This is a genomic window from Pseudorhodoplanes sp. (assembly GCF_046289595.1).
Lineage (GTDB): Bacteria > Pseudomonadota > Alphaproteobacteria > Rhizobiales > Xanthobacteraceae > Pseudorhodoplanes.
In genome coordinates this window covers 1-51,753 of sequence record NZ_JBKBVB010000011.1, presented here as the reverse complement: position 1 = coordinate 51,753, position 51,753 = coordinate 1, and the positions used below count along the sequence as shown (strand labels likewise).

Below are 51,753 nucleotides of genomic sequence, written 5' to 3'. Positions count from 1 at the left end.
TTCAGGAAGCCGTGACCGCTGCGAATGCAGGCGACACGATCATGGTGGCGCCCGGCACCTACACCGGCAACGTCATCATCAACAAGTCGCTCACGCTCCTCTCGACGGACGGCAGCGGAACCACGGTGATCGAAGGATCGGCGACCGGCGGCGGCCTGGGCACGATCATGATCACACCCGGCGTCAATAACGTCACAATCGGCGACGCGGGACAAGGATTCCACATCGTCGGCTACGACGTCGCGACGCACTCCATCGAGCACGCGGCAATCTACCTGCAGGGCGCGCATTCCGACATCACGATCCGCGGCAACAACGTCGAGGCGAATGGCGAAGCCGGCCTGCTGTCGGAATACAACGCGACGCTGTCGAATATCGTGGTCGACCAGAACGAGTTTTCCGGCGTCACCTTCTTTGACCCACCGAATGTGCGGGTCAATGGCGACACCGAGAATGCGCCGCGGCCGCTGGTCTTCCTGGGCACTAATGATGGCATCAATGGCATCGCCAACAACATTCAGTTCACCGACAATCTTGTGACCGGCACGGCCGGCGGCTTCACATCGGGCGGCGCACAGGCCGGCAACGTGTTGGTGAACATCGACGCAACCGACGCGGTGATCACCGGTAACACGTTTACCGGCTTCACCCATCAGGGCATGCCGCAACTGCGGGCGCGTGAAGAGAACCCGACCATAGAGAATAACGACTTCTCGAACGCAAATGGCGGCACGACCGGTCTGCTCGTTCTCGATGACGGCGTGCCTGGAACCGTCGCCAACAACGACGTGACAGGCGCAGTCATCGTTACCACGCCGGCAGGCACCGAAATGGGCTTTGGCTCCATCCAGGCAGCTGTGAATGCCGCACCTGCCGGCTCGACGCTCACGATTGCCCCAGGCATCTATACCGAGCAGGTCGTCATCACCAAGAATCTGACGCTGATCGGCGCGGGCGAGGATACCATTATCACGGCGCCCGCGGGCATCATCGATGCGATCAATGCCGGCGCCGGTTCTCGCGCCTCGATCATCACTGTGACCAACGGTGCGACCGTCACCATCCAGGATCTGCTGGTTGACGGTGAAGGTCGCGGCGACGAGCTCGAGGCCGGAGCCACCGACTTCCACGGCATCGCCTTCATCAATGCTGGCGGCACAGTCGACAATGTCACAGTCATCGGCATCCGCATGCCGCTCGACGTCAATGGCAATGTTTCCGGTATCCAGCAGGGCCGCGCCATCTACGCCAATAACGCCGACAGCGCATCGCGTTCGCTGGCCATTACCAACAGCACGGTCGAAGATTTCCAGAAAAACGCCATCGACCTTCGGGGCGCCGGTCTGGACGTCATCGTCTCCGGCAACACCATCACCGGCAACGGCGCAACCCCGACCACCGCGCAGAACGGCATCGTTCTGGGTGTGAGCGGAGAGGTCACCGGCAGCGTGACCGACAACATCATTTCCGAAATCGGCTACACCGGCCCGGCAAGTGCGGTTTCCTCGGGCATTCTCAGCTACGGTTCGGATGTCACTATCGCGGACAATACCCTGACCGCACCGACGCCCGATGTGGGCGAGACCCTGAAGGCCGCCGGCATCTACGTCCTCAATGATGACTCCGGTTCGGACGTCCAGGGCAACAGCATCGCCGGCTTTACCAGCGGCATCGTTTCCGACGGCGACGGCGGCCAGCCAATCCTGGACAACAACACCTTCTCGGGCAACGGCGCCAACCTGCAGGTCGTCAACCCGCAGGTCGCAGTCAACCTGGTGGGCACGGACGACGCAGACTCGCTGTCCGGCGGGGCCTTTAACGATACTATCACCGGCAATGGCGGCGACGACACGATCGACGGCAATGGCGGCGTCGATACGGTCGTTTACTCCGACATCCTGGACGCGAGCGATTTCTCCTATGGCGGTGGAACCTGGACCGTCACAACAGCCAGCCAGGGCACCGATACGCTAACCGACATCGAAATCGTTGACCACGGCGGCGCGAACAACATCCTGCTGGTCGGGGGCGGCGGCTTTGCCAGCATTCAGGCCGCGATCGACGCCGCGAGCGACGGCGACACGATCCTGATTGCCGAAGGCAGCTATGGCGCCTTCACCGTCAATGTCGACAATCTGACCATCGTGGCCGTCGGGGACGTCACCATCCAGGGCACGTTCCGCACCGACAATGCCATCACTGGCGAAACCAAGGACTTCTTCACCACCGCTGCGTCCTACTCGAATGCAGCCGGCGTTGGTGTGACCATTGCGGCCGACGGCCTCACGCTCGAAGGCATCACCATCAATAGCTTCTACCGCGGCGTCAGCTTCGGCGACGGCGTGGACAACACCCTCATCAAGAACGTCGATATCAGCGACGGCGTGGCGGGCTATTACAAGCAGCAAGAGGCTGATGTCAGCAACCTCACCATTCAGGGCGGCACAATCTCGCAGGTCTATCTCGGCACCGATTTCACAAAAACGCCGACCAGCGGCGACGGTTTGCTGACCGGTCTGACCATCGACGGGACGACATTCGAACACATCACCCAGAAGGGCATCTATATCGAGACCCTGACCAACGGTTTGATCACCGGCGTGGTGATGACCGACGTCGGCCAGTATGGCGGCGGCCCGGCCTTCGGCGCCGATGGCCTGCATGGCGGCGGTATCGACATCAATCTGAAATACGAAGAAGACTACCAGAACATCATCATCGAAGATTTCACGATGACGGATGTCGGCCTGTCCAACGGGCTTGGCACGCCGCACGGCAATGCCGCGGCCATCGCGGTGAAGGCGCGCGACGACGCGCCGAGCTACAGCAGCAATCCGGCGGAGTTCGACGGCGTTCTCATCATCCGTGACGGTACCATCAACGGGACGTCGACCGGCATCCGCGCCGGCGAGAACGGCAAGTCCGTCGCGGGTCCGGCCGTGGACATCCAGAATGTGACGATCACCAATGCGGCGCTGGTGGAAGTCGACAACGACACCCTGTCGAGCGTCACGTTCGGCGATGGCGCGGGCAACGACATCCATGTCGGAAACGTGGCTCTGACCGACGCAGTGACCTATGCCGACACGCTGCAGGCCAGCGACTTCTCCTATTCCGGCGGCACCTGGTCGGTGAATACCGCCACGGAAGGCGACGATACGCTGAGCGACATTGAGATCGTCGAGCATGGCGGCGCAGGCCGGTTCCTGCTGGTGGGCAATGGCGGCTTCGACACCATCCAGGCCGCGGTCAACGCGGCAGCATCCGGCGATACCATCATGGTGGCGCCGGGCGCCTATGCCGAGGCGGTGACGATCCCGGCCGGCAAGACCGGGCTTACCATCCTCGGCGCCAATTATGGCGTCGGCCATGACGGCAGCCGTGGCGCGGAATCCAGTCTCGACGGCGGCTTCATCGTCTTCGGGGACGGCGCAACCATTGACGGCTTTGAGATCACCGAGGGCACGCTGATTTTCGGCGAGACCGCGGGCGTCTATGTCCAGGCCGCAAATGTGACGATCACCAACTCGATCCTGGAACGCTCCGGCCCGGTGGATGGCGACGGCTCACGCGGCGTCATCAATGCGGTCGGCAATGGCGACGGGCTGACCGTCACCAACAACCAGATGAGCGGCTGGGCCACCGGCGTGTATGTGCAGGGCGCCGACAATGTCACGGTGTCAGGCAACGCGCTGACCGGCAATTATGTCGGCATGTCGGCCGACGCCTATCCGGGCGACAACGACAACCTGCAGGTCACCGACAACACCTTCGACAACGTGCTCGAAGACCTCGGCATCGGCGGGGTCGGGGGAACCTCCAACGGTTCGATCGACGGCAATTCCTTCACCAAGGGCATCTTCGATTACGACCCGGCGGACAACGACGCCCTGATCGGTGAAAACACCATCGACAAGCCGGTGGTCGTCACCGTGCCCGGCACCAGCACCCAGATGGGCTTCGACACCATCCAGGAGGCGATCGACGCGGCCCCAGCAGGGGCGGTGGTGACCATCGCGGCTGGGGTCTATCCTGAAAATCTCGTCATCACCAGGGGCATCACCCTGGTGGGCGTCGGCACCGTCACCATCGAACCGGCTGACGGCGAGCCGGTCACCATCAGCGGCGATCTCGGCGGTGACGATGTCACGCTGCAGAATCTCGACATCGTCGGCAATACCGGCGACTACGGCGTATATGTGGCCGACAACGCCAATGTCGGCACGTTGACGCTCACCGGGTCCAGCATCAGCGGCGCCGGCAGCTACGCGTTGTTCGTCCATAACGAGGACCTCAATACGACACCGAGCGCGGCCGAGGTGGTCGTCACCGATACCACCTTCGCCAATAACGGCTATGACGGTGCCACCGGTGCGGCGCATATCAAGCTGTTCGGCTTCACCGGCGATGCGACGATCCAGAACGTCACCATCGAAGGCGGCTCGGGCGGCTTTGCCCCGGCCAACCTCCCGAACCTGCCTGAATACGGCATCGAGATCACCGGCGTTCCGAATGTTCATCTCGCGACCGTGCCCCCGACCCCGCCGATGGGCCAGGTTTCGATCGACAATGTGACCATCACCGGTCAGTTCGAAAAGAACACCGTGGCGATCTGGAATTTCGGCGACATTGACGGCCTTTCGATCAATGGCCTCGATCTCTCCGACACCGAGACCAACTGGGGGCCCGTGTTCAACATCGACGGGGTTACCGCCGATTACGACGCGTCGGTCTTCGATATCGCTCTGCCGAGCGGTTCGATCGCGACCGAACTGCAGGGCGACAAGAACGCCCAGGACGACACCGATCAGACCATCACCGGCACCAGCGGCAACGACCGCATCATCGGCAAGACCGGAAACGACACCCTGATCGGCGGTGACGGCGACGACGAGCTGTTCGGGCACGACAAGGCGGGGGGCGCGGCGGCCGGCGATACCGGCAACGACACCCTGATCGGCGGCAAGGGTAACGATTATCTGGATGGCGGGGCCGGCATCGACACCGCGATCTATTCCGGCAACTGGTCGGACTACATCATCATCGATCACGGCGGCTATTTCACCATCGAAGACAAGCGGCCGGGAGAGGACGGCATCGACACGGTCTATAACGTCGAGTCTTTCGAGTTCGCCAACGCCACGTATAGCGCAGCCAACCTTCTCAACGTCGCGCCGACCGATATCGACCTTATCGGCGGCAGCGTCGTCGAGAATGCAACCAACGGCACGGTGGTGGCCACATTGTCCACCGTCGACGTTAACGGGGGCGACACCGCGACCTACACGCTGCTTGACAATGCCGGGGGCCGTTTTGCCATCAGCGGCAACCAGATCGTGGTCGCGAACAGCGGGCTGCTCGACTTCGAGACGGCCACATCGCATTCCGTCACGGTGCAAGTGACGGATGCCGGCGGGTTGACCTACGAGGAGACCTTCGTCATCAGCGTCACCGATGCCAATGACGTCGCGCCAAACTTCACCAGCCCGGCCAGCTTCACCATCGCCGAGAACACAACGGCGGTGGGCACGGTGGCGGCCGACGATCTCGACACAGTCGGCGGTCCGATCACCTATGCGATCACGGGCGGCGCCGATGCGGCGCTGTTCACGATCAACCCAACCACAGGCGCCCTCTCCTTCATCACTGCGCCAGACTTCGAAGTGGCGTCGCAGTATCATGTCGAGGTGACGGCATCGGACGGACTTAACACCTCTGTCCAGGCCATCACGGTCAACGTCACCGACGAGAACGACAACGCGCCGGTGCTCCAGACCACGGTGTTCAGCGTTCCGGAAAACCAGACGCTGATCGGCAACCTGGTTGCGATCGACCCAGACCTGACGGGCGGTTCTATCAACTATTCCATCACCGGCGGTGCGGATGCATCGTTGTTTGCGATCAACAATATGACCGGGGCAATCTCGTTCCTGGCAGCGCAGGACTTCGAAGGAGCGTCTCAGCAATTCGAGGTGGAAATCACCGTCTCGGACGGCACCAACAGCTCCACCGAGACGGTGACGATCAATCTCACCGACGTCAACGACAATGCGCCGGTCATCACCAGCTCGGCAACCTTCACCGTTTCCGAAAACACGACGGCGGTGGGCACGGTGACGGCCAACGACGTCGACACCACGGGCGAACCGATCACCTATTCAATCACCGGCGGCGCCGATGCGGCGCTGTTCACGATCAACGAGACCACGGGCGCCCTCTCCTTCGTCGCAGCCCCCGACTTCGAGACCGGCCCGGCTTCCTATTCGGTCCAGGTCACGGCGTCCGATGGGGTCAACGCCTCCGTGCCGCAGACCATCACGGTCACCGTCACCGATGAGAACGATACCGCCCCGGCTTTCACCAGCCCGCCAACCTTCACCATCGCCGAGAACACCACGGCGGTCGGCACGGTCGTTGCCACGGATCTCGACACCGTTGGCGGCCCGATCACCTACTCGGTCAGCGGCGGCGCCGACGCGGCGTTGTTCACGATCAACCCAACCACAGGGGCCCTCTCCTTTATCGCCGCGCCGGACTTCGAGACCGACCCGCTAGCATACGAGGTAGAAATCACGGCATCCGACGGGGTTAACAGCTCCGTCCAAACCGTCACCGTCAACATCACTGACGTGAACGACAACGCGCCAGTCATTACCAGCCCGGCGACGTTCACGGTTGCGGAAAACACCACGGCCGTCGGCGTCGTAACATCGTCCGACATCGACACCGTCGGAACACCGAACTACGCGATCACGGGCGGCGCCGACGCGGCATTGTTCACGATAAACTCGGAAACCGGGGCGTTGTCCTTCGTCAACGCTCCCGACTTCGAGACCGGTCCGCTTCAATATGAAGTCGAGGTCACGGTATCGGACGGCGCGCAATCGTCGGCACAGACCATTACGGTGGACCTCACCGACGTCAACGACAATGCGCCGGTCATCACCAGCTCGGCAACCTTCACCGTTTCCGAAAACACGACGGCGGTGGGCACGGTGACGGCCAACGACGTCGACACCACGGGCGAACCGATCACCTATTCAATCACCGGCGGCGCCGATGCGGCGCTGTTCACGATCAACGAGACCACGGGCGCCCTCTCCTTCGTCGCAGCCCCCGACTTCGAGACCGGCCCGGCTTCCTATTCGGTCCAGGTCACGGCGTCCGATGGGGTCAACGCCTCCGTGCCGCAGACCATCACGGTCACCGTCACCGATGAGAACGATACCGCCCCGGCTTTCACCAGCCCGCCAACCTTCACCATCGCCGAGAACACCACGGCGGTCGGCACGGTCGTTGCCACGGATCTCGACACCGTTGGCGGCCCGATCACCTACTCGGTCAGCGGCGGCGCCGACGCGGCGTTGTTCACGATCAACCCAACCACAGGGGCCCTCGCCTTTATCGTCGCGCCGGACTTCGAAGCGGCTTCGCAGTACAATGTCGAGGTGACGGCGTCGGACGGAGTTAACACCTCGGTCCAGGCCATCACCGTCAATCTGACCGACGTGAACGATACCGCGCCGGTCATCGTGACCACCTCCCTGTCGGTGGCGGAAGGCTCGACCATCGTCGGCGCCGTGGTCGCAAACGACGCCGATACCGTCGGCGGCCCGATCACCTATGCGATAACGGGCGGCGCCAATCAGGCGCTGTTCACAATCAATGCGACGACCGGTGTGCTGTCGCTTGTCACGCCACAGGACTATGAACTGGGCACGACCAGCTTCGAAGTCGAGGTCACCGCATCCGACGGGGTCAACACGTCGGCGGCGCAGACCATCACCGTCAACCTCCTTGACGTTGGTCCGGGCACGCCCGTCGACGTCAATGGCGCAGTCAACCAGGTGGTCGAGGGCGCTGCCGCCGGTACCACAGTCGGCATCGACGTCGACGCCTCCGACGCCTGGCCGGTGCTGCCGGACAATGCGGTGTACTCGATCATCAGCGACACCTCAAACGGCGGCTTCCAGATCAATCCGACGACCGGCCTCGTGACGGTCGTTGACGGGACAAAGCTCGACTACGAGACGGCGACGCAGCACACCATTATCGTGCAGGCGCTCGACCGCATCGGCGGCAATGCTTCGACGGCGGCGTTCGTGATCAATCTGCTGGACGTGACCGGCAACACCATCACCGGCACGAACAAGGCGGATCTGATCACCGCGGTTTCGGGTCCTGGCGGCTCTACCGCATCCAACGTTGTCGCGACGTCAGAGGCGGATATCATCACCCCCGGCAAGGGCGTTGATTTTGTCGACGGCCTGGCCGGCGACGACATCATCCAGATCAACGGCAAGGACAATGCCGCGGATACGCTGCTGGGCAATGTCGGAACCGACACCATCCGGGTGCTGGGCACCAAAGGCGTGACCCTCAATGGGTTCGACACGGTGCTCAGTTCGATCGAGCGGTGGGAAGGCAACGGCGCCGGTATCATCGGTTCGAAAGGCAACGATGTCTTCGATTTCAGCAACCTCGACTTCGTCAGCAACATGGGAACGATCGACGGCGGCAACGGCAACGACGTCATCACCGGCACCCAGTTCGATGACGTGATCCGCGGTGGCAAGGGCGTCGACACCCTGAACGGCGGCGACGGCAACGACACCTTCCTGCTCAAGGGCAAGGACGATGCTGCCGACATCATCGACGGCGGCGCCGGAATCGATACAGTTCAAGTCTCCGGCTCGGTGACCCTCAACGGCTTCCACGCCGGCAATTCATCCATCGAGCAATGGTTGGGCACCGGCAAGGGCATCAAGGGATCGGCCGGGAACGATGTCTTCGACTTCTCCGCGCTCACATCCGTCGTCAATATGGGCATTGTCGATGCCGGTGCCGGCGATGACACCGTTATCGGCTCCAGCTTTGCCGACATCCTGCGCGGCGGCGTGGGCAACGACCGGCTCGACGGCGGCGCCGGAAACGACATCCTCACCGGCGGTGCAGGCAGCGACACCTTCGTCTACGCCACCGGCTACGGCCACGATACTGTCACCGACTACGCGGCCGGCCAGGACATTTTCGACCTGACCGGAACCGGCGTTGCGGATTTCGCTGCGCTGCAGATGACCGATACCGCCCAGGGCGTCGTCATAACCTTCGGCATCGACGACACGCTCACGATCAACAAGGCCACGATTGCCCTGTTGACCGCGAACCAGGGAGACTTCCTGTTCGCCTAAAACCGCAGAGCGGGATCCGGCTGCGCTGGCGCAAGGCTCACTTCGGCTAAACAAAGTCGAAGTGGGCCAGCGTCAGTTCGTGGACGTTCAACAGCGTTGCGATCAGCGTCGGCGACTGAGCGCCGGCACCGTCGGTATCCCAGAACAATTGCGAGCTGTCGGTATCGAAGAGAAACTGCCCGTGTCCGCTCGCGCTTGCCGCCACACCGGCGCCGACCTCGAGAAAATTCCAGAAGTCGATAGCGCTGATGCCAAACCCCGCCCTGTAAATCCGGATCAGATCGCCCTCGGTCGCGGAGAAATCCGTAATCACGTCCGCGCCGGAATTCGGGTCGGCGAAATAGAAAACGTCCGCTCCCGCGCCGCCCGTCAGAACATCGAAGCCTGCGCCGCCTTCGAGCAAATCGTTGCCTGCCCCGCCGTTTAGAATGTCGTCACCGGCGAGACCGTACAGCTTATTGTCTGACGCATCGCCGGTGATGACATCCGCAGCGTTCGATCCGATCACGTTTTCGATGCTGACATATGTGTCGCCCGCCGCATCTCCGAGGCGGCCGATGCCGCGCTCCAGATCCACATTCACGCCGCGCTTGCTGGTGACGTAGGACACGGTATCGTTGCCTTCGCCGCCGTCCAGCACGTCTGCCCCTGCGCCGCCGATCAGCACATCGTTGCCTGCATCGCCAAACAGAATGTCGTTCCGGGCGCCTCCGTCCAGCACATTGTTGCCTGCGTCACCCAGGAGATAATCGTCCCCTGCCGAGCCGATGAGGTTCTCTATACCAACCAGGACGTCACCCTCGGCATCGCCACCCTGCCCGCTGCCGGTCCGCAGATTGACGATAACGCCGACCTTCCCGGTCGCGTAGGATGCGGTATCGATGCCGTCTCCGCCGATCAGAATATCTGCACCGGCGCCGCCGATCAGCATGTCGTTCCCCGCACCGCCGTCAAGCACATTGGCCAGCGCGTTGCCGGTCAGAATGTCGTCGAATGCGGAGCCTACGATGTTCTCAAAGTCGGAGATCGTATCGATCCCCGCACCACCGGTGTTTTGCGGCTTGGTAAGGGAGAGACTTACAACGATCCCGGACATCGCATCGTCATAGAGAACGGTGTCGTTCCCGGCCCCGCCGATCAGGACGTCGTTGCCCATTCCGCCGGAAATCACATCGTCTCCGTCGCCACCCTCGATCCGGTTGTTGCCATCGTCACCGATCAGGATGTCATTGAAGCTGGATCCGATCAGATTCTCGATGCTGATGAGTCTGTCGCCATCGGAAGCGGTTCCCAGCACCAGGTTGACCGTTACGCCCCCGGCCGCGCCGAAATAGGAAGCGGTGTCGATCCCCATGCCGCCGTCCAGAAGATCGGCGCCGGCGCCACCGATCAGAAGGTCATTGCCTGCGAGACCGTATAGCTCGTTTTCGCCATCGTCTCCGATCAGCGTATCAGCGGCATTGGTCCCAATGACATTCTCGATATCGAAGAACGTATCGCCTTGCGCATCGCGGCCCGATCCTGTTCCGCGGGCGAGATCGATGAAGACGCCGGACCGGCTCGTCGCGTAGGAAACGGTATCGCGGCCCGGCCCTCCGATGAGAATATCGGCTCCGGGCCCGCCGATCAGCACGTCGTTACCCGCGCCGCCGGAAAGAATGTCGTTACCGCCCCCGCCGTTCAACACATTGTCGCTGTCATCGCCGGTGATGGTGTCGGCTGCATTCGTGCCAATGACATTCTCGATGCCTTCGAATGTGTCCCCCTCGGCCTCGCCGCCGGAGGCGAAGCCGGCGCCAAGGTCCACGACAACGCCAACCTTGCTCAGCGCATAGGAGACCGTATCGATTCCGGCTCCGCCGATGAAATGGTCGGCGCCGCCGCCGCCGAACAGCAGATCGTCGCCGTCCCCGCCGTCCAGGACGTTGTCTGACGCATCGCCGGTCAGAACATCGTTGAATGAGGAGCCGGTCAGATTCTCAAAGCCGGAGATCCTATCCAGGCCCGCGCCACCGGTCTGCTGCGCCAACTTGGCTGCCAGGCTCACCGTGACGCCGGACACAGCACTGGCATAGCTCAGCGTATCTATGCCCGCCCCCCCTGTCAGCACATCATTTCCAGCCCCGCCGTCGATCGTATCGTTTCCGTCGCCGCCATCGATGGCGTCGTTTCCGGCGCCGCCAATCAGAATGTCCGCACCGCGGCCGCCAAAGAAACGCACGTCGGCGTCACTTGCGATGACCTCGCTATCCGCATCGCCCGTAATCACGGTGCGCACATAGGTCCCCGCCGCAATCGCGATCGGGCTGTCGCCCAGCCATCCCGTGCCGCTCCGCAAATCGAGCAGCATCGAACCGGTGACCGCGGACGCAAAGATTGTTGCCGGGCCTTTTTGGTAGTCGAGTAACGATCTTTCCTCGGTCCAGTACTTGCCGAATTCATCTGTATAGAAGAACACCGACTGATCTTCGACCGACGAACCAAAGGCAGTCAGAGAAAGGTTGCTCAAACTTCCGACATCGCTCGCCGACGCGCTGGAGATCCGGATCGTCCATGTCCCGGCTGCGCTTTCGCCCTGGAACGCTCGCGACATCAGCTGCCAGCCGCTGGAAATTACCGCGCCCTCCAGTCCGTTCTGGTCCAGCAGGCGCGAAACCGTTCCGCTTGGCGAGATCAGATCGATGGTGAGATTACGGCTGGCACTGAATTTAAGGTCGGTCAGGTTCAGAACCATCGCTTCAATGGTCTGGTTGAGGCCGATCTCGATCTGGATATCGGTGGTCTTTGCCTGTCCGACATTCCAGGAGCCCGATGTTGTCCCCGTGGCGCTAAGCTCGTTGGCGCTGACGGCGGGCGCCGAAAATGCCTTAAACCAGTCTTCTGCGAGCAGAACAGCCGCATAGGCGTCGGCCATGCCGAAACCGTAATCGTTTGAGAAGTGCAGACCGCCGCCGTTCCAGTTTCCAGCTGCATTGAAGATCCACGCCGAGGCCTCATAGCGATAAGTTCCGGCGCCGATCTCCGAGCCGGTATGGGTTGCCGAAATCGCCAGAATCTTCTGCACATCCCGCCAGCCGAGGCCGGGATTGGCTTCAAGCATCGTGGCCTGAATTCCGGCAATCTGCGGCGTCGCCGCAGACGTTCCGCCGAAGGTCGAGGTGTAGTCGTCCTCCGAGTAGCCAAGCAAACCGGTTACGTCCGTCGTGGTGATGCCCGTATAGGTATCGCTCGAAGGCGCCACGACCAGAATCGATGCGCCGGGATTCGAATAGTAGGCGACGCTCCCGAGATGATCCGTCGCGCCGACAACCACGACGTGACGGTCAATCGTCAGTCCGTTCGTCTCCGTGCTCAGTCCGAGCTGTCGATAATTTCCCGCCGCAACATTTGCGATGGTGCCGAGCTTGCCGCGCCCCAGGTCGGCTGCCATCGTGAATCCGGCAAGTGCCGCGGCATATTCCGCAATGAGCGGATTGGCAGCAAATGCGCCGGTAAAGCTCCACGAATGATTGGTAATGTGGAAAAGTGTTTGCTGCTTCAGAACGTTCCAGACATAGGACGCGTCGCGCTGCGCATCATCGAAGATGTTGATCGGCGAAATCTTGGCTTCATGAGCGATGCCAACCACGCCCTCGCCGTTGCGGGCAGCAGCGATAATTCCCGCTACGCTCGTGGCATGTTCGTCGCCCTTCTCCGATATAAGCGTTGCATTTCCGCCCTTGATCTTCTTATTCAAGATCACATTGCTAGACAGGTCTGCATGACCGACATCCATGGCGGTGTCGTACACGCCGATCGATACGCCTTTTCCGCTGTAGCCCAACGTCCAGACGGGGGCCACATTGATGTTGACCATACCGGCGCTCGCATTTGCCCGACCGAACAGATTTTCCTGTTCGCCGAACAACGGGTCTGCAGGCAGATCTGCAGGGTTAACGGCCGATGATTCGAGCCAGATCCCCTGCGTGCTGATCGATAACGCCGCAAGATCGAATAACTTGTCGGAGCTCTCCGACGACTTCGAACGCTTTGACATGACCGCCCCCGGCCTTTTTTGTTGGAGCGGTCATCGCACGCGAAGCTTGATATAGAGGTTACGCAGGTCGTGATTGAAATTTTGCGATGAATCGGCGGCTAAGCAGCTCGATAAAATTTTCGATAATCGAGACACCGTCTGGACGAACGCATCGCACTCAGCGTGCTTCGCCCGCCTCCGCCGAAAGCACGTGCTTCAGAATGCGACTGTTAAGAAGGCGACTCTGCTTCAAGCAACTCAGCCGCAAGCAAGGCCGTGTGCGGCAATGTTCAACGAAGCATGCCGAACGCAAGCAGGCGCCGTTCGCTACGCGCCATGTAAAGGCCGCGCTAACCCTGAGACTTCGTCAAACCGCTTTGGCTGTCGCGAGCCGAGCCTTCGTCGTTTGGCGCTGCAGGAACGTAGGCCATACGAAGTGGAGTTCGATGAGCGGGCGACAGATCATGTTGACATGGGAGGGTCTCATTCCCCACAGGACGGCCCCATTGTCGCACTGGGCCTTCCGCCCTAAATGGTCGTGGTGAGGGCAGCCGGAGACCGCCACGATGACCGAATTGTCGATTGAAGAACTCGACCGCCGCATTGCGATCGTTCGCGACAACCTCCGGCAATTAATCGAGCAAGCCGCTGCGCGATCCGGCGCCGCCGACGAGGCGCTGGCGTCCGAGCGGATTTCCCAGCAGAGCGAGGAGCTTGAGCGCCTCACCAAGGAGCGTGACGCGTTGCTGGCCGCCAGGAAAGGCACGGCCTGAAGCCAGGCAGACAGGGTCTCCTCGCCTTCCTCACACCAATTCACGATAGTTCGCCCGCACCCACCCCATATTCCGCACGGACTTTTTGTGGTATTGAGGTCGCGTGAAGTCCGTACCAGCCGGCACCCTGGAGGGTCAGATGCTTGCGGATCGCTTCGAACGGCTTAACACGCCTGTAAAAGTCGCCATTTCAGTCGGCATCGTAGCCTTGTGCGCCTGGGTTGTGTGGTCCGGCGCAAAAGATCTCGGCTACCTGATGTAACTGAGATTTCCATCGGGACGGTTTGGATTCCTGTTGAGGGCTTCCGCTCTTGGCGCCAGCGCCTGAGCGGATCGGTGCTTGCGCCCGCGTTGCTGGAGGCGAGCGGACATTGGGCGCGCACTGCGGTCATGCCGACCTTGACATTCGCTGGCTTACAGCTTCAGCCAATAGGCATTGGCAGCCATGTCGAAGGTATCCGTGGCGACGAAACCGTCCTGCGCGTCCTTTTCCGCTTTCGCAATCGCGAAAACAGCCGATCCGGCCGAAACGCAGCCGTGCCGGGTTAGCGTCTGGCCGACTCCGCCGACCGATTGAAGCTGCACGACCCAGTGCGCCCGATATTCGCTGTCGGTGCGCTTCAGCTTGTGAATTTCGAAGATGATAATCGACGGATTCGGGGCTCTGGTCTCCGCCTGGGACACGACCACGATACCCTGCCCGCTCCGCTCCAGATCGCAGCTCGCCTCACGTCCCAGAGTTCTGTAGCGCTTCACAGCGCGCTCCACATTCCCCAATTCCGCTTCAGTCCAGGGCAAATAGTCCGCCAAAACCGCCTCTCACGCATTCTTTCAAACTGTTACGACGCGCCGCGCAGTGGTTGCAGCGCAACGCAATACGACATGGCCGGCACTTGCGCGGCCTTTCCACGCCAACTTGCATTTTCATCAAGTCGCGGGAGTCTTTTCGGTTGCGTCGTGAAGTTGCCATGAACGAAGAATACACATCTCCGCGTGGGAGGAGGGGTAACGAGAGGAGGACCGTCATGAGATTATCTTCCGGCGATCCGGCCCGCGTCGCTTACCCTGTATTTCGTCGGCCGATCTGTCCGTCGTGCGGTGACCCGCTGTTTGCGGCCGCCGCTACGGAATTTCTGGGGCATGGCAAGATCACAAATATCTGGGCCTGCGATACCTGCGAATACGAGTTCCGAACGGCCCACGCAGTCCCGAACGAAAACTGACATATCGCTTCATTAAACAATTTCAGGCTCGCCGCATCAACGGCGAGCCTCTTGTTTTGCAGCGGCGCTCGGCAACCGCAAGGAAATCCGAAATCGCCCCGTGAAATGTCAGTAGCCGTAGAGCCGTGCCGGATTGTCGACGAGCAGCTTCTTCTGAAGCACAGCATCGGGCGCGATCTGCGGCAACAGATCGACAAGGTCCGCCTCGTCTGCCTCATGGGTGGAATTGGGGTGCGGGAAATCCGTGCCCCAGAGCACGCGGTCCGGCGAAGCTTCCACGATCCTGCGTGCGATCGGGATCGCCTTGTCGTAGGGCGGCATGTCGATCCGCTCCGAGCCCGAGACCTTGATCCAGCAGCGGTCGAGCTTGGCGAGATCGAGCAGGGCTGCGAGCGGCGCCTGGTCGACGCCGTCCTTTGCCGGAACCCGACCCATATGGTCGATGATGAAGGGGAGCGTCAGCGAACGCATCATGTCCGAGAGCGGCACGATGTCCGGCGCATCGACATGCAGAACCACATGCCAGCCAAGTGGCTTGATACGGCGCAGGATGTTGGTGAACACCGCCATGTCCGGCGAGCCGCCCAGATGCTTGACGAAATTGAACCGCGCACCGCGCACCCCGGCGCGATGCATCATCGGAATATCGGCGCCCGGCGTGTTCTCGTCGAGGATGGCGACGCCGCGATAGACCGAAGGCTGCCAGGCGAGCGCATCCAGCATCGCCCGGTTGTCGCTGCCGTGGCAGCTCGCCTGCACGATCACCGCCCGTGTGACGCCGAGATGATCGTGCAGCGCCTTCAGCGTTTCTTTTGGCGCATCCTCCGGCGTGTAGCGCCGGTTCGGCGCATACGGGAAAACGTCGCCGGGACCGAACACATGGCAATGCGCGTCGCAGGCATCCGGCGGAAGCTGAAACGAAGGCTTCCGCCGCGTCGCAAAATCGATACCCGTCATTATCGCTTCTCGATGCCGGCCTTGTCGATGACGGCCGTCCACTTGGCGATGTCGTCCTTCAGCCGCGCCTGGATTTCTTCCGGCGTCGAGCCGCGCGCGTCGATGCCGAGCTCGAGCGCCTTCTTCTTGACCTCGGGATCGGCCAGCACCTCATTCAGCGCCTTGTTCAGGGTGGCGATCACGTCGGGCGGCGTGCCGGCTGGTGCAAAAATCGCGTTCCACGAAGTGACCTCCCATTTCGGCTCGCCCGCTTCCCTTGCGGTCGGGGCATCGGGGAGATAGGCGCCGCGCTGCGTTCCCGAAATCGCGACCGGGATAAATTTTTTCGCAGCGAGGCCGCCGCGCAGGGCGGCGTAGAATTCCGCCGCCATCTGCACGTCGTCACGCTCCAGCCCGATCAGCACCTCGCCGGAGGTCTTGAACGGCACGATCACGAAATCCAGCCCCGATACTGACTTGAACAGCTCGGCGCCGAGATTCTGGCTCGAGCCCGCAGCGATGGTGCCGACATTGAGCTTGCCGGGTTTTTCCTTGGCAGCTTTGACGAAGTCGCCGAGCGTCTTGTATGGCCCGTTGGCATTTGTGACGAGGATCAGGTCGAAATAGCCCATGGCCGAGACCGGCGCGAAATCCTTCAGCGGATCGAACGGCAGGCTCTTGAACAAGCCGACGCTGACCGCGGTGCCGTTGGTCAGCACCGCGAGCGTGTAACCGTCGGCCGGCGAGCCCAGCACTGCGCGCGCGGCGGCAATGCCGCCGGCGCCCGGATTGTTCTCGACCACAAAACGCTGTCCGAGTTTCTCGCCCAGCTTGTCGGCGACCAGGCGCGTGGTGATGTCGGCAACGCCACCCGCCCCGAACGGCAGCACGATCCTGACCGGCTTGTCCGGATACTTGCCCTGGGCGACAGCCGGACCGGCCGCGAAGGTCAGAGCCGCGGCGCAGGCTGCGGCGATCATGGTTGCGGGTCGAAACATCGGTCGTCCTCCCTGAAGATGTCCTTGATAAAATCCTTGGCGATTTCGGCGCACCAAACCGGTTTCGGCAGAACAATTCAAGGGCAATAGGCTAGCGGGGCGGTATATCGCCCGCCGCCCAGCCCCGCTTCACCCGCTCCCGATACTCGGCGAAAGTCCCGGCAGCGATCGCCTCACGCGCCCCGTGCATCAGCGTCTGGTAATAGGCCAGGTTGATCTGGGTCAGCAGCATGGCGCCGAGCGTCTCGTTCGCCTTGACGAGATGGTGCAAATAGGCCCGCGAATAGATCCGCGCCACAGGGTCCGGGCTGCGCTCGTCGAGCGGCCGCGGGTCGTCGGCATGGCGGGCATTCCTCAGGTTGACCGGCCCGTGCCGGGTGAAGGCGAGGCCGTGGCGGCCGTTGCGGGTGGGCATCACGCAGTCGAACATGTCGATGCCGCGCCAGACCGCCTCGATCAGATCGTCGGGCGTGCCGACCCCCATCAGATAGCGCGGCCGATCGGTCGGCAATGCCGGGGCGACGAGGTCGATCATTGACAGCATCACCGCCTGCGGCTCGCCGACCGCAAGCCCACCGATGGCATAGCCCTGGAAGTCCATCGCCACCAGCGCCCGCGCGCTCTCCACCCTCAGATCCGGATCGTCGCCGCCCTGCACGATGCCGTAGAGCGCATAGCCGGGCTTCGCGCCTTCGAAGGCGCGCTTCGATCGCTCCGCCCAGCGCAGCGACAGCTGCATGGCGCGCGCGATCTCCTCGCGCTTGGCCGGCAGGCGCAGGCATTCGTCGAGCTGCATCGAGATGTCCGAGCCCAGGAGCCGCTGAATCTCGATCGCACGTTCGGGCGAGAGTTCGTACATCGCCCCATCGAGATGCGAGCGGAAGGTGACCGCGTGCTCGTCGAGCTTGCGCAGCTGTGACAGCGACATTACCTGGAAGCCGCCGGAATCGGTGAGGATCGGCTTGTGCCAGTTCATGAATCGGTGAAGGCCGCCAAGTGCCGCCACCCGTTCGGCGCCCGGCCGCAGCATCAGGTGATAGGTGTTCGCAAGCAGGATGTCGGCCCCGGTGCGGGCGACATCGTCGGTTGTCACCGCCTTCACGGTCGCCTGGGTGCCAACCGGCATGAAAGCAGGCGTCGCGATCCGGCCATGCGCGGTTTCGATCTCGCCCGCGCGGGCCGCGCCGTCGGTCGCGATCAGGTGGAAGGAAAACGGCTTGGTCATCGGGCGGGGTGTAACAGGCAGGCGTCGCCGTAGGAATAGAACCGATAGCCCGTCGCGATCGCATGCGCATAGGCGCGCTGCATGACGTCGAGCCCGGCAAATGCCGAGACCAGCATGAACAGGGTCGAGCGCGGCAGGTGGAAATTGGTCATCAGGAGATCGGTGGCGCGGAAGCGATAGCCCGGGGTGATGAAAATGTCGGTGTCGCCGCAGAATGGAAGTACGCGGCCCGTCTCGTCCGCCGCGCTTTCAAGAAGCCGCAAGGCCGTGGTCCCAACCGGGACGATCCGTCCGCCCCGCGCCCGCACGTCATTCAAAGCCGCCGCCGTCGCCTGGTCGATCTCGCCCCATTCGGCATGCATTTTGTGGCCGGCCGTATCCTCCGCCTTGACCGGCAGGAAGGTGCCGGCGCCGACATGCAGCGTTACTTTATGCAGCGCTATACCTGTGTCCACGAGACGTGCCACGAGATCGGGTGTGAAGTGCAACGCGGCGGTCGGGGCCGCGACCGAGCCCTCCTCGTCCGCAAACATGGTCTGGTAGTCGGCCGCGTCGCGTTCGTCGGCCTTGCGCTTGCCGGCGATATAGGGCGGGAGCGGCATCTCCCCACGTTCGGCGATCGCCTGATCCAGCACGGCGCCGTGGAAGGCGAAGGCGAGCGTCACTTCCCCTGCCTCGCCCTTGTGCTCCACCGTCGCATCGAGCTGGCCGAGAAAACAGACCTTGCCCTCGTCGCCGAAGCGGACGACGTCGCCCTGCTGCAGCCGCTTGGCCGGTTTGACGAAGGCCAACCAGCGCGAGCCGTCGAGACGCTTGTGTAAAGTCGCCTCGATCTTCGGTTCCTCGCCGCGGCCGATGCGCCGGCCGGACAGACGCGCCGGAATGACCTTGGTGTCGTTGACGACCAGCGCATCGCCGATCCGAAGCAGCTCCGGAAGGTCGCGTACCACGCGATCCTCGGTCTGCGGCGTCTCTTTGGGCCGCACCACCATCAGCCGCGCGGCATCGCGCGGCGATGCGGGCCGCAGCGCAATGCGCTCCGGCGGCAGATCGAAATCGAAGAGGTCCGTACGCATCGGTGCAACACCGTCATGCCCGCGCTTGTCGCGGACCTCCACGTCTTGACAAGAGCGCAACGATTGAGACGTGGATGGCCGGGACCGGCCGGGCCATGACGACGCGGCAAAAGCGAATGGTCACGCATCCGCCGCGATCGTCGCCTTGATGATCTTGTCGGGATCGCGCACCGGCTCGCCGCGCTTGATCTTGTCGACATTCTCCATGCCGGAGATCACCTTGCCCCACGCGGTATATTGCCGGTCAAGGAAGGTCGCATCGTCGAAGCAAATGAAGAACTGGCTGTCCCCGGAATCCGGGTTCTGCGCGCGCGCCATCGACACCACGCCGCGCACATGCGGCTCCGAATTGAACTCGGCCTTCAGCTTCTTGCCTGAGCCGCCGGTGCCGGTGCCCTGCGGGCAGCCGGTCTGCGCCATGAAACCGTCGATCACGCGATGGAAGACGATGCCGTCATAGAAGCCCTCGCGGACCAGTTCCTTGATCCGCGCCACATGGTTGGGCGCAAGATCGGGGCGCATCTCGATGATCACCTCGCCCTTGGTGGTCTCGAGCTTCAGCGTGTTTTCCGGATCGGCCATGTCTCTGTTCTCCTGTTTCTTGACTGTTTGCTTCTTGCCTATTTCTTGTCGGCCTGCACATAGGCGCGCGTGATCCGGTCGGGATCGCGCACCGGCTCGCCTTTCTTGATCTTGTCGACATTGTCCATCCCGGACACCACTTCGCCGACGACGGTATATTGCCCGTTCAGGTGCGGCGCGTCGGCATAAGTGATGAAGAACTGGCAATTGGCGGAATCGACGCTGTGGCCGCCGCGTGCCATGCCGACAATGCCGCGGCGGAACGGCACCTGTGAAAATTCCTGCTTGAGGTCGGGATATTTCGACTTGCCCCGCCCGTCGCCGCGGTCGCCGTCGCCGGTCTGCGCCATGAAGCCCGCGATCACCCGATGGAACGGCGCGTTATCGTAAAAGCCGTCGCGCGCCAGTTGCTTCAGCCGGGCGGCATGTTGCGGCGCGATGTCATTACGTAGCCGGATCACCACCGGACCTTGCGTGGTTTCCAGCACCAGGGTGTTCTGCGGATCGGATTGGGACAGCGCCGGCCCGGCCCATACCAGCGCAGCCAACAGCACGGCAAAAATGCGGATCATGAGAGCTCCCGGAAAGTGTCGGACGGGTCAGGATGTGAACTTGGCCTTGAGCCTTGCGGCGACTGGTGGCGGGACGAAATGCGACACGTCGCCTCCCATTTTGGCGATCTGCCGCACCAGTGTGGCGGTGATCGGGCGCACGTTGGGGGATGCCGGCAGGAACACGGTCTGGATCTCAGGCACCATGGCGCCGTTCATGCCCGCCATCTGCATCTCATAATCGAGATCGGTGCCGTCCCGCAGGCCGCGGATCAGGAGCGTCGCGCCTTCACGTTGTGCTGCACGCACCACCAGATCGTCAAAGGTCAGACAGCCGATCTCGCAGCCGGTCTCTCGCGCCACCGGCCGGCAGACCTCGGCCAGCATCTCCATGCGCTCCTGCGCAGAGAAAATCGGGGTCTTGCCTGGATGAATGCCGAGCGCCAGCACCAGCCGGTCGGCCAGGCGCGCCGCCTGGCGCACGATGTCCAGATGACCGTTGGTCGGCGGATCGAACGAACCGGCATAAAGGGCTATTCGCGGCATGGCGTCCCGATCGGAGTTTCCGGCCGTCTTTCACGGCCCAAATCGAGAGAGTTTTCGGAAAAAACCCCCACGAGAATCAACGCGTTGCTAGCAATCCTGAAACAGAAACCGAGCCCCGCACAGTCGATTTAGCCGGACTTAAGCCGTGGGTCACTAGCCGTTGCCGGCCGGGAGGGCAAGCCAACGCCGAAGACGCGGCTGGCGTTCCCGAACTGTCACATTTTCGCGAGGGGCGAACCAAAGCCGTCCCTTGGGAGTCATTGGCGCACAGGAAGGAGGGTGTCGTGTCGAGCACGGCGGCAGGAATTGCCTGGACCAGAAGTATCTATGCGATCGCGAGCGCAGCCGTCCTTGCGGCTTCGATGATGGTGGCGATCCCGGCGTTGGTGAATGCCAGCGCTCCCACCTCGGGCGCGAAATCCGACCTTGCCGATTTCGCCGATTGCGAGCTGCGCAGCTGGCCGTATTACGCCCGTGTCTGCGTGCGCGACGAGACCCGCAATGCAGGACGTGCGGTGAATGTCCGGATCGTCGCCCTGGACCGCATCCCCCAAACCAAGATCGAGGCTGCCTCCGGCCCTGCCCCGGTCCGGCTCAGCCGCGAAGCGCTGATCGAGGCGGCGTCGATCCCGCCGTCCCATTTGGTCGCACCGTCAAGCTGGATGATGTCGTATGACGAGGCCAAGCTGAAACTCGCGGCGGGCGATTTCATCCGCCGCACGGTGCGTTAAGACAAACGTCCGGGCAAGCCACATTTTTCGCTGCTGCGCTCCGAACAGGCGCCGTGTGACATTCTTCAGTGGGCCCCCTGCAAGGCAACCCCCGATCGGGTTTGCGCTCGCGGCTTAGCCAAGAAACGGCAATTCCACGAACAGGTGGAAGCCGTTCAGCGAAAGCAGTGCGCCCGCGATTCCCAGCGCACCGCCGACAAAACTGAGCCAGACGATATCCGCGACGATGGCGACCGAGATCAGCACGATGGCGATCTGGAGCAGCGCTTCGGCATAGTCGAAATACGGATCCTGTTTCAGCGCATGATCGCGCTTGGCCTCGTATTCCCGCGCCCGCTGGATCAGCTCCTTCTTGCCTTCGCGGGTCTCGGGCTCGGATTCGTAGCGCGCCACCGTCTTGCGGTAGGCTTCCGCCTTCTTTTTCAGCTCGGCTTGGAGCTCGGGCGAGAGTGCAGGATCGTTCTGAGCGAGGCGCAACTCGAGTTCGTCCGCCGCCAGCGCAAACGACGTCTGCCGCATGTTCTTGGCCTGGAAGAAACTCCAGAAATTCGACGCCAGGATGTTGTTGTTCACCGCCTCCTTGCCGGCGTTCGATCCGCCGAGGCTCGTGATCGCAAGAATCATCGCGAAGATCGCGATGATGATTGCCGCGCGCTGCTTGAACGTATCGCGCGTCTTTTCCTGATCCATCAGTTCGGCAGCTTCGTCGGCCTTCATGGCGTCCACCCGGTTGTGCCGCGGCGCAGGATGCACCACGGTGATGACAGAAATTTCGCTGAATGTGTGACGTGCGGGCTCGCGCGCCCGCGATGCGACCCGCTGGACCGTTACGACCCGTTGGCGACGTCTTCGCCTTCTTCGGAGAGCCGCTCGACCGACACCACGCGCTCGTCCTCGGCGGTATCGAACACGATCACGCCCTGCGAGGACCGGCTGACGATGCGAATGCCTTCGACCTTGGTGCGGATGAGCTGGCCGCGGTCGGTGACCAGCATGATCTGGTCGGATTCCTCCACAGGGAAGGACGCGACCAACCTGCCGGTCTTCTTGCGGATGGTCTTGGCGCCCTTCTTGCCCTCGAGGATGCCCATCGCGACGATGCCCTTGCCGCCGCGATTGGTGATCCGGTACTCGTAAGACGAGGTGCGCTTGCCCATGCCCTTTTCCGTAATGGTCAGCACGAACTGCTCGGCCGCAGACATCTCGACATAGCGTTTTTCGCCGAGTTCGATGGCGTCGGCCGACGCCTCCTCGGCATCCCCCTCTTCGTCCGCGTCCGCCGCATCCGCCTCGTCGCCGCGCCGCACTGCATTGGCGCGCTTCAGATAGGCGGCGCGCTCTTCGGCGGTGGCATCGACATGGCGAAGGATCGTCATCGAGATGATGCGGTCGCCTTCCTCCAGCGAGATCCCGCGCACGCCCATGGACGAGCGTCCGGCGAAGACGCGAACGTCCGGAACCGCAAAGCGGATGCATTGGCCGTTCGCGGCCGTCAGCAGCACGTCGTCCTTTTCGGTGCAGATCTGCACATCGACAATGCCCTCGCCCTCGGCGAGTTTCATCGCGATAATGCCGGACGGACGGACATCTGCGAAGTCGGACAGCTTGTTGCGCCGGACCGTGCCCTTGGTGGTCGCAAACATCACGTCGAGTTTGTCCCAGGTGGTCTCGTCCTCCGGCAGCGGCATGATCGTGGTAATGCGCTCGCCTTGCGCCAGCGGCAGGATATTGATCAGCGCCTTGCCGCGCGCCTGGGGCGCGGCCACCGGCAGCTTCCAGACCTTGAGCTTGTAGACCTTGCCAAGCGAGGAGAAATACAGGACGGGCGCATGGGTCGAGGCAACGAACAGACGCGCGACGAAATCCTCCTCGCGGGTCTGCATGCCGGCGCGGCCCTTGCCGCCACGGCGCTGCGCCCGATAGGTCGAGAGCGGCACGCGCTTGACATAGCCCTGATGCGACACGGTGATGACCATGTCCTCGCGATGGATGAGGTCTTCCTCCTCCACCTCATCCATCTGCTCGACGATCTCGGTGCGGCGCGGCGTTGCGAAGTCCGCCTTCACCTTGGCCAGTTCGTCCTTGACGATCGCCTGGATACGCGCACGCGAGCGCAGGATGTCGAGATAATCGCTGATCTCGGCGGACAGCTTGTCGAGCTCTTCCTGGATTTCCTCCACGCCAAGCGCGGTCAGGCGCTGCAGGCGCAGGTCCAGAATGGCGCGGGCCTGGGTGTCGGACAGCCGGTAGGTGCCGTCTGGATTGATCCGGTGGCGCGGATCGTCGATCAGACGGATCATCGCCTCGACGGCCTTGGCCGGCCAGTCGCGCGAAATCAGCGCCTCGCGGGCCTCGTTGGCATCCTTCGAGGCGCGGATCAGCCGGATGATCTCGTCGATATTGGCGACCGCGATGGCGAGGCCGACCAACACGTGAGCGCGGTCACGCGCCTTGTTGAGCAGGAACTTGGTGCGCCGCGACACCACCTCTTCGCGGAAGGCCAGGAAGGACGCCAGCAGATCCTTCAGGTTCATCACCTGCGGACGGCCGCCTTCCAGCGCCACCATGTTCGCGCCGAACGAGGTCTGCAGCGGCGTGTAGCGGTAGAGTTGATTCAGCACGACGTCCGGGATCGCTTCCCGCTTGAGCTCGACCACGACGCGATAGCCTTCGCGGCTCGACTCGTCGCGAAGGTCCGCAACGCCCTCGATCTTCTTCTCACGCACCAGTTCGGCGATGCGTTCGACCATCGTCGCCTTGTTCACCTGATACGGAATTTCGGTGATGACGATGGCTTCGCGCTCCTTGCGGATGGTCTCGATCTCGACCTTGCCACGCATCACGATCGAGCCGCGGCCGGTCTCGTAGGCATTGCGGATGCCGCCGCGGCCAAGGATGACGCCGCCGGTCGGGAAGTCGGGCCCCGGAACGATGGCATTGAGATCGGCGATGGAGATCGCCGGATCGTCGATCATGGCGACGCAGGCGTCGATCAGCTCGCCGAGATTGTGCGGCGGAATGTTGGTCGCCATGCCGACGGCAATGCCGCCGGCGCCATTGGCCAAAAGGTTCGGGAAGCGTGCCGGAAGGACGACCGGCTCTTTTTCGTTGCCGTCATAATTCGGCTGGAAGTCGACGGTGTCGCTGTCGATGTCGGCGAGGAGCGCCATCGCGGGCTTGGCGAGCCGCGATTCCGTGTAGCGCATCGCCGCCGGAGGATCGCCGTCGACCGAGCCGAAATTGCCCTGCCCGTCGATCAGCATCAGGCGCATGGAAAAGTCCTGCGCCATGCGGACCAGCGAGTCGTAAATCGCCTGGTCGCCGTGCGGATGATATTTACCCATCACGTCGCCGACGATGCGGGCCGACTTCACGTATTTCTTGTCGGGCGTATGCCCCTGCTCGTGCATCGAATACAGGATGCGCCGGTGCACCGGCTTGAGCCCGTCGCGCGCATCCGGCAGCGCACGCGACACGATCACGCTCATGGCGTAATCGAGATACGAGCGCTTCATCTCCTCCGTGATCGACACGGGGCGGATGTCCGGCGGCAGGGCGCCTCCGGCGGATGGGTTTTCGGGATCGGCCAAGAAGGGGGTCCGGGAAGCTTCAAAATCGGCCGCAGCAATAGCCGATTCACGTCGGCAACGCCAATCTTTTCGGGCCGTGATCGGCGTATTTTTTCCTGCTATTTCAGGAAGTTATTACGTCCCTTTGGAGCGGCATGCAGGCTGCCCCAGCATTGCCTTTTTTGGCCTCCCGCGCGAGGTTTCCCGCGGCATGAACCCTGAGTTCTTCATCTCGGCCCTGGTGACGCTGCTGGTGGTGGTCGATCCGCTCGGCCTCGTTCCGATCTTTACCTCTCTGACCGCGCGGTTGACGGTCCCGGCGCGCCGAAAGGTTGCCATCCGGGCGAGCCTGATCGCCCTCCTGATCCTCTGCGGCGCGGCGCTGATCGGCGACTGGCTGCTGCGCCAGCTCGGGATCGGGCTGCCTGCCTTCCGGATCGCGGGAGGGCTTCTCCTGTTCTCCATCGCCTCCGAAATGGTGTTCGGGGTGCGGATCGTGCGCGAATCCAACACGGCAGAGGCAGCCGTGGAGGAGGAGCACGTCCGCAACGTCGCGGCCTTCCCGCTCGGCATTCCGCTGATGGCTGGACCCGGCGCCATCACCGCGGTGATCCTCCTTGCCGGCCGGGCTCAAGGCGACCCGAAACTGCTCGGGGGCCTGATCGCGGTGATCGCCGTCGTCATGGCGGCCTGCCTTGTCGCGTTCCTGATCGGCACGCGCATCACGAAGCTGCTCGGCGTCACCGGCAATGTCGTGCTGGAGCGGCTGCTTGGCGTGATCCTCGCCGCGCTCGCGGTGCAATTCGTGATCGACGGGGTGAAAGCGGTGTGGAGTTAGCGTGAGCGAGAACAATTCGTATACACAATTTTCTTGACTGCAGAATACAGATTGTATATACAATTCGTGAAATGAAGATCGTTTGGGACAAGCCGAAGCGCATCGCAAATCTGGAAAAGCACCGGCTCGATTTCCGCGACCTGACTGAGGCGTTCTTCGCTGACGCACTGATCATTCCGGCTCGCGACAAGCGCTGGCGAGGCATAGGTCCTAACGCAAATGGCGTGATCTGCGTTGTGTTCGCGAGGTATGGCCGCGCAGCAATCAGCGTCATCAGCATGCGCCCTGCGCGCAACGATGAAAGGAGGCTTTATGCCGAAGCTCTCAAAGACTAAGGCGGCCAAGGCCTATTCTACGAAAGACATGCGTGCAGTGTCTGACAATCCGAAATGGACCAAGCAAGACTTCGCCAAAGCGAAACCGTTTGCCGAGGTCTTCCCTGAACTTGCCGCAACAATCCGGCGGCGGGGCAAGCAGAAGGCGCCGACCAAAAAGGCCATCTCGCTGCGGCTCGATCCTGACGTTCTGGACGCCTACAAGGCCACTGGCGCTGGCTGGCAATCACGGATCAACGATGATCTGCGCAAGGCCAGAAATCTGGACTGAACATCGTAACCACTTGGCGGGGATCGTGATCACCCCTTCGCCATCCGCTCCCGCGCCGCCTTGAAACCCGTGACGAAGCGATGCAGCGTCTGTGAGGTCTCGCCGCGCTTGAGCATCACCTCAATGAGCGAGAATTGCCCGCGCCGCGCGACCGCCGCCTCCAGCGCCTCGCGCAGCTCCCGCCGCGTCGTCACGCGCACGCCGTGCCCGCCGAGATGCGGCGCGATCTGCGCAAAATTCCAGTCCGAGAGATCGTTGAATTTCGATTCCGGCTGGAACACCCGCAGCATTTCCCACGAGCAATTGTTGAACAGCACCACGATCGGATCGAGGCCGTAGCGGCGGCAATTGCCGAGCTCCCAGCCGGTCATCTGGAATGCGCCGTCGCCGACGAGGATCATCGGCCGCTCGCCGGTCGCGGCCGCGACGCCGATCCCGGCCGGCACGCCGAAGCCCATGCCGGCGTAATAGCCGGGCGCGGCAAGCTCGGTGTTCTCGATCTCCATCGCCGTGAACAGGCAATCGCCCATGTCCGCGGTCATCGGCATTGCGCCATGACGGTCGAACAGATCGTTGATCGCACAGGCGATGTCGGACGGCACAACAGCGGTCTCGTCCGCCGTCAGGCCGCGCGGATAATGAACCTGCGGCCGTGACACAGTGAGTGCACGCGGCGCTTCCGGCGCCCAGGTCGCCAGCGCCTCGACCAGATCGTCCAGAGGTATGCCGGGATAGACGTGATGACCGACGCGCACCTCGCGGTCGATCGCGAGCATGGTGCGGCGCGGATCGAGCTTGCGCCCCGACAACGCGAAGTTTGTGTCGGAGAGGATCACGCCAAGCAGCAAGAGCGTGTCGGCCTCCTCCACGAGGCGCGTGATCTCGGCCTCACCCGCCGCGCCCAGATATGTCCCGGCGACGATGTCGGGCGCATCCGCGAGGAGGCCGCGCCCCATGAAAGTCGTCACCACCGGAATGCCCAGCCGCCGTGCGAGCAGCGCAACCCTGTCCTCGATGCCGTAGCGGCGGATTTCAACATCGACCACGATCACCGGCCGCTCGGCCGACGCAATTCGCGCCAGCACTTCACTGGCGCATTCCGCCAGCGCCTCCTGATCGACCATCGCGCGCGGCAGCACCGGCACCTCGGCGCATTCGGCGTCCACCATGTCGCGCGGGATCTCGATATAGACCGGCAGCGCGCGCTCGCGCGCCGAGCGCAGCACCCGCGCAATCTCCGCAGGCGCGGTCGCGGCATCGGTCAGCACCGCCTGGTCGCAGGTGATCTCGCGGAATACTGCGAGCTGGGTATCGACGGTCGCGGCCTGATGATGCAGCAGCAGCCCGCTCTGCCGTTCGCGCGCCCCCGGGGCGCCTGCGATCACCACCACCGGCGAGCGCTCGGCATAGGCGCCCGCGACCGCGTTCACGACATTGAAGGCGCCCGCGCCATAGGTGACCACGGCAACCCCGATGCCGCCATGGAACCGCGCCGCAGCGTCCGCCGCGAAGCCGACGGCGGGTTCATGGCTCAGTTCGTAATGCGGCAGGATGGGGGACTGCTCGATCGTCTTGTAGAAGGGCAGCACGAAGTCGCCCGGAATGCCGAAGATTTCACGGGCGCCATGCGCCTTGAGCGCATTGAGGAGTGCGGTTCCGAGACTGGCCATGCCGCAAGTCTCGCATGGTTGCGCCCGGCCCGGCTAGCTCCCGAACACCACCTTGTGCATGATCCGGCCCGGCCAGAAGGTGAAGACGCCGGCAATCACCAGCGCGCCGAGGAACAGCGACGTCATCGCCCGCTTGTGGCTTGCGAGCCGATGCCTGCGCGCATGCATCACCGCCAACGGCAGCATCATCAATGTGAAGATCGCCAGCAGATGGATCCGGCTCCATGCACCGAAGGTCCGCAATTCGTGGATAAAGACAGCGGTGACGCAGACGGTGATCATCAGGACCACCCAGGCCCAGCCAATGGTCCGGTGCAGCGGCGTGCCCTTGGGAGCGGTAAACTGGACGAGGCCGAGCGCGAAGGCAGAGAGCGCCGCGACGGTGTGGATCTGGATCGCGTGCGAGGCCTGAATGAGCGGTTCGAGGGTCATCGTTGCGTCAGCGCCATTGCCTCACCAGAGTTGCGGCCGCGCGATCATCAGCCAGAAGATCGCGATCATGGCCGCGAAGGCCGGCCAGCCGAGGATGAACCAGTACCGGAAATAACGGTCATAGCCGGCGGGCAATGGTGCGCCGCTGCGCAGGGCGGCAATCGCAAAATCGCGCATGCGCTTCTGGAAGACGAGCACCGGGAGCCAGCAGGCGCCGACGAAAACATAAAGCGCGACCGCCGCGACGATCCAGGAATCGAGCAGCGAATGGCCCGCCACATAAGCGAGCGCGATCCCGGTGACCGGCTGCGCCACCACCGCAGTGGCGGTGAAGACGGCATCGGCGATCACCACGATGCTTGCCGTATGGGCGATGGCGGCGACGTCGCGCGAGCAATGCGCCATCAGCATGAAGAAGGCGATGCCGATCCCGGTGCCGAACAGCACTGTCGCGCCGACGATGTGGGCGAGCTTCAGGAGGTGATAGAGGTCGGGCATCGTTATCTCGTCAGTCCGCGGCGTGCCTGAACGACGCGGACCCGGAATCCGTCATCCCGGTCGTGGTTATGGATTCCGGATTCGTCCGCCTTCGCCTCACGGCTCGGCGTCCTCCCGGAATGACGGAAAACCTAGAACGGAATCTCGTCGTCCATGTCGCGACCGCCGCCGGCCATCGCCGGCTTGCGCGCCCCGCCGGTCGGGCCGCTGGAGCCGAAATCGCTGCCGCCGCCATAATCCGACACGCGGTCGCCACCGCCGCCGCCCTTGCCGTCCAGCATGGTGAGCTGCGAGTTGAAGCCCTGCAGCACGACTTCCGTCGAATATTTCTCGACGCCGTCCTTGTCGGTCCATTTGCGGGTCTGCAACTGGCCTTCAATATAAACCTTGGCGCCCTTCTTCAGATATTGCTCGGCGACCTTGCACAGGCCTTCATTGAAGATCACCACGCGGTGCCACTCGGTCTTTTCCTTGCGCTCGCCGGTCGCCTTGTCGCGCCAGGTTTCGGAGGTCGCAATCGACAGATTGGCAATCGGCCGGCCGTCCTGGGTGCGCCGGATTTCCGGATCCTTGCCGAGATTCCCGATGAGGATCACCTTGTTGACCGAACCCGCCATCGCACACTCTCCCGTTCCGAACACTGCGCCCGGCTCTCGGCCGCACGCTTCCCAAAAAACTTCCGCACCCTAGTGCGAAGCCTTCTCCGCGGCTTGCGGAAGCCGCGGAGAAAATCCCTTTTCCACAGCTCGCGGTGACCGGCGGCCGTTCAGGGCTCCGCTCGGCCATCTCAGCGCAGGTCGAACCTTGTTCTTGTTATGTTCTACCAGAGTGCAGCGGAGCCCGCAACCATGATCGTCAGTTCAGCTTCGGCAGCGCCTGCCGCAGCCTGGCGTATCCCGCCCAGGGATCTTTCGATCCAACAAAGCGCTCGACTTCCCCCACCGCGACCGGCCGCGCGCTGTCGAGCCGCGCCAGTTTTTCCCACGATACCGGCACCGCCACCGGCGCGCCCTTTCGCGCCCGCGTCGAAAACGGCGCAATTGCAGTCGCGCCACGCTGATTGCGCAGATAATCGACGAAGATTTTCCCGCGCCGCCTGGCCTTGGACATGGTGGCGATGAAGCGGTCGGGATCGTGCTCCGCCATCACCCGCGCCAGCGCCTCGGCAAATTCGCGGTGCTCGTCCCAGGAATGTCCGCGCTTCAGCGGCGCCACCACATGGACGCCCTTGCCGCCCGTGACCATCGGGAAGGATTGCAGGCCAAGCTCCTTCAGAAGCCCGCGCATGTCTTTCGCGGCCTGCTTCACGTGGATGAAGTCGAGCCCCTCGTCGGGATCGAAATCAAAGACGAGCCTGTCCGGCCTCTCCACCTCGTCGACATGGCTGCACCAGATGTGCAGTTCGAGCACGCCCATCTGCGCGGCGGCGACGAGGCCGCGCTCGTCCTCGATGTAAAGATAGCGGTCGGAGCCGGACTTCTCGCGAATCGAGATCGCCTTGAACTCATCCGGCCAGCCCTGCGAGGCGTGTTTCTGATAGAAGGTTTCGCCGCCGACCCCGCGCGGCGCGCGCACAAGGCTGAGCGGCCGGTCGGCGACATGCGGCAGAATGAGGTCGGCGATGGAGAGATAATGCGCGATCACGTCGCGCTTGGTGACGCCGGCATCCGGATAGAGCACCCGATCCGGATGGGTGATACGCACGCCCGCGATCTCCTCGGTGTCGCCATTGCGGGTGGTTGCGACATGCGGAGTGGGTTTGCGGACCCGCGAACGCGCCGGCGTTGTCGCCTTCCGCAGCGGCGACTTGCGCGCTGGCGCTTTCTTTGCCGCGGCTTTTCGCTCAGATCGCTTCGCCTTGCTGATCGGCACCGGTGTCTCCTTCACGATCTCGGTGGCCGGCTTGTCGCTCCGCAATCCCTTGAACGAGCCCTGCCGGATCAGCCCGTCCCGCGTCCAGCCCCGGAAGGCAATCTCCGCGACCAGTTTCGGTTCCACGAACCGCGCGCGCCGGGCGATATCGGGCGGCACATCCGGCACCGGCGCGGTCTTGCGCGCCAGTGCCTTGAATTGCTGGGACAGCCGGTCGAGCCCCTCGCCCGAATAGCCGCTGCCGACCCGGCCCGCATAGCGAAAGCCGTCGCCTTCCCGCACCGCCAGCAAGAGCGACGAGAACGGGCGCCCGGCCTTGTCCGACGGCCGCCAGCCGATGATGACGAATTCCTGCTCGAAGCCGCATTTGCTTTTCAGCCAGCTTCGCGTCCGGCCGGAACGATACGGTGCGTCGGCCTGCTTGGAGACCAGCCCCTCCAGTTTCATGGCGCAGGCCTGTTCGAAGGCTTTCGCGCCGCTGCCGACCACATGATCGGAATAGATCAGCGGCGCGCGCGTTCCGCTCATCAGGTTGCGCAGCTTTTCCTTGCGCTCGGTCAGCGGCCGTTTGCGAAGGTCCAGGCCGTTCAGTTCCAGGAGATCGAACAGGTAATAGGTCAGCGCGCCTTTGCCGGTCGAGAGCGCGTCCTGTAGCGCCCCGAAATCGGTATGACCCTTTGCATCGGCAACCGCGATCTCGCCATCGAGCAGCGCGCTCTCGCAGTTGAGGCGCTTCAACGCGGGTACGATGCGCGCGAACCTGTCGGTCCAGTCGAGGCCGTTGCGGGTATAGACCGCAACGTTGCCGCCCGCGATCGCGGCGACGGCGCGGTAGCCGTCATACTTGATCTCGTGCAGCCAGTCATTTCCGGCGGGCGGCCCCTCGACCAGAGTCGCGAGTTGCGGTGCGACGAAGGCCGGAGGCTTTGGTGCCAGCCGCTTTGCGCTTGATCGGGTCGGCGGCGGATCGGATGGATCGCTTTGCAAGGGATTGCTTTCCGGCTTTTTTTTTGAGCCGCAGCGCTTGCTGATCGCTGACGTGCCGGTGCCGGACATGATCTGCGGATCGCCTTTCGCTGCGCCGCGGCCCTTGCGGATCGAATGCCAGACCGCCTTGCCCTCACGCTTGCCTTGCGCGATCTCGTCCATCGTGCGGCCGGACTTGACGCTTGTCACCTCGGTCTCGACCGAAGGCGCGCCACCGCGGCGCATATAGTCGTCGAGTTCTTTGATCAGCAGCCAGTTGTCGCCCTTGTCCTTCGGCGAGCGCTTGCGCAATTTCACCAGTGCCCATTTGCCGTGCAGGCGCTTGCCGTGAAGGATGAAGGCGAGCTTTCCCTTTTTCAGTTGACCGTCGACGTCGGGCTCCTGCGGCGTCCAGGTGCCGGTATCCCACAGCATCACGGTGCCGCCGCCATATTCGCCTTCGGGAATCGTGCCTTCGAACGAGCCGTATTCGATCGGATGATCCTCGGTGCGGACCGCAAGCCGCTTGTCGTCCGGGTTCTCGCTCGGGCCCTTGGGCACCGCCCAGCTCATCAGCACGCCGTTCCATTCCAGGCGGAAATCGTAGTGCAGCGTGCGCGCGGCATGTTTCTGGATCAGGTAGCGGAGCTTCGATGTCTTCTGCTTGCCGACCGCGCCTTTCGGCTCCGCAGTTCGGGCGAAGTCACGCTTGGCGTGGTATTCGCGCAGCGATCCGCGGGGCATTGTTGGTCCTCACGCGCTGGTCGGACTCCCTCCCCCTGAAAGGGGGAGGGTTGGGGTGGGGGTCAATTCGCAAGACCCCCTCCCGATTTGCATCGCTTCGCTCGCAAATCGACCTCCCCCTTTCAGGCGGAGGCGAAACGAGCCCGCGGTAAAAATCGTTGCCACGAAGTCACGCCGCCTTGCGGCGGCTGGGCTTCTTTGCCGTCTTTGCGCTCTTGGCCTTGGCGCTCTTTACCTTGCGCGCGGGCTCTTTCGTCTTGCCTGCAGGCTTCGCCTCGTTGCCGGTTTTGCCAGCACCACCCTTCCCTACGCTGCGCTTGAGCGCATCCATGAGATTGATGACGTTGGACACCGGCGGCGTTTCCTCAATTTCGCGCGGCGCGCGCTTTTCCTGCTTCGCCTTGATCAGTTCGCGTAGCGCGGCCGTATAGCTGTCCTTGAACTTCTCAGGCTGGAAGTCGCCGGCCTTCTTCTCAATCAGCTCCTCGGCGAGCGATACGAGATCGGCATCGACCTTCTTCGACGGCAGCGTGTCGAATGCCTCGCTCGGCTTCCTGATCTCGTCGGCGTAGCGCAGCGTTTCCAGCAAGAGACCTTTGCCATACGGCTTGATCGCGACGATCGAGCCCTGCCCGCGCACCACCAGCTGGCCGAGGCCGATCTTCTTCGTTTTCTTCAGCGCGTCGCGCAAAACGATATAGGCCTCGGCTGCGTCTTCGTCCTCTTGCGACGGCACGATATAGAACGGCCGGTCGAAATAGACCGGATCGATCGCGTTCTCGTCGACGAACTGGGTCAGGTCGATCGACTTCTTGGCCTCGAGCTTGACGTCGTTGATCTCCTCGTCGGTGAGGAGAACGTACTTGTTCTTCTCGACCTCGTAGCCCTTTACGATCTCCGAGGCATCGACCGGCCCGATGCCGGGGACCACCTTCTCGTAGCGGATCCGCTTGCCGGTCGGTTCATGGATCTGGTTGAACGAAATCCGGCTGGTGGATTTGGTGGCCGGCAGAACCTCGACCGGGATCGAGACCAGCGCCAGACGGATCCGGCCCGACCAATACGCACGCGTGGGCATGGGAAACCCTCAACTACAGAACTGGCGCCATTCAAGGTCATAAAGCCGCCCGCGCCAAGGCGGTTCCGCTTCAATTCGGAGCGACCGGCACCACATTCGCAGGAAAGGATGAACGGACTTGTCCCCAGACGAAGATGAGACACGCACTCGGGTGCGATCCACTCTGGCGCGACGCTGACGTTCTCACTATGTTCGCTCCGACCCTGAGATGAGTCCGTTCGTGCCGTCCCGGCGCCGGACCCTGATCCCGAAGACCGGCCGCATGAACGATCTGTTCGAGTCCAGCAAGAAGGCGCCTCGTTCCTCCGGCGCACCGCCCGGCGACCGCCGGATCATCGCGATCCGCGGCGCGCGCGAGCACAACCTCAAGAATATCGACGTCGACCTGCCGCGCGATGCGCTGGTGGTATTCACCGGCCTGTCCGGGTCGGGCAAGTCCTCGCTCGCCTTCGACACCATCTATGCCGAGGGCCAGCGCCGCTATGTCGAGTCGCTGTCGGCCTATGCGCGGCAGTTCTTGGAGATGATGCAGAAGCCGGACGTCGACCAGATCGACGGGCTTTCGCCGGCGATTTCCATCGAGCAGAAGACCACCTCGAAAAACCCGCGCTCGACCGTCGGCACCGTCACCGAGATCTACGACTATATGCGGCTCTTGTTCGCCCGGGTCGGCGTGCCCTATTCGCCCGCGACCGGGCTGCCGATCGAAAGCCAGACGGTATCGCAGATGGTGGACCGCGTGCTGGCGCTGCCGGAGGGCACCCGCCTGTTTATCCTCGCGCCGGTCGTGCGCGACCGAAAGGGTGAGTACAAGAAAGAGATTGCCGACTGGATGAAGCGCGGATTCCAGCGGCTGAAGATCGACGGGCAATATTACGAGATCGCCAACGCGCCCGCGCTCGACAAGAAATTCAAGCACAATATCGACGTGGTGGTCGACCGCATCGTGGTGCGCGCCGACATCGCGCAGCGTCTCGCCGAAAGCTTCGAGACTGCGCTGCATCTCGCCGAAGGCATGGCGGTGGCGGAGTTCGCGGACGGCGGTGTCGCCGCCGAGGGCAAGCGGCTGAAGGGCTCGCATGCCGAAGAGCGCATGCTGTTCTCCGAGAAATTCGCCTGTCCGGTCTCCGGCTTCACCATCGCCGAGATCGAGCCGCGCCTGTTCTCGTTCAACAATCCGTTCGGCGCCTGCCCGAAATGCGGCGGGCTCGGCGTCGAGCAGCATATCGATGCCGAACTGGTCATCCCCGACAAGGACGCGACGCTGCGCAAGGGCGCCATCGCGCCCTGGGCCAAGTCATCGTCGCCCTATTACATGCAGACGCTGGAAGCGCTCGGCAAGCATTACAAGTTCACCCTCGACACCAAGTGGAAGGCGCTGCCGAAGAAGACCCAGGACGCGATCCTGTACGGCTCCGGCGACGACGAGATCAAGTTCACCTATGACGACGGGCTGCGCTCCTACACCACGAAAAAGCCGTTCGAGGGCGTGATCACCAATCTGGAGCGGAGATTCCGCGAGACCGAGAGCGAATGGGCGCGGGAAGAACTCGGCAAGTACTTCTCCGACGTGCCATGCGACGCGTGCCAGGGCTTCCGCCTCAAGCCCGAAGCGCTCTGCGTGAAGATCGGCGGACTTCACATCGGCGAAGTCGCCGACATGAGCATCAAGCGCGCCGCGGAATGGTTCGAGGCGATCCCGGAAAAGCTCAGCAAGCAGCAGAACGAGATCGCGGTCCGCATCCTGAAGGAGATCCGCGACCGCCTGCGCTTTCTCGTGGACGTCGGCCTCGAATATCTCACGCTCGCGCGTGCCTCGGGCACACTCTCCGGCGGCGAGAGCCAGCGCATCCGGCTCGCCTCGCAGATCGGCTCCGGCCTGACCGGCGTGCTCTATGTGCTGGACGAACCCTCGATCGGCCTGCATCAGCGCGACAATGCACGGCTGCTCGACACCCTGAAGCGGCTGCGCGACCTCGGCAATACCGTAATCGTGGTCGAGCATGACGAGGACGCGATCCGCCTCGCCGATCATGTGCTCGATATCGGCCCTGGCGCCGGCGTCCACGGCGGCAAGATCGTCGCGCAGGGCACGCCCGACGAGGTGATGGCGAACCCGCATTCGCTGACCGGCAAATATCTCACCGGCGAATACGGCATTCCCGTTCCCGAGCGCCGCAAGCCGTCGAAGCACCGCATGATCAGGGTCGTGGGCGCGCGCGGCAACAATCTGAAAAACGTCACTGCCGAAATCCCGCTCGGCCTGTTCACGGCGGTCACCGGCGTCTCCGGCGGCGGCAAATCGACCTTCCTGATCGACACGCTCTACAAGGCAATCGCCCGCAAGCTGAACGGCGCGAGCGACGCCCCCGCCCCGCACGACCGCATCGAGGGGCTGGAGCATATCGACAAGATCATCGACATCGACCAGTCGCCGATCGGCCGCACGCCGCGCTCAAACCCCGCGACCTATACCGGCGCCTTCACGCCGATCCGCGAATGGTTCGCGGGCCTGCCTGAGTCAAAGGCGCGCGGCTACGAGCCCGGCCGCTTCTCGTTCAACGTCAAGGGCGGCCGCTGCGAGGCCTGCCAGGGCGACGGCGTCATCAAGATCGAGATGCACTTTCTGCCGGATGTCTACGTCACCTGCGAGACCTGCAAGGGCAAGCGCTACAACCGCGAGACGCTCGACGTCACCTTCAAGGGCAAGTCGATCGCCGACATTCTCGACATGACGGTCGACGAGGGCGCGGAGTTCTTCAAGGCGGTGCCGAAGATCCGCGATATCCTGGTGACGCTGCAGCGCGTCGGCCTCGGCTATATCCATATCGGCCAGCAGGCGACCACACTCTCCGGCGGCGAGGCGCAGCGCATCAAGCTTGCCAAGGAATTGAGTAAGCGCGCAACGGGGCGCACGCTCTACATCCTCGACGAGCCAACCACGGGGCTTCACTTCCACGATGTCGCCAAGCTGCTCGACGTCCTCCACGAGCTGGTCGAGACCGGCAATTCGGTGGTGGTGATCGAGCACAATCTCGAGGTCATCAAGACCGCCGACTGGATCATCGATCTCGGCCCCGAAGGCGGCGACGGCGGCGGCGAGATCGTGGCGGCCGGCACGCCCGAGGACGTGGTGAAGGAGAAGCGCAGCTACACCGGGCAATATCTCAAGCCGGTGCTGGCCAAGGGCGGCCCGAAGCGGAAGCGGGTGGAGGCGGCGGAGTGAGGCTGCCTTCTCCCGCTTGCGGGGAGAAGGTCGCGATCGGCAAACGCAGGCAAGTATTCGCAGCCTGCGTAAACTTGGCTGCGCCGCGAGCCGGATGAGGGGCTGATCGGCGCGAGAGGTGTCGATGGAAACGAGAACACGAAAGTTTGGTAGGTGGCTCCACGAAGGTGGCTACGCGACCGAGGTTGAGATCGAACTTCACTACAGTAAGGAAAGCTGGTCGCCGACCATGTCGCTCGACGACGCCCGCAAGCTCGACGCCGTCCGACTCGCGCTGAAGCGCGGCGACATCGCAGAAGTGGCGAAACATGGCCGGGTGTTCGAGCTGAAGCCGGTGGCGGCGGAGTGACTCGTGACGGTTGATTGTTCAACAGACGTCACCGCAATCTTGAGGCGCCGTCCCGCCGCGCATCGCCTAACGTACGGTGCATTTATACAAGGAAATTTTTGGGCAGACGATCGAACGTTCGTGCTTCCGCTTAAGCCGATGGGGTTTCGCCACGCAGTACAATATGCGGCGCAATACCACGAGCTAGTGGACGGAAGCATCCGCGAAACAAAAATTCTGGACTTGCTTGCGACCCAAGGCATCGAGGCACTTCCGGTAATCGCATTTGTGTACTTTGCAAATACAAGCGACGAGCCTCAAGCAATTGAGCGCGAGGGACGAGAACGCTTCGAAAGTGCGGAGCAATTGGTAGGCTGGATTACCGGCGACTACCTGAACGAGTTCGCCTACTTGTCGGCGACTTCGTCGCAATATTTCCTCAGAATGGTCCCTCCTCACAGTCGCAGGCGCCTTCTCTTGGGCCCAGGAAATATCGGGCCAGCGCTTGCGAACAATATTAACAAATTGAGAGAACTCACGGCATTGGACGACCGCTTCGCCTTTGCACCCTCTCTCTACCGCGACGCCCTCCACGAACGAAATCTGCTGTTTAAAGCAGCTCGCCTCTTTGGCGTTCTCGAAGCTCTCGCGTATGCGCTAAAAGCTGATGGCGTCGGATCGAGAAAAGCGGTTCGCAAAATGCTTGGCTTGGAATCCGGAGCTTTGGGTGAAATTTCGGATGGAGGTCGCAAGATCAGGTTTGACAGAATAGAGCTGTCCGGAAGGCTCCGCGACAAGTTGTTTCACGGCGCGCCTTTTCGTCGCAACGACCTGTCGGAGGAATGGCGTGATAGCTTCGACATTCTGTCGGACTTTCCAGAGCATCTAGTGTCGTCATTAATGTCAGATTGTGAGTTGGAATTTGCGCGATGGGGAAACGGCGCATCCGCGGCACGCAAAGCTGCGGATGAACACCGCTGCCGTGACAAAGAGCTTGATTAACTCACGCAGCATCCGCGGGCCGCACGCGCTTCGCGATCTCCGCGCCCTTCTCCCGCTCCACCACGGCGATGTCACGCTGGCTCTGCAGGTCTAGCCAGAATTGCGCAAGTTTCACGTGACGCGTTTCCTTCGGCCAACCGGTACCCAGTTGGCCGGGAAACGCTACGCCGCCGAAATAGCGGCCGAGCCGCAGCGCGGTGTCGGCGGTGATGGCGCGGCGACCATTGAGAATGTCGGTGATGCGGCCGGACGGCACGCCGAGGTCGAGTGACAGCCGGTTGGCGCTCAGCTCGCGCGCAGCAAGCTCACGCTTCAGGAAGCGGCCGGGATGAATTGGCTTGCGCATGCCCATCGTTATACTCGGTCATGCCCGCGCTCGTCGCGGGCATCCACGTTCTGGCGGCTTGAAGATTCAAGAACGTGGATGGCCGGGTCAAGCCCGGCCATGACAGCGGCTCAATCGTTCCAGCAAGCGTAGCCCGGATGGAGCGCAGCGAAATCCGGGACCAGCCGCCCCGCATTGCGCTTCGCTTCATGCGGGCTACCGGCCCTGCCGGTTCCGCTGCGCCCCCGCGTCATCCGCCCTCCACCAGAATCTGGCAAGCCATGCTAGCCTTGCGCCTGTTACCCTTGAGTCGCGTGCGTCCCCTTCCCCCTTGCAGGACCGATTTCGCATGCATCCGCTCAATCTGATTTCCGCCGACTGGCAGAAGGCGCTGCCCGCGCTGATCGTCATCGGCATCGTGGTCTGGTTCGCGCTGTTTCGCGCGGCGCCCACCACCGAACAGGCGCTGTTCGCGGCGCTGCTGATCATCTACATGATCCACCAGATCGAGGAGCATCTGTGGCCCGGCGGGTTTCGCCAGTTTGCCAATGCCCGCGTGTTCAAAAGCGGCAACGATAACTGGCCGGTCACCGAGGGCGGCGTTGCGCTCGTCAATGTCGGCTATGTCTGGCTGCCAATTCTGCTGGCTGCGCTATTTCCCGGGCCGCTGCGCTGGCTCGGCCTTGCCTGGGTCGGGTTGACGCTGATCAACGGCATTTCCCACATCGCCACCTCGATCCGCTTCAAGGTCTACAATCCGGGGCTGATCACCTCGATCGTCCTGTTCCTGCCCTTCACCATCTGGATGCTGGCGCGGGAGGTTTCGCTCGGGATGCTGACCGGATGGCAGGTCGCGGGCCTGCTCATCGCAGGCGTCGTGCTGCACGTTCCGGTGGCGGCCTTGTTCGTCATCCCCTACCGGCGCGGCGAGGCGCGGGCGCAATCGCGCGTCTGAACGCGAGAAAGCCGGGCCGCTGCGATACGCGGCCCGGCCTTTCTCGTCTGCGCGTCAAGCGTCGGTCGTCACGCCTGATCAGTGACGGCGCGCCTCGTCGGCAAAGCGCCGGGCATTGTCGGCCACCTCATCGGCGGCGTCCGCGGCCTTGTCGGCGGCTGCGCGCTTCATGCGCAGCGCCTTTTCGGCGATGTCGTGCTGGGTCTCCTCGGCCGCGCCCATCAGCGAGCGGGCCGCCGAACCGATCGCCTCGGTGGCGCCACTTGCGATCACGTCGCGCGCGGCCGCTGCGGCGCTGACCGCCGCCTCCTTCATCAGGGCACCGCCGTCGGCCATGGCGCGGCCGGCGCGCTGGCCGGCATCGGTCCGCGATGCGACGAGCACCGCCGCCGCCGCACCCGCCGCCGCAACCAGCGCTTCGGCCATGATCACGCGGCTGGTCTGGGAGGCCAGCACGTCCTTCATGAAATTCGCCGGAACGAAATCGAGCAAGCCGCTCATGATCCCGCCGCTGTTGCGGCGCGCCGACGATGCACTGCGCGTCCGCGCGGCGGATGCCTTGCGGCCTGCTGCGCGCTTCGCCGGCCGCTTTGTTGTGCGTGCCGCGCTCTGCGCAGTCCGCGTCTTCTTTGCCTTTGCCATAACCGTCGTACCTTGCGTCTCGAGGGGGTGAAAAGCCGCAGGACAACCCTCAAGCCCGGACCATGTTCCACACGCGATGCCACGTTCTGCTATTTTGTGCCGCAACGGGTCCGGCGATCCGGCCGCAGGCCTTGTCCCCGCACGGCCCGGGCACGGTATGCTGTGCCGTCGTAGGATCGAAATGCTATGTCCCTGCAGCGCGCGCAGCCCGCACAACTCCGCAAACGGATCAAGGCCCTCTATGAGGGTCGTTCCGAGCAGGCCACCCGCTTCCGCTATGGACTCCTGGTTTTCGATGGGATCACCCTGATCTTCATCGTCGTCACCTCGTTTCTGCCGCGCGAAAACTGGATCGAGGTCGCCGATGTCGGCTTCGGTGTTTTGATTCTCGCCGATTTCATCGCCCGCCTCTATATCAGCGAACGTCCCGGGCGCGATCTGTTGCATCCCGTCACCTGGGCAGACGCAGCTGCCATTGTCTCCTTCCTCGCTCCGCTGGTGGGCGAGCCCGCCGGGTTCCTGCGCATCCTGCGCACGCTGCGGTTCCTGCGCAGCTATCAATTGCTGGCGCGGCTGCGCCAGGATTTTCCCTATTTCCGCACCCATGAGGACGTCATTCTGGCGGTGGCGAACTTTGTGGTGTTTCTGTTCGTCACCACCGGCTTCGTTTACGAGACGCAACACCTCACCAATCCCGGCATCAAGAATTATGCGGACGCGCTCTATTTCACCGTCACCGCACTGACCACGACAGGCTTCGGCGACATCACACTGGAGGGGACGTCGGGCCGGCTGATTTCTGTCCTGATCATGATTTTCGGCGTCACGCTGTTTTTCAACCTGGCGCGCGCGGTGCTTCGTCCGAGCAAGGTCCGCTATGAATGCCCCGATTGCGGGCTGATGTCTCACGACCCCGATGCCGTCCACTGCAAGGCGTGCGGCCGGATGCTGAAAATTCCGAATGCGGAAACCGATTGATGGCAGCCCCGCCACCGACCGCCGGCAAACCCTATTCGCTCGTCATTTTCGATCTCGACGGCACCCTCGCCGACAGCTTTCCGTGGTTTCAGCGAACGATAAACACGGTCGCGCGGGAATTCGCGTTGCGGCAGGTTGCGCCGGACGACATCGACGACCTGCGCCGCGCGGGAACCGGCGAAATTCTCAAGCAGCTCGGTGTGCCGCCATGGAAGCTGCCGCGGATCGCAAAGCGCATGCGGGCACTGAAGCGCGAGGCGATCGGCGAGATTCCGCTCTTTCCCGGCATAGCCGAGTCGCTGCACAGCCTGCGGTCCAGCGGCCTGCGCCTGGCGCTGGTCTCGTCCGACAGCGAGGCCAATGCCAAGGCTCAGCTAGGAGCCAGCGCGGCACTGTTCTCAGACGTTTCCTGCGGCGCCTCGCTGTTTGGCAAGGCGGCGAAATTCCGCAGGGTCACGCGGCAAGCGGGCGCGTTACCCGCGCGCACGATAGCGATTGGCGACGAGGAGCGCGATCTTGCTGCCGCCCGTAACGCCGGAATTGCCTTCGGCGGCGTCGCCTGGGGCTATGCCGATCCCACTGCGCTGCGCATGCTTGGCCCCGATATCTGGTTCGAGCGGGTCTGCGATCTGACGGAAAGGCTTTGCGGGAAATTGTCGACGCAAGCCCTGACCATGTAATGGGCTGCTTTGCTACTCCGCCCGCTCGCCCATCGCCTCGGCTTTCTTGAGCCAGCTATTGCGTTTTTCATCCGATGCATCGGCGACCATGCCGAGCAGCGTCTCGCGCACCGGCTTGACGCCGATGAAGTTGAGGATGTTGTACTTCAACAATTTCAGCGCATGAGGGCCGTACCAGAATCGATATACCGAGACCGGCATCGCCATGGTCATAATGATCCGCGCCGACTTCTTTTCGAAAATGTGCCAGTTCATGGCGTTTTCGGTGCCCTGACGGCGGACCAGATCGGGCTGCAGGATACGTTCGATGAAACCTTTGAACAGCGCAGGCATGTCGCCGCACCACAGCGGAAAGATCAGCACCCAGTGGTCGCTGGCCGCGAGCGCGTCATATGCCGCTTGCAGATCTGCTTCGAGCGGCTGTTCCTTGCGATAGCCTCCGCGGAGGATCGGATCGAAATTCATCTCGGCCAGCTTGAACAGCCGGACCTCGTGCCCCTTGCTTTCAGCGCCGCGCCGATACGCCTCCGCCAGCGCCTCGCAATACGTCATCTGCTCAGGATGACCGACGACAATCGCAATGCTTGCCATGGCAAAGTCCTGACTTTCAAAAATACAAAATCGCATATTTCCGGGATACGGACTTTGCGCTGGCGCAAATTCCGGGCCGCACCGGGTGGAAAAACCTCCCCTTAGTTGCTGTCGCGCTGGAGCCACCAGCCGTCAGCAATCGACCGCTGCAACAGCACTTTGGTGCGGCCGGACGCGGCCCGGTCGAGATCGCCATCGACAATCTCGGCATACCGCGAGGGCTCGCCGCGGACGAAACTCTTGCCGATACCGTTCACTGGCGTGCCGCTGTCATAAAACCGGAACTGCACCGAACGGTGACCGCGACTGACGCTGATAATCCCTGCTTCCCGCATCAGATCGCGATAATCGGCGATACGCGCAGCCGGAACCAGCGCACGCTCCGGATCGGCGGGATCGCTCCAGGTCAATCCAAGCCGGTTGAGAGCCGGGTCGCGCCGCAACATTTCCGTGATCTCGTCCAAGGTGCTTCGGTGTTTCTCCCAATGCGCCAGCATCATCGCGTCAGAGGGAACCGCCGAGGCCCGGCCGGACATGGCTGGAGCCAGCCCCAGCGGAACGGCGACCAGCGCAGCCACAACGGCAAGACCGGTCAAGGCCGCGGCGACGACGGCGGTGCGCAGCTTCATGGTGAAACCCTATCCAGCCTTCACTCTTCGCTTACGAGCCCTGATTTACGGCGCTTCAAGGGCATCCCTCGCCCCGGAAGCACGAAAGCGTGAATTCGGTCTCCTCTCCAACCATTCTACCATAAACGCTAAAGGTCGCGGCAGACGTGACCGGCTCGCACCCGCGCACATCGGCCCGGCCGCACCAGATTGATGCGGAACAGGGAGACTCGGCCATGTCGCGATTCCATGTCCTCACGCCCTCCGACGAACAGCCGGCAGCAATTCCCGTCATACGTCGCATCGGCTTTTCGGACCTTCGCGAGGCGCTGGAGAAGGGCTGGGAGGACTTCAAGGTCTGGCCGACCCATGCAATTTTTCTTTGCATCATCTATCCGCTTGTCGGCCTTGTGCTCGGCGGTATGGCGCTGGGCTATGCCGTGCTGCCACTGGTATTCCCCCTTGCTGCCGGATTTGCATTGCTTGGCCCGGTCGCGGCATTGATGATGTACGAACTAAGCCGGCGACGCGAACGCGGAGAGCCAACATCGATCGGTCACGCATTTGGGGTTTTACGCTCGCCGGGCTTTCCCGCCATCGTCGCCATCGCCTTGCTGCTGATGGGGCTGTTCCTGCTCTGGATCGCCACCGCGCGTGGTCTCTACCAGTCGCTGTTCGGGGTCTATGGCGCACCGGACGCAGTGGTGCCGTTCCTGCGTCAGGTGTTTACCACCAGCGCCGGCTGGGATCTGATCGTCTACGGCAACATCATCGGCTTCATTTTCGCGCTGGTGGCGTTCTGCATCTCGGTCATTTCGTTCCCGCTGCTGCTCGACCGCGACGTCGGCGCCGCGACTGCGATCATGACGTCATTCCGCGCCGTGATGGTAAATCCCGTCGTCATGGCCGCATGGGGCGTGATCGTCGCAGCGCTTCTACTCGCCGGATCGCTCCCGGCCTTCATCGGGCTCGCCGTCGTTATGCCGGTGCTTGGGCACGCCACCTGGCACCTCTATCGAAAGCTGGTGATCTAGTATCCCTGACCGGAACGGCCCATGGCAGCATAGACTGCCAGGGGTTCCGGCTCTGGCAGCTCTTGCCGTCCTGCAATGACGGCCCTTGCCGTTGCGCCGCACCGGTCTTGCCGAACGCCGCTCGAAACTTCGGTCAAATTCGTCGCAAATTGACCAGTCGGATTTCACGCGATGCGAACCCGGCCGTTGCACGTTGCACTGGAAATGGCCATCAACCGCACTCCCTCCCAACGGTCTGCAAGCAAGCGCACCCCGGCGGCATTCCGCGCCGCGCCGCGCCTTGCCGGGCTCGCTGCAACACCATCGGCGCCCGTCCCGGCATCCCAAACGGTTGCGGCGCGGGTTTATCGGGTTGGCCGCCTTGAGCGCCGCTGGGGTATGGTGGTCGTCACGATCGGCTTCCTGCTCTGCGGAGCCATGACCGCCTACGCAATCCATTCACATCTGGAGCAAATGGCGGCGCGCGCGGCCGCACGCGAGATGCAGGCCGCGCTCGAAACCGGCGCTGCCCTGCAGAGCGGCGCGCTTTTGTTCGTCCCTGAATACGGCAATGTGTGCCGGGTCCGGTGGATCGACAACGCAACCGGTCATATCCGCGACGGTGGCCAGACCATCTGCGACGAGGAGGCCAGCTGGAACTCGAACCTTCCGCAGCAACAGCAGCAGAAGGTCGAACACCGGATCGGTGCGATCCGAAATACCTTTCAAACCCGCAACGGCAGAGTGGAATAGCTCCAATCGAAACCCCGCAGGATTGCGGGCCAGTGTCGCATCCTCTAACTAAGCCGGGTGTCACCAGCTTACGGAATGCACCCATGCTTATGTCGGAAGCGCAGATTTCAACCGCATCCGCCAGCCGCTATCTGCAGCAACTTTGCAAACACTGGAGCCACAAATTTCCGGTCGCGTTTACGGCGGACAGCGGCACGATTCCCTTCTCGGAGGATCGCCGCTGCGAGGTTTCCGCAAGCGCGGATGCCCTGACGATGCGCATCCACGCTGCCGACGAGGCAACCCTCGTGCGAACCCAGGACGTCGTCATCGATCATCTCAAGCGCTTTGCCTTCCGGGAGGATCTCGGCGACGTCCGCTGGACCCGCATCTAAGGGCGCGCACCGAAACAAGCCTGCTCATCGCAGGCTCGAATTTCGGTAGCGCTCCGAAGGTCTTCAGCTTCCAACGGCGTCGTTGACGCACTTCTTGATGTGGCTGTCCTTGGCGGCGCCGGCCAGCTTCTTGTCGGCGGCCGACTTCTCGCACATCGCCTTGGCGTCGTTTTCGCACTTTGTCATGAAGCTGTTCAGCGCGGCGCCGGCGAGCTTTTTGTTCGCGGCCTCGACCTTGCAGGCCGCAGCATGAGCGCCACCAACCGAAAGTGCGAAAGCTGCAGCAATTATCAGCGACCTCATGGTTCCTCCTCACCCTTTATCGAGACGGCAGAATTATCGAGACCGGCAGATTCGGCCCCGTGCATTCCTAGTCACACGCAGATGTCCCGGCCATGAACGCCGTGCCTGACGCTCACGCGGCAACGGCGTTGTCGCTTTTCAGTTCGCGCATCGCGGTCACCGGCTTCGCGCAGAGGCTATCATCGGTCCGCTCAAGCCCCATCACGCGCAGAAGGCCGCGGGCCGGGCACATTTCGACGGCAAGCCGCGTGAACCGATTATTGACCGGCTCCGCCAGCCAGCCGAACGGCTCGCGCATCAGAGATCCGGCGAAATTCTGGATCGCCTCCCGCCGGCAGCGGCTGTTTTCGCCGGCGTCCTCGAAGCGGCAGGTCAGCACCAGATCGCCGCCGACACGCGCTTCCCACCTCGCCCGGCGATCGTGCCAGTCGTTGGCGGCAACCGTTGCCGTCTGTCTGGTTTCAAACCCCTCCTCGGTCCGCTCGATGACGCAGCGTTCGCCCGGCTGGATGCCGGCCAAAGAGTAGATGACCGGACGCGCGACCGGGGTCCGTTCGAGCCGATCCCGGGCGGATGCAAAATCGGGACAGGTTTCAAACACCTCACGGAGCAATTGATCCGGCGGGATATTGCGGATGTGCCAGGTGGCGACGGCGTTGGCGCCGAGATCGAACACCCGCAGCCAGGGATGCCGCGTCCGCCGCCAGAGCGGCGCTTGGTTGATCGCGGCGCCGAAACGGCCCGGCGCCATGGCGGTCAACGTGCCGACATAGCCGGGCCAGGTGACGCTGTAGAATTCGCCGGCCTGCCCCGATTGACGGGCGATTTCCACATGACGGCCAAGACCGGGAAACGGCCAGTCCAGGGTGCGGACGAGCCAGGGCTCGCCGTCTTCATCCCGGCTCATGGTGGTGCAGCCCCAGGAATATGAGCCGTTCAAAAACCAGACTCCGCTGAACCCGAGCGCGGCGGCGATGCCCTCGATTTCTCTCACATACGGCGACTGCGACCGCGACAGCCAGCGCCGCGCCATTCCGTCCAGCATCGGCAACGCCGCGGCAACGGCCTTTGGAAAACAGGACAGGCAATCGTCGCGAAGCGCTCTGGCGTGCGCCGCACCTTCCTTGGCCCGGCGCAGCGGGCCGCCCTCGCGCAAATCGGTCAGCGGTATTTCGGGCAACCTGGACATTCGCAAATTCTATCAGTAAATCCGCTCGGCGACATGTGGCGGCCCTCCGCCATTCCTTCAAGCGCAGTTGCAACGAAATTAAGTCGTTGAATTCAATTGCGTTCTTCATCCTTACCATTCCTCAAGGGATTGTGTCCGACACTGTCGACGGCTGACTGGACAGGCCGCCATGGCGAGACGAATCCGCACCAAGGAGCATCATAGCTGGGTGGCCCGGGACGGCCGGCGCGCGGTGCTCGCGGCCATCCTTTTGACTCTCGTCGTGGCGATGAGCATGTCGGACGGACGGTTGATCCCGGATTTTTCAGCCGCCAGAAAATCCGTTGCAGAACGCCCCGTCCCCGCGGTTGACGATCTTCGTACCGGCTCGATCCTGATCACTCCGGCCGACGGAAATCTCTGCGAGCATCGCATCATCGACAACGACACCTGGCGGATCCGCCGCAACGGCACGATCGCCTGCGATAAGGCGTTGGGATGGGCGGCGGAGTATGGCGGCGGCGCCGCGGCTCCGTCGCGCATCGAAGCGGTGCGCGACAGCTTCTTTCCGAAACGCTAGCTGTCAGACGGCGCGCTCCGACAGGATAGCGACCTGCGCCAGTGCTGCGGCATTGACGATAGCATGCAGGATCACGGTGAGCAGCGTCGATCTGCTGCGCCAGCGCAACCATCCGAACACGCAACCGAGCACGAAAATCTGCACGATATAGAATGTTTCGTATTGCACATGCATCACCGCCCAGCCTGCGGACGTGAGCACGGTGGCGCCCCAAGGACCGAACGGAGAGCGCGCATAGCCGGGAAGAATGAACCCGCGGAACAGCAACTCCTCCATCAGCGGCGCTGCCACGATCAGCGCGACCGCAAGCAGCACAAGCGTGCCCGAGGCGCGCGCGCTGCGATAAGCCTCGACCACGGCTGGCGGAACAAGATCGCGGCCGCTCAGCCAGGACGCCAGATCGCCGAGCGGCAACAAAATGACGATGAGAAGGATCCCGATCATCAGGTCGGCGCGCTTGGGCAGGGACAGCGCGAGATAATCGGCGACGGAACAATGCGCGAAGCGCGCCGCCATCGCGATCACGGCAATCGGGGCCGGCATTGCCAGGATGGTGGTGATGGCAATCGTCAGCGCATGAGAGGCGAGCGTTGCGATCTCGAAATCCGAGGCGCCTGCGCCGGCGCCAAGCGCACTGAGCACGAGGAATGCGGACACCAGCTGCGCGGCAAGCCAGGCCGCAATCGCCGCAAGTCCGAAAGCGGTCGTCGCCCAGAAGCCCCACGGGACGCAGCCCGAAATCTGCGGTCCGGGTGACGGATACGGCGGAATTGAAGTCGTCACCTATTCGAATCTCCTCCGCCCGCCGCGCACAGCAATTCGCTCCGCGGCCTTAGCATAGGCCGCTCCACAATGCCGGCTGCATGGTATAAAATGGCATGCCCGCACTGGTATCGCCCCTGACCGAAGCCTGGACGCTCCTGCCGGAGAACGGTGCCCTGCTCGGACTCGACCTCGGAACCAAAACCATCGGGGTTGCGGTCTGTGACCCCGACCGCCGCCTCGCCGCCGGGGTGACCACGATCGCCCGCAAGGCGTTTCAGGCCGATGCCGCAATGCTGCTGGGGCTCGCAACCGAACGGAGCGCGGTCGCCATTGTACTCGGCCTGCCGCTCAATATGGACGGCAGCGAGGGACCGCGCGCGCAGTCGACCCGCGCCTTCGCGCGCAATCTCGCAAAGCTCACGGAATTGCCGATCCTGTTCTGGGACGAGCGGCTGTCGACCGCAGCGGTCGAACGCGACTTGATCGCGGCGGATGCCAGCCGGGCCAGGCGCGCCGCGGTGATCGACCAGCATGCGGCGGCTTTCATCCTCCAGGGTGCGCTGGACTTCCTGCGTCATGCGCGGGCGCGGCATGTATCGTAGCGTCAAGGTCTATTCGGGCATCGCGCGTTTCAGGAATCGCTCTCCCTCTCCTGAAACGGCCCCGTAAAGGCGCGCGCCTGCGCCAAGCCTCAAGCGCACGAATGCCGCCGCGATCTCAGGCGCGGTCGCCTGCAACGCCGCCGCCGCTGCCACCGTCGCCAGCATTCCTGCGACCGCACGAGCCTGTGCCTCGGCGCCGGGCTCCGCAAGCATGCGTTTGATCGCAGCCAGCGCAACGGCAGCTTCCGGCAGATCGCGCGTGTCGTCCCTCAAAGCGGCGAGGACCGCACTCGCCTCCTCGGCGTGGCCCGCGGAACGCAAGAGGTCGAGCGCCATCACATTGCCCGAGCCTTCCCAGATCGCGTTGACCGGAGCCTCCCGATACAGCCGCGCCAGCACGTGGTCCTCGACATAACCGTTGCCGCCGAGACATTCCATCGCTTCATAGACGAAACCGGGAGCGGTCTTGCAGACCCAATACTTGACCGCCGGCGTCAGCATGCGGGCGCGTGCGGCCTCGACCGGATCGCGCGGCGCCTGGTCGAAGGATCGGCAGAGCCGCATCACGACCGCAACGGCCGCTTCGCAGTCCAGCGCCAGATCTGCGAGCACTGCGCGCATCAGCGGCTGATCGGCGAGCTTCTTCTGGAACACGATCCGGTACCGCGCGTGGTGAATGGCGCGGGACAAAGCCGCGCGCATCAATCCGGCCGAGGAAATCGCGCAATCGAGCCGCGTCAATTGTACCATCTGGATAATGGTACGGATGCCGCGACCCTCGTCACCGACGCGCAACGCGTAGGCATCCCGGAACATGACCTCGGACGACGCGTTCGAGCGGTTGCCGAGCTTGTCCTTGAGCGTTTCGAAATGCAGGCCGTTCACGCTGCCGTCCGGCCTGAACCGCGGCATGAAGAAACAGGTCAGCCCGCCGGGCGCCTGCGCCAGCACCAGAAAGACATCGCACATCGGCGCCGACATGAACCATTTGTGGCCGTTCATACGATAGGCCGCACCGTCGCGCACCGCCTGCGTGGTGTTGGTGCGCACATCGGTGCCGCCCTGCTTCTCGGTCATGCCCATGCCAAGCGTCATGGCGGACTTCTGCGCCCACGGCCGGAACGACGGGTCATAGGCATGGGCGGCGATCTTCGGCATCACCTGCGCCCGCAAATCGGGCTGCGCGGAGAGCGCCGCGACCGAAGCCCGCGTCATGGTGATCGGGCACATATGCCCGTTCTCGACCTGCGCGGCCATGTAGAAGCGCGCCGCGCGTGCCACTTCCGCCGGCGCGCCGGTCGGGGAGCCATCGGCATTCCACGTCGAGCAATGCAGGCCCGCCGCCATGCTCTCCGCCATGAAGCGGTGATAGGCCGGGTGAAATTGCACGATCTCGCCATGCAGGCGCGGCGGGTGACTGTCGGCGAGGCGTGCCATTTCAAACATCTCAGCCCGACCCCAATGCCGCCCAAAGGCCGACAGCGCCTCCCGTTCCGCATTAGCCCCGTTCGCGGCCACCGCCTCCTGCAGAGGGCGATCGGACCGGAACAAATCGACATCCGCGAAGGGGGGCGGCTGATTGTCTATTGGGTCGCGCGGCTCGGGCATCGCATTTCCATGGCACAGTCCGTCGCTGCCATTCTAGCAGAAGACACGGTCGCACGAATTTAAGCCTGTATTGGGGATGGCGAGAAACGCGCCTTGCGGGCCCCGCCCGATCGGCCTATAGAGCCGCCTTTAATGAACATCGCGGCCACATCCTCATTCGTCCTCAAGCGGCGGCACCTGTTGGGGATCGAGGGCCTTTCGCGCCAGGAGATCGAAGGTCTCCTCGACCTTTCCGAAGAATTCGTCGAGCTCAATCGGCAGATCGAGAAAAAGCGCACCTCGCTGCGCGGACGCACCCAGATCAACCTGTTCTTCGAATCGTCGACCCGCACGCAATCCTCGTTCGAACTGGCCGGTAAGCGCCTCGGCGCCGATGTCATGAACATGGCGGTCGGTTCCTCGGCGATGAAAAAGGGCGAGACGCTGATCGACACCGCGATCACGCTGAACGCCATGCATCCGGACATTCTGGTGGTGCGCCATCATGCCTCCGGGGCGGTCGAATTATTGGCGCAGAAGGTCGACGGCTCGGTCATCAATGCCGGCGACGGCGCGCACGAGCATCCGACCCAGGCGCTGCTGGATGCGCTGACCATCCGCCGCAACAAGGGCCGGATCGAAGGACTGATCGTCGCCATCTGCGGCGACGTACTGCATTCGCGCGTTGCGCGATCCAACATCATCCTGCTCAACGCGATGGGCGCGCGGGTGCGCGTGGTCGGACCCTCGACCTTGCTGCCGCCTCATGTCGAACGCATGGGCGTCGAGGTCACACGCGACATGCGCGAGGGCTTGCAGGACGCCGATATCGTGATGATGTTGCGGCTGCAGCGCGAGCGCATGAACGGCTCCTTCGTACCGTCCACGCAGGAATATTTCGCCTATTTCGGCCTCGACCAGAAGAAGCTTGCCTATGCCAAGCCGGACGCGCTGGTGATGCATCCGGGTCCGATGAACCGTGGCGTCGAGATCGACTCGAGCGTGGCCGACGGTGCCCAATCGCTCATTCGCGAACAGGTTGAGATGGGCGTCGCCGTGCGCATGGCGGTGCTGGAAGCCCTGTCCCGCAACCTGCCGAATGCCTAGTGTGGTGGTTCGGAAATCCGCTTCATTTGTCGACGCACCATGATCA

The 51,753-nt window shown here is 63.1% G+C and carries 43 protein-coding genes; 18 read left to right on the top strand and 25 right to left on the bottom strand.

The genetic code is table 11. The features are described 5' to 3' along the window. Positions 1 to 11: 11 nt before the first annotated feature. Entirely contained in the window at positions 12 to 9,191 is a 9,180-nt protein-coding gene (locus ACK41X_RS04595; RefSeq protein ID WP_409719734.1) for a cadherin domain-containing protein, read from the top strand. 46 nt (positions 9,192 to 9,237) lie between these two features. On the opposite strand, the gene ACK41X_RS04590 is transcribed toward ACK41X_RS04595, so the two are convergent. After that, positions 9,238 to 13,227 (bottom strand): S8 family serine peptidase, encoded by a 3,990-nt coding sequence (locus tag ACK41X_RS04590; protein ID WP_409719733.1) that lies wholly within the window; start codon positions 13,225 to 13,227, stop codon positions 9,238 to 9,240. 545 nt (positions 13,228 to 13,772) lie between these two features. Here ACK41X_RS04590 and ACK41X_RS04585 point away from each other — a divergent pair. After that, on the top strand, positions 13,773 to 13,979 hold the full coding sequence (locus tag ACK41X_RS04585; protein ID WP_409719731.1) for a hypothetical protein: 207 nt from the start codon (positions 13,773 to 13,775) through the stop codon (positions 13,977 to 13,979). A 414-nt stretch (positions 13,980 to 14,393) separates the two neighbouring features. Here ACK41X_RS04585 and ACK41X_RS04580 read toward each other — a convergent pair whose 3' ends face one another. The 8 genes from ACK41X_RS04580 to coaD all read right to left on the bottom strand — a co-directional run bounded on the left by ACK41X_RS04580 (position 14,394) and on the right by coaD (position 21,116). Next, a complete protein-coding gene (locus ACK41X_RS04580; RefSeq protein WP_409719729.1) occupies positions 14,394 to 14,735 on the bottom strand; it encodes a hypothetical protein in 342 nt (113 codons plus the stop codon). Positions 14,736 to 15,310: 575 nt separating this feature from the next. Continuing rightward, entirely contained in the window at positions 15,311 to 16,159 is an 849-nt protein-coding gene (locus ACK41X_RS04575) for an amidohydrolase family protein (protein WP_409719727.1), read from the bottom strand. Further along, the gene (locus ACK41X_RS04570) at positions 16,159 to 17,136 is read right to left on the bottom strand and encodes a Bug family tripartite tricarboxylate transporter substrate binding protein (RefSeq protein ID WP_409719725.1); all 978 of its coding nucleotides are present in this window, start codon (positions 17,134 to 17,136) and stop codon (positions 16,159 to 16,161) included. The genes ACK41X_RS04575 and ACK41X_RS04570 overlap by 1 nt, the downstream gene beginning before the upstream one ends. A 91-nt stretch (positions 17,137 to 17,227) precedes the next feature. Then, positions 17,228 to 18,361, bottom strand: coding sequence for a tRNA guanosine(34) transglycosylase Tgt (gene tgt, locus ACK41X_RS04565; RefSeq protein WP_409719723.1), 1,134 nt, complete (start codon positions 18,359 to 18,361; stop codon positions 17,228 to 17,230). Next, complete coding sequence (gene queA, locus ACK41X_RS04560) at positions 18,358 to 19,437, bottom strand: tRNA preQ1(34) S-adenosylmethionine ribosyltransferase-isomerase QueA (protein WP_409719721.1); 1,080 nt, start codon at positions 19,435 to 19,437, stop codon at positions 18,358 to 18,360. Before queA ends, tgt begins: the two co-directional genes overlap by 4 nt. 120 nt (positions 19,438 to 19,557) lie before the next feature. Next, on the bottom strand, positions 19,558 to 20,019 hold the full coding sequence (locus ACK41X_RS04555; RefSeq protein ID WP_409719719.1) for a peptidylprolyl isomerase: 462 nt from the start codon (positions 20,017 to 20,019) through the stop codon (positions 19,558 to 19,560). Between the two features lie 38 nt (positions 20,020 to 20,057). Next, complete coding sequence (locus ACK41X_RS04550; RefSeq protein ID WP_409719717.1) at positions 20,058 to 20,591, bottom strand: peptidylprolyl isomerase; 534 nt, start codon at positions 20,589 to 20,591, stop codon at positions 20,058 to 20,060. A 27-nt stretch (positions 20,592 to 20,618) separates the two neighbouring features. Next, complete coding sequence (coaD, locus tag ACK41X_RS04545) at positions 20,619 to 21,116, bottom strand: pantetheine-phosphate adenylyltransferase (RefSeq protein WP_409719715.1); 498 nt, start codon at positions 21,114 to 21,116, stop codon at positions 20,619 to 20,621. Between the two features lie 284 nt (positions 21,117 to 21,400). Here coaD and ACK41X_RS04540 point away from each other — a divergent pair, with 284 nt between their 5' ends. Beyond that, entirely contained in the window at positions 21,401 to 21,847 is a 447-nt protein-coding gene (locus tag ACK41X_RS04540; protein WP_409719713.1) for a hypothetical protein, read from the top strand. Positions 21,848 to 21,961: 114 nt separating this feature from the next. Here ACK41X_RS04540 and ACK41X_RS04535 read toward each other — a convergent pair whose 3' ends face one another. Next, positions 21,962 to 22,564, bottom strand: coding sequence for a DUF4337 domain-containing protein (locus ACK41X_RS04535; RefSeq protein ID WP_409719711.1), 603 nt, complete (start codon positions 22,562 to 22,564; stop codon positions 21,962 to 21,964). 110 nt (positions 22,565 to 22,674) lie between these two features. Beyond that, a complete protein-coding gene (gene gyrA, locus ACK41X_RS04530) occupies positions 22,675 to 25,437 on the bottom strand; it encodes a DNA gyrase subunit A (protein WP_409719709.1) in 2,763 nt (920 codons plus the stop codon). A 190-nt stretch (positions 25,438 to 25,627) separates the two neighbouring features. Between gyrA and ACK41X_RS04525 the strand changes: the two genes are divergently transcribed. The 3 genes from ACK41X_RS04525 (at position 25,628) to ACK41X_RS04515 (ending at position 26,860) form a co-directional block, all read left to right on the top strand. After that, positions 25,628 to 26,254, top strand: a complete 627-nt coding sequence (locus ACK41X_RS04525; RefSeq protein ID WP_409719707.1) for a MarC family protein — start codon at positions 25,628 to 25,630, stop codon at positions 26,252 to 26,254. 71 nt (positions 26,255 to 26,325) lie between these two features. Further along, on the top strand, positions 26,326 to 26,589 hold the full coding sequence (locus ACK41X_RS04520; RefSeq protein WP_409719705.1) for a BrnT family toxin: 264 nt from the start codon (positions 26,326 to 26,328) through the stop codon (positions 26,587 to 26,589). Continuing rightward, entirely contained in the window at positions 26,567 to 26,860 is a 294-nt protein-coding gene (locus tag ACK41X_RS04515; RefSeq protein WP_409719703.1) for a BrnA antitoxin family protein, read from the top strand. The genes ACK41X_RS04520 and ACK41X_RS04515 overlap by 23 nt, the downstream gene beginning before the upstream one ends. A gap of 29 nt (positions 26,861 to 26,889) precedes the next feature. Here the strand turns inward: ACK41X_RS04515 and ipdC are convergent, their stop codons facing one another. The 6 genes from ipdC to ACK41X_RS04485 form a co-directional block, all read right to left on the bottom strand. Further along, positions 26,890 to 28,530, bottom strand: coding sequence for an indolepyruvate/phenylpyruvate decarboxylase (gene ipdC, locus ACK41X_RS04510; RefSeq protein ID WP_409719701.1), 1,641 nt, complete (start codon positions 28,528 to 28,530; stop codon positions 26,890 to 26,892). A gap of 33 nt (positions 28,531 to 28,563) precedes the next feature. After that, positions 28,564 to 28,962, bottom strand: coding sequence for a DUF2306 domain-containing protein (locus ACK41X_RS04505; protein ID WP_409719699.1), 399 nt, complete (start codon positions 28,960 to 28,962; stop codon positions 28,564 to 28,566). A 21-nt stretch (positions 28,963 to 28,983) separates the two neighbouring features. Next, positions 28,984 to 29,460 carry a DUF2269 family protein gene (locus ACK41X_RS04500; protein WP_409719697.1) on the bottom strand — a complete coding sequence of 159 codons (477 nt, stop codon included), beginning with the start codon at positions 29,458 to 29,460 and terminating at the stop codon, positions 28,984 to 28,986. Between the two features lie 131 nt (positions 29,461 to 29,591). Then, the gene (locus tag ACK41X_RS04495) at positions 29,592 to 30,077 is read right to left on the bottom strand and encodes a single-stranded DNA-binding protein (protein ID WP_409719695.1); all 486 of its coding nucleotides are present in this window, start codon (positions 30,075 to 30,077) and stop codon (positions 29,592 to 29,594) included. A 238-nt stretch (positions 30,078 to 30,315) separates the two neighbouring features. Continuing rightward, a complete protein-coding gene (gene ligD / locus ACK41X_RS04490; RefSeq protein WP_409719693.1) occupies positions 30,316 to 33,042 on the bottom strand; it encodes a DNA ligase D in 2,727 nt (908 codons plus the stop codon). A gap of 169 nt (positions 33,043 to 33,211) precedes the next feature. Next, on the bottom strand, positions 33,212 to 34,120 hold the full coding sequence (locus ACK41X_RS04485; RefSeq protein WP_409719691.1) for a Ku protein: 909 nt from the start codon (positions 34,118 to 34,120) through the stop codon (positions 33,212 to 33,214). A gap of 262 nt (positions 34,121 to 34,382) precedes the next feature. Between ACK41X_RS04485 and uvrA the strand changes: the two genes are divergently transcribed. The 3 genes from uvrA to ACK41X_RS04470 all read left to right on the top strand — a co-directional run bounded on the left by uvrA (position 34,383) and on the right by ACK41X_RS04470 (position 38,676). Beyond that, complete coding sequence (uvrA, locus tag ACK41X_RS04480) at positions 34,383 to 37,346, top strand: excinuclease ABC subunit UvrA (RefSeq protein WP_409719736.1); 2,964 nt, start codon at positions 34,383 to 34,385, stop codon at positions 37,344 to 37,346. 124 nt (positions 37,347 to 37,470) lie between these two features. Continuing rightward, a complete protein-coding gene (locus ACK41X_RS04475) occupies positions 37,471 to 37,695 on the top strand; it encodes a hypothetical protein (protein ID WP_409719689.1) in 225 nt (74 codons plus the stop codon). A gap of 3 nt (positions 37,696 to 37,698) precedes the next feature. Next, positions 37,699 to 38,676 carry a hypothetical protein gene (locus ACK41X_RS04470; protein WP_409719687.1) on the top strand — a complete coding sequence of 326 codons (978 nt, stop codon included), beginning with the start codon at positions 37,699 to 37,701 and terminating at the stop codon, positions 38,674 to 38,676. A 1-nt stretch (position 38,677) separates the two neighbouring features. Here ACK41X_RS04470 and ACK41X_RS04465 read toward each other — a convergent pair whose 3' ends face one another. Further along, positions 38,678 to 39,028, bottom strand: coding sequence for a HigA family addiction module antitoxin (locus ACK41X_RS04465; protein ID WP_409719685.1), 351 nt, complete (start codon positions 39,026 to 39,028; stop codon positions 38,678 to 38,680). 322 nt (positions 39,029 to 39,350) lie between these two features. On the opposite strand from ACK41X_RS04465, the gene ACK41X_RS04460 reads away from it, so the two are divergent. Continuing rightward, positions 39,351 to 39,956, top strand: coding sequence for an HXXEE domain-containing protein (locus ACK41X_RS04460; protein ID WP_409719683.1), 606 nt, complete (start codon positions 39,351 to 39,353; stop codon positions 39,954 to 39,956). Positions 39,957 to 40,034: 78 nt separating this feature from the next. On the opposite strand, the gene ACK41X_RS04455 is transcribed toward ACK41X_RS04460, so the two are convergent. Further along, entirely contained in the window at positions 40,035 to 40,457 is a 423-nt protein-coding gene (locus ACK41X_RS04455) for a hypothetical protein (RefSeq protein ID WP_409719681.1), read from the bottom strand. A 327-nt stretch (positions 40,458 to 40,784) separates the two neighbouring features. On the opposite strand from ACK41X_RS04455, the gene ACK41X_RS04450 reads away from it, so the two are divergent. Further along, complete coding sequence (locus ACK41X_RS04450) at positions 40,785 to 41,576, top strand: potassium channel family protein (RefSeq protein ID WP_409719679.1); 792 nt, start codon at positions 40,785 to 40,787, stop codon at positions 41,574 to 41,576. After that, on the top strand, positions 41,576 to 42,256 hold the full coding sequence (locus tag ACK41X_RS04445; protein ID WP_409719677.1) for an HAD-IA family hydrolase: 681 nt from the start codon (positions 41,576 to 41,578) through the stop codon (positions 42,254 to 42,256). Before ACK41X_RS04450 ends, ACK41X_RS04445 begins: the two co-directional genes overlap by 1 nt. 12 nt (positions 42,257 to 42,268) lie before the next feature. Here the strand turns inward: ACK41X_RS04445 and ACK41X_RS04440 are convergent, their stop codons facing one another. After that, positions 42,269 to 42,973, bottom strand: coding sequence for an NAD(P)H-dependent oxidoreductase (locus ACK41X_RS04440; protein WP_409719675.1), 705 nt, complete (start codon positions 42,971 to 42,973; stop codon positions 42,269 to 42,271). Beyond that, the gene (locus ACK41X_RS04435) at positions 42,949 to 43,476 is read right to left on the bottom strand and encodes a hypothetical protein (RefSeq protein WP_409719673.1); all 528 of its coding nucleotides are present in this window, start codon (positions 43,474 to 43,476) and stop codon (positions 42,949 to 42,951) included. Before ACK41X_RS04435 ends, ACK41X_RS04440 begins: the two co-directional genes overlap by 25 nt. A 215-nt stretch (positions 43,477 to 43,691) precedes the next feature. Here ACK41X_RS04435 and ACK41X_RS04430 point away from each other — a divergent pair, with 215 nt between their 5' ends. The 3 genes from ACK41X_RS04430 to ACK41X_RS04420 all read left to right on the top strand — a co-directional run bounded on the left by ACK41X_RS04430 (position 43,692) and on the right by ACK41X_RS04420 (position 45,595). Continuing rightward, on the top strand, positions 43,692 to 44,489 hold the full coding sequence (locus tag ACK41X_RS04430; protein ID WP_409719671.1) for a DUF2189 domain-containing protein: 798 nt from the start codon (positions 43,692 to 43,694) through the stop codon (positions 44,487 to 44,489). Between the two features lie 171 nt (positions 44,490 to 44,660). Further along, a complete protein-coding gene (locus ACK41X_RS04425; RefSeq protein WP_409719669.1) occupies positions 44,661 to 45,221 on the top strand; it encodes a hypothetical protein in 561 nt (186 codons plus the stop codon). 83 nt (positions 45,222 to 45,304) lie between these two features. Continuing rightward, complete coding sequence (locus ACK41X_RS04420; RefSeq protein WP_409719667.1) at positions 45,305 to 45,595, top strand: DUF2218 domain-containing protein; 291 nt, start codon at positions 45,305 to 45,307, stop codon at positions 45,593 to 45,595. 63 nt (positions 45,596 to 45,658) lie between these two features. Here ACK41X_RS04420 and ACK41X_RS04415 read toward each other — a convergent pair whose 3' ends face one another. Together ACK41X_RS04415 and ACK41X_RS04410 are read right to left on the bottom strand one after the other, a co-directional pair. Next, on the bottom strand, positions 45,659 to 45,898 hold the full coding sequence (locus ACK41X_RS04415) for a hypothetical protein (protein ID WP_409719665.1): 240 nt from the start codon (positions 45,896 to 45,898) through the stop codon (positions 45,659 to 45,661). A 112-nt stretch (positions 45,899 to 46,010) separates the two neighbouring features. After that, a complete protein-coding gene (locus ACK41X_RS04410; protein WP_409719663.1) occupies positions 46,011 to 47,087 on the bottom strand; it encodes a hypothetical protein in 1,077 nt (358 codons plus the stop codon). A gap of 169 nt (positions 47,088 to 47,256) precedes the next feature. Between ACK41X_RS04410 and ACK41X_RS04405 the strand changes: the two genes are divergently transcribed. After that, on the top strand, positions 47,257 to 47,646 hold the full coding sequence (locus ACK41X_RS04405; protein WP_409719661.1) for a hypothetical protein: 390 nt from the start codon (positions 47,257 to 47,259) through the stop codon (positions 47,644 to 47,646). A gap of 3 nt (positions 47,647 to 47,649) precedes the next feature. On the opposite strand, the gene ACK41X_RS04400 is transcribed toward ACK41X_RS04405, so the two are convergent. Next, entirely contained in the window at positions 47,650 to 48,429 is a 780-nt protein-coding gene (locus ACK41X_RS04400) for a CPBP family intramembrane glutamic endopeptidase (RefSeq protein WP_409719659.1), read from the bottom strand. A 95-nt stretch (positions 48,430 to 48,524) separates the two neighbouring features. Here ACK41X_RS04400 and ruvX point away from each other — a divergent pair, with 95 nt between their 5' ends. Further along, positions 48,525 to 49,013 carry a Holliday junction resolvase RuvX gene (ruvX, locus tag ACK41X_RS04395; RefSeq protein ID WP_409719657.1) on the top strand — a complete coding sequence of 163 codons (489 nt, stop codon included), beginning with the start codon at positions 48,525 to 48,527 and terminating at the stop codon, positions 49,011 to 49,013. A gap of 9 nt (positions 49,014 to 49,022) precedes the next feature. On the opposite strand, the gene ACK41X_RS04390 is transcribed toward ruvX, so the two are convergent. Then, a complete protein-coding gene (locus ACK41X_RS04390; protein ID WP_409719655.1) occupies positions 49,023 to 50,621 on the bottom strand; it encodes an acyl-CoA dehydrogenase family protein in 1,599 nt (532 codons plus the stop codon). A gap of 132 nt (positions 50,622 to 50,753) precedes the next feature. On the opposite strand from ACK41X_RS04390, the gene ACK41X_RS04385 reads away from it, so the two are divergent. Beyond that, positions 50,754 to 51,707 (top strand): aspartate carbamoyltransferase catalytic subunit, encoded by a 954-nt coding sequence (locus ACK41X_RS04385; RefSeq protein ID WP_409719653.1) that lies wholly within the window; start codon positions 50,754 to 50,756, stop codon positions 51,705 to 51,707. Positions 51,708 to 51,753 lie beyond the last annotated feature (46 nt).

Coding starts and splice junctions, on each gene's coding strand:
- ACK41X_RS04590 (WP_409719733.1), bottom strand. CDS start 13,227: ATGTCAAAGCGTTCGAAGTCGTCGGAGAGCTCCGACAAGTTATTCGAT.
- ACK41X_RS04585 (WP_409719731.1), top strand. CDS start 13,773: ATGACCGAATTGTCGATTGAAGAACTCGACCGCCGCATTGCGATCGTT.
- ACK41X_RS04575 (WP_409719727.1), bottom strand. CDS start 16,159: ATGACGGGTATCGATTTTGCGACGCGGCGGAAGCCTTCGTTTCAGCTT.
- ACK41X_RS04570 (WP_409719725.1), bottom strand. CDS start 17,136: ATGTTTCGACCCGCAACCATGATCGCCGCAGCCTGCGCCGCGGCTCTG.
- tgt (WP_409719723.1), bottom strand. CDS start 18,361: ATGACCAAGCCGTTTTCCTTCCACCTGATCGCGACCGACGGCGCGGCC.
- queA (WP_409719721.1), bottom strand. CDS start 19,437: ATGCGTACGGACCTCTTCGATTTCGATCTGCCGCCGGAGCGCATTGCG.
- ACK41X_RS04555 (WP_409719719.1), bottom strand. CDS start 20,019: ATGGCCGATCCGGAAAACACGCTGAAGCTCGAGACCACCAAGGGCGAG.
- ACK41X_RS04550 (WP_409719717.1), bottom strand. CDS start 20,591: ATGATCCGCATTTTTGCCGTGCTGTTGGCTGCGCTGGTATGGGCCGGG.
- coaD (WP_409719715.1), bottom strand. CDS start 21,116: ATGCCGCGAATAGCCCTTTATGCCGGTTCGTTCGATCCGCCGACCAAC.
- ACK41X_RS04535 (WP_409719711.1), bottom strand. CDS start 22,564: ATGAAGGCCGACGAAGCTGCCGAACTGATGGATCAGGAAAAGACGCGC.
- ACK41X_RS04525 (WP_409719707.1), top strand. CDS start 25,628: ATGAACCCTGAGTTCTTCATCTCGGCCCTGGTGACGCTGCTGGTGGTG.
- ACK41X_RS04520 (WP_409719705.1), top strand. CDS start 26,326: ATGAAGATCGTTTGGGACAAGCCGAAGCGCATCGCAAATCTGGAAAAG.
- ACK41X_RS04515 (WP_409719703.1), top strand. CDS start 26,567: ATGCCGAAGCTCTCAAAGACTAAGGCGGCCAAGGCCTATTCTACGAAA.
- ipdC (WP_409719701.1), bottom strand. CDS start 28,530: ATGGCCAGTCTCGGAACCGCACTCCTCAATGCGCTCAAGGCGCATGGC.
- ACK41X_RS04505 (WP_409719699.1), bottom strand. CDS start 28,962: ATGACCCTCGAACCGCTCATTCAGGCCTCGCACGCGATCCAGATCCAC.
- ACK41X_RS04500 (WP_409719697.1), bottom strand. CDS start 29,460: ATGCCCGACCTCTATCACCTCCTGAAGCTCGCCCACATCGTCGGCGCG.
- ACK41X_RS04495 (WP_409719695.1), bottom strand. CDS start 30,077: ATGGCGGGTTCGGTCAACAAGGTGATCCTCATCGGGAATCTCGGCAAG.
- ligD (WP_409719693.1), bottom strand. CDS start 33,042: ATGCCCCGCGGATCGCTGCGCGAATACCACGCCAAGCGTGACTTCGCC.
- ACK41X_RS04485 (WP_409719691.1), bottom strand. CDS start 34,120: ATGCCCACGCGTGCGTATTGGTCGGGCCGGATCCGTCTGGCGCTGGTC.
- uvrA (WP_409719736.1), top strand. CDS start 34,383: ATGAACGATCTGTTCGAGTCCAGCAAGAAGGCGCCTCGTTCCTCCGGC.
- ACK41X_RS04475 (WP_409719689.1), top strand. CDS start 37,471: ATGGAAACGAGAACACGAAAGTTTGGTAGGTGGCTCCACGAAGGTGGC.
- ACK41X_RS04465 (WP_409719685.1), bottom strand. CDS start 39,028: ATGGGCATGCGCAAGCCAATTCATCCCGGCCGCTTCCTGAAGCGTGAG.
- ACK41X_RS04460 (WP_409719683.1), top strand. CDS start 39,351: ATGCATCCGCTCAATCTGATTTCCGCCGACTGGCAGAAGGCGCTGCCC.
- ACK41X_RS04455 (WP_409719681.1), bottom strand. CDS start 40,457: ATGAGCGGCTTGCTCGATTTCGTTCCGGCGAATTTCATGAAGGACGTG.
- ACK41X_RS04450 (WP_409719679.1), top strand. CDS start 40,785: ATGTCCCTGCAGCGCGCGCAGCCCGCACAACTCCGCAAACGGATCAAG.
- ACK41X_RS04445 (WP_409719677.1), top strand. CDS start 41,576: ATGGCAGCCCCGCCACCGACCGCCGGCAAACCCTATTCGCTCGTCATT.
- ACK41X_RS04435 (WP_409719673.1), bottom strand. CDS start 43,476: ATGAAGCTGCGCACCGCCGTCGTCGCCGCGGCCTTGACCGGTCTTGCC.
- ACK41X_RS04430 (WP_409719671.1), top strand. CDS start 43,692: ATGTCGCGATTCCATGTCCTCACGCCCTCCGACGAACAGCCGGCAGCA.
- ACK41X_RS04425 (WP_409719669.1), top strand. CDS start 44,661: ATGCGAACCCGGCCGTTGCACGTTGCACTGGAAATGGCCATCAACCGC.
- ACK41X_RS04420 (WP_409719667.1), top strand. CDS start 45,305: ATGCTTATGTCGGAAGCGCAGATTTCAACCGCATCCGCCAGCCGCTAT.
- ACK41X_RS04415 (WP_409719665.1), bottom strand. CDS start 45,898: ATGAGGTCGCTGATAATTGCTGCAGCTTTCGCACTTTCGGTTGGTGGC.
- ACK41X_RS04410 (WP_409719663.1), bottom strand. CDS start 47,087: ATGTCCAGGTTGCCCGAAATACCGCTGACCGATTTGCGCGAGGGCGGC.
- ACK41X_RS04405 (WP_409719661.1), top strand. CDS start 47,257: ATGGCGAGACGAATCCGCACCAAGGAGCATCATAGCTGGGTGGCCCGG.
- ruvX (WP_409719657.1), top strand. CDS start 48,525: ATGCCCGCACTGGTATCGCCCCTGACCGAAGCCTGGACGCTCCTGCCG.
- ACK41X_RS04390 (WP_409719655.1), bottom strand. CDS start 50,621: ATGCCCGAGCCGCGCGACCCAATAGACAATCAGCCGCCCCCCTTCGCG.
- ACK41X_RS04385 (WP_409719653.1), top strand. CDS start 50,754: ATGAACATCGCGGCCACATCCTCATTCGTCCTCAAGCGGCGGCACCTG.